This is a genomic window from Actinoallomurus sp. NPDC050550 (assembly GCF_040655075.1).
Lineage (GTDB): Bacteria > Actinomycetota > Actinomycetes > Streptosporangiales > Streptosporangiaceae > Actinoallomurus.
The window spans coordinates 1-57,072 of record NZ_JBFAJC010000035.1; the positions used below are offsets into that span (position 1 = coordinate 1).

The window sequence follows — 57,072 nt, forward strand, 5'->3', positions numbered from 1 at the left end:
CCCTGCGAAGTGCGGGGAGCAGCGCCTGCACCAGCCAGAACGGCGACTTGAGGTTGAGGTCGATCACTGCGTCCCAGGCCTCGTCCGGGAACGTCTCTAGCGGCTCGCGCCACATCGCTCCCGCGTTGTTGACGAGGATGTCCAGGCGTTCCGAGTCGACCTTGACAAGATCAGCGAGGCGCTGACACTCGTCGTACCTGGACAGGTCGGCGGGGAATGCTTGAACGTCGCCGAATTCGGACAGTAGATGCTGTGCCTCCGCGCACGTGTCTGCCTTGCGTGAGCTGATAATGACGCGGGCGCCCGCCTGCAGAAGGCCGCGCGCTATCATCATCCCAATGCCCCTGGTGCCGCCAGTGACAAGTGCGCACTTCCCACTCAGATCGAAAAGGTCTGCGTGAGTGGTGAACTGGTTGTCCGCCATTGGTCTTCGTCCCTTCTGTCGTGGAAGCATGTGCTGACACGGTCGCGCGTCCGGTGCAGCTGAATTGAACTGATGGGGGGTAAAACTGCAGTGCGTGTCCATGGAGTGTTGTCGGCGCTTTCGTTCAGGGCGCCTGGGACGGGTTCTCGAGTGGCCGCCGTGCGCGGCTCCCGTGGATCCATTACTTCTCCTCTGTGTAGCTGGGAGCCGACTCAAACAGGTTGACAGGCGTCCTGGACGTCTGGGAGACCCTGGTGATACAGGTACTGCGAGAGCCACCCTTGCCTGGTGCGCCATCGTGGCCTACCTGCTCACCGAGGAGCGTCCGGACCGGGTGCGAGCCGACTGATCCTGGAGGACGTTCCAGCGCCGCCGCCCCGGAAGCCGGCCGTTCCCACGAAGCCGGATGGGGACCTGCCTTATGACTGGGAGATGGTGTTGGCCATCCGCAGGCAGGTCGACGACCCTGACCCGACGTGGCTGAAGCGGCTCGGTGAAATCACCGCGGAAACCCTTGTCCTTGACGGCGGACCGCGAAGTCACATTCGTCCGGGCCAGGTCGCGGAACTGGCACGGCGAATCCCACGCAGCCGAACCGAGACCATCCCGGTCGGCCACCTGATCCATCGCGACGCGCCAGAGGCGTTCACAACAGCAGCCCTGACGTTCCTGCGCGCTCCTCAGACCGCGGGCTCTACCGACAGCGCCGTGAGGCCCGCGATGAAAGAGGCACCTGCCCACAGCCAAAGATCAACCGAAAGTGCAAAGTAAGTCCGAACAACTCCCGCGATCGTCGTTCGGACTCACCTTTCAAGCCTCTGCTCACCACGTTGAGGGCATGCAACCTTCGATCGGAACGGACAATGGGGGCCGGAATCGCCGGGAAAGGGAATCGGGGCGTTTTCAGCCGGGCGTCACGGCTCGCCTGACGCTCTCGTGGAGCAGGGCGCGACGCCGGTCGTGCAGTTCTGGGGGCTCCTCGGCGGTCGCGGCGAAGACGTTGCTGACCGGCGACCATGCCATGGACATCGCGATGACCATGGCCATCACGTCGAACGGGTCACCCGGTCTCACGATGCCCGCGGCTTGCGCGTCGGCGATGGCGCGCAGCTTGCGGTCGTCGAGACGCTCGGCCTCATCGACGAGGTGACCGGCCGGACGTCGCTCCAAACGCGCCCAAGTGGCCAGCCGGATGAGGTCGGGCCGGCGGAGGTATTCGTCGTAGAGACGCACGGCCCAGTCCGCGAGGTCGGTGGCGTCGATCGGGACGACGTTCACGATGCGCTCCAGCGAGCCGAAGAAGATGGCGTCGAACAGCCCTTCCTTGCTGCCGAAGTAGGCGTAGAGCTGCGCCTTGTTCGTGCGTGCGGCGGCCACGATTCGCTCGATGCGCGCCCCGGCGATCCCGTGCTCGGCGAACTCCCGGGTCGCCACGTCGAGTATGCGCCCGCGGGTCGCGGCGCCACGTGCGGTGAGGTGCTGGTCGGCCATACCCGCCACGGTATCCAACAGAACAGTCGGTTTGCTTAGCGACGACACATCCGCCTAGCATGAAATAGACCGAACAGTCTGTTTAAAGGAGTCGGATGTGAGGACCACGGTGGGTTGGCGCGCGGACGGTCCCGGGACGACGCTGCGGCGGGTGTCCCTCGAACGGCGAGAGCTACGTCCCGACGACATCGCAGTACGTGTGGATTACTGCGGCGTCTGCCACACCGATCTGCACGCCGTCCGCGCCCATTCCGGCGCGGGAGATGTTCTCCTCGTACCGGGCCACGAGTTCACGGGTACGGTGACCGAGGTCGGGCGGGAGGTCACTCGATTCGGCGTCGGCGATCCGGTCGCCGTCGGCAACATCGTCGACTCGTGTGGCGCGTGCGCCATGTGCCGGGCCGGTCAGGAGAACTTCTGCCACGAGTTCCCGACCCTGACCTACGGCGGCACCGACCGCCACGACGGATCGACGACCTTGGGGGCCTACTCCCGCGAGTACGTGGTCCGCGACCGTTTCGCCTACCTCCTCCCCGCCGGTCTCGATCCCGCAGCCGCGGCCCCCCTGCTCTGCGCCGGAATCACCGTGTGGGAGCCCCTGCACACCCTCGGCGTGGGGCCTGGCACTCGCGTCGCCGTGTGCGGGCTGGGCGGCCTGGGTCATCTCGCGGTCAAGCTCGCCGTGGCGCTCGGCGCCGGCGTCTCGGTCATCAGCCGATCGGCGGACAAAGCCGACGACGCCCGTCGACTCGGCGCCCACGATCTCATCGTCTCGACGGACCAGGAACAGATGGCCCGCGCCCGGGACCGGTTCGATGTCGTCATCGACACCATCTCCGCCCCCCACGACCTCGGCTCCTATCTGCGGCTGGTCGCCATGGACGGGACACTCAGCCATGTCGGGCACCTCGGACCGGTCACCGTAGAGACCACCGACCTGCTCATCGGACGCAAGAACCTCAGCTCCGCGGGCAGCGGCGGCCGACCCGCGACCGCCGCCATGCTGGACTTCTGCGCCAAGCACGGCGTCACCGCCGACATCGAACTTCTCCCCTCGGCGCGCGTGAACGAAGCCCTCGACCGCCTCCAGCGCAACGACGTCCGCTACCGCTTCGTGCTTGATATGTCCGACCTGTCCTGAACAACCAGGGCGCGGATCTGCGACGGCCCCTACGGAATGGAGCGAAGGAAGCCGGAGACCCGATCGCCGGGTCAGGAACCGCCTCGCGTGCGGGAGCGATAGCCGGCGACCTTCACCAGGTTCCCGCAGCGTTCCATGGAGCACCAGCGGCGTCGGCGCGCCTGGGAGTCGTCGAGGAACAGCAGCGAGCACTCTTGGTTCTCGCATTCCTTGACCCGGTCCAGGCGGGGGCCGCTGACCAGCAGTACCGCGTCGCGGGCCACGGTCGCCAAGGCGGCCTGCGCGGGATGCGCGGCCTGCCAGCGCAGAACCGGCTGCCGTCCGTTGTCAGCGTCGGTGTCCGCGCCGGCCAGTTGAGGCGTGAGGTCGGGGTGAGCGGCCGCTTCGTTGATCTGTGCGGCATCAGCCGGATCCGGGGTGTCCCCGCGCATCGCGGCGAGCAGAACCCGATAGAGCGCCTCACGCAACACGCGGGCGGCCGTCAGATCTTCGGCGGTGATTCGCATACGGTCCGGCCCTGCCTGCAGTCGCGCCTCGCTGATCCAGCGGGCCAGAGCACCGGGGTCGGCGAGCCTCTCGACGGAAGCGGTGTGGCGTTTGCCGAGAGTGGCGACGAAGTTCAGGCAGGGGCACCCGCCGATGAACGGGAACGCCATCTCCGGGTCGGCGGGATCCCTTCGCGCGGGCGCGGATCTGCTGGCCATGCGCCCACCTTACCGTTTGACACCTGTTCATGGGGTGTCGCATGATGACACCGCTTCAACCGGTGTTCACGGGATGCGGATGCGACTCAGGACCGGTCATGAACGTCACCGCAGCCCGTTCGGCCTGCGGCCGCGCCGGCCGCTGCTTCACGAAGAGCAGCCCGAACTGCCGTCGACCGGGAGGAAATCCACAATCATGAAGATCCTCGTCATCGGGGCCGGGGCGACCGGAGGCTTCTTCGGCGCCCGGCTCGCCCAAGCCGGCCGGGACGTCACGTTCCTTGTCCGCCCTCGCCGTGCGGCGGTCCTGCGCGAGCGGGGCCTGCGCCTGACCGGCTTGGACGCTCATGACGTGCTCGCGCCAAAGCTCGTGACCCCCGGCGAGATCGCCGCCCCCTACGACCTCCTGCTCATCTCGGTGAAGGCCGGCTCCCTGGTGTCAGCACTGGACGACGCCGCTCCAGCAGTCGGTCCGCGCACCGCTGTGGTGCCTTTCCTCAACGGGATCGCGCACATGGACATGCTGAACACCCGCTTCGGCGCACCCGCCGTACTCGGCGGCGTGGTCAAGGTCGTCACCATGCTCAACGACGAGGGTGACATCGTCCGGCTCGATCCCCTCGCGACGATGACGATCGGCGAGCAAGATGGCCGCTCGTCGCCTCGGCTGAGGGAGATCGAGCAGACGTTGGCCGGCTCCGGGTTCGACCTGAGCGTCTCGTCCGACATCATCACGGCGATGTGGCACAAGTGGGTGTTCATCAGCACCCTCGGCGCGCTCACCTCCCTGATGCGCGGCACGGTCGGCGACGTCGTCGCCGTCCCCGGCGGCGAGCGGCTCGGCCCTGCCGTCCTCGGCGAAGCGGCCGCGGTGTCGGCAGCGGCGGGACGTCCGGTCCCCACAGGGGAACTCGCCGCCACAGCAGCGGGGGTAACCGAGGCCGGATCGACGGACACCGCATCGATGTACCGCGACGTGACCGCCGGCCGTCCCACCGAGGTCGAGCACATCCTCGGTGACCTGACCGCGCGGGCGAGGGTACTCGGCGTGAGCACCCCGCTGCTCGACCTCGCCACCCTGAACCTGAGGGTCCATCAAAAACGCGTCGCCGCCGCCGCAGATGCCGCCGCATGAGTCGAGCGGCATCGAAGACCACCGGACACCGCCCGCGAGGTCCTCGCCCCCATCGAGCGGTTCACGATCTACGGCGGCGAGGTCGGCATGCCGTGTGACAACGGCTTCTGCTGCCGCCGGTGATGTCGGCCCTCAGCCATCGGCGGCCGTGCCGCACAAGAAGACCGCGTCGTCGAGCATGGCCGGGGTCACACGGACTCCGGTGAGCCGCTCGGCCAGCGCGAAGGCGGCCGTCGTGGTCGGACCGATGTCCTCGCGGTCCTCTTCCAGGTCGAAACCGATCTGCTTCATGTCCTCGAGGAGGGCGTCCGGGGTGCTGCCTTCCCGGTGGTAGGCGAACAGGGGCTCGAACTCCAGCCGGATGTCGCCGTCCTCGATCCAGTAGAAGCCGCCGAAGGCGTTGCCACCGTTGTAGCGGTGCGAGACCAGCCGGGTCCCCGCCGAGACCGGTATCACGACGGCGGGAGTCACGCCCAGATGACCGTTCACCTCCAGCGCCAGGGTCCAGTCCCCGCCGTCCCCGGTCACCGTCGTGGCACCGATGAACTGAACGTCGCCGTAGTGCGGCGCGTCCCAGTATTGAAAGGAGAGGTCGGTGAACTCCTCCGCCAGTTCCAGGGCGTCGAACATGATCTGCGCACCGAGCCGGTCCATGAACTCCCGCGGCGTGACTCCGCGTACGAGGGTCAGACAGTACGCCGAGAACAGACCGCCGTCCTCGTCGGCTCCGATCCACGCGTAGTCGGCTGCGACGGCCGCAGGCCGCCCGAAGTTCGATGACACGAGATCAAGATTAGAAGCGTGCCTCGCCCCGCCGTGACTCACTCATGCACGAAGGAGGGTCACCCGGCGTCCAGTCGGAGTGCGGGCGGTGCTGAGGGCGGTGCGATCCGGGAGGGGCGGGGTGTTCGGCCGGCGGTCGAAGATGATGAGGGTGCCGGCGTCCAGGCCCAGGCGGTCGAGGTAGCCGTCCAGCTGGACCAGGCCCTCGGGCAGCGGGTCGGGGCGGCCGGGGTGGTGGACCTTCAGTTCGATGGCCTCCCACTGCGAGGTGGGTTCGCCGTTCGCGTCCATGCAGGGCCAGCGGACGACGACGTCGATACGGCCGCGTCCGACGCCGTACTCGCGGTCGATGCAGCCGCCGCCGTTCACGACGCGGTGGAGGAAACCCAGGAAGACCAGTTGGCAGGCGGCCTCGTGGTAGGTCTCCCGGCTGGACAGGATTTCTCCGTGCAGCTTCCAGAAGACCACGAACTCGTCGAGAAGCCGGCGGAAGTCCAGGCGGCCCTCGCCGGTGACGAAGCTGCGCGGTTCGGCCGCGACGATCGATTCGGTGTTCCCGGCCAGGACCCGGAGGATCACTTCCTGGTAGATGGGATTGGCCACCTGTACGGGTTGAGCCCGGGAGATCAGGCCGAGATCCCGCGCGTAGGACAGAGCCTCGTCGTACGTCGCGTCCTGGTCGGGCAACTCGCCCGCGATGAGAGGTTCGATGAGGCGCCGGACCCGCGGCTCGTGCAGTCGGGCCACCAGTGAGTCCAGGTGCGTGGCCCTGGCGACGATCAGCCGCTCGACCGCCTGGTCCACGTGCGCATCGGTGATCGGCTCCGGCGGCGCGATCCCCATCATTCGAGTCGTCTCGTAGGCCAGCGCGTTCACCAGCCACGGCTGGCCCTGGCTCGCCTCGAACGCGCGCTGCATCGCGGACGCGGTGAACTTCTGCCCGGTGGCCGACGTGTGCTGTCCGTAGAGCTCGGTCACTTCGTCGACGGTGAAGTCGTCGATGCGCAGGGAGGCGGCCTTGATGTTGAACGGACTCGAGGTGCCCAGCCGCTCCGGATCCCCGCCCGAGGCCGCCTTGTAGTCGCGTACGTCCCGCAACCCGCACAGCACGACCGAATGCGGGAAGGGAGCAGGCCGGGCGGTGTAGCCGTCGCGCAACTGGCTCAGCACACTGATCAGGCTGTTACCCCGAAGCGCGTCGATCTCATCGAAGAACAGCACCAGCGGCAGCGGGCACCGGCTGGCCCAGGCGGTCAGGCCTCGCCGCAGCATCGCTCCGGGGGACGTCTCCGGCCACGGATCCGGAGGCATTTGGTCCGCCGGCACGTTACCGGCGATCACCCCTTCCCGGATCGCCTGCAGCACCATCCGCTCGGCCGCCGCGTAGTCGTCGCCCGCCGCTCTGGCCCCCTCGCACGAAAAGCGCACCGCGAGGTAACGGCCCTCGCGGGTGAGCCAGCCGGCCAGAGCCGCGAGAGTGGTCGTCTTCCCCGTCTGACGGGGTGCGTGCACCACGAAGAACCGGCCCTCGTCGATGAGCGTCCGAGCCTGCGGCAGTCGCGGCTGCGGCGGCAGCAGGTAGTGCCGGTCTGCCAGACATGGCCCTGTGGTGTTGAAGTACTTCACGCTCCGTAGGCTATTGGCTACGTTACGCCAGCGGGCTCCGAATCGCACCTTCGAGCTCCCGCAGGCCCGCGCCGATCAGCCGTCGCGTTCGTTCAGGTTGAACGTCGCGCGGTACGCCGAGGGCGACGTGCCGATGTGCCGCTGGAACCGGGCGCGCAATGTGGCGGCGGTCCGCGTTTTATCCGGTGGTGTCACCAAAACCCGCATGCGGGAGATGCAGGTGAATCGCAAGGAGGTACATGTCCAGAATAAAGGGTGGCGCAAGAAGTACACATACCTGTGAACGCCAAGCCAGCCAGCACACAACCGCCAGCAGAGGAGTCGGCAATATCAGACAGACCACATAGAGCAGAGAAAGGATAATACGAGGATGGTCCAGACACGGCGAGGCGACACCCGCGCCACAATCATTTGTAACCATCATCGCGCCAATAGCGATGATTCCGCCAAAGAGCCATATGAACGCGCTCAGCAGCACGCTCCCCACATAGCCGATAGCCTGCATACGTTCGGACCTTGAGCTGTTAACACTCGAGACGGCATCTGCCACGGCCACTGCGGCCATTCCTCCGACCACAGCCGCCATGCCCAGAGTCGCCACGGCCCACGCCCACCCATTTCCCCCGGGATCGGGGTCACCGAACTCATCGGTGACCCCAAGCCGATGAGACTGTCCCACAAAAGCAAGAAACATCATGCCCGGAATTGCAGCCCAACCAACAAAGGCGATTACGCCAAGGAAAAATCTCCGCTTAACTCCGTTGTTGATCATCATGTCGAAACAGTATCAGAGCACCCTTTTAATCGCATGCGGTCCGCACTTCTGGCCGTCTCACCGCGACGCGCCCGACGCGTTATTCAGCCACCACACGCAAAGGCCGGCGGAATCTCCCGGCGAGTGGCGGCCGGCGGCCGACGGCGGCCGCGCCGGCTTCGAGTCGCGACCGGAATGCCATCATCTGATACTGCTGGATTCAAGCCCGGCTCCATCAATCACCTACACGGATAAAGGTACGAGGGCACCCCTCACGCGACCGGGCGGGCACGGAACGTCGGATATCTGGTCTACGGTGATGCGCCATGGAAGATGACCTTCATCCGGCATCGGACGAGGACGCGCTGACCATTCCTCTCTCGTGGCGGCGCCGGATGTACGCGCGGCGGAGCGGCTCGCCGGGCCCGGTCGTCAAGATCGATCCGGCCGCGGGTGCGGCCGTGCGCGAACGCGTCGACCGGATGGAGGCTTCGCAACCGCTCGCAGAGCGGGAGGGCGTCAGCCCGGACATGGCCGCGGCGATGCGGGAGTATCTTTCCGGCGGCGCGGACCCCCTGGGCGCGGCCGTGGTCGCCGCGCTGCTGGTCCAGGACGCGTGGGACCGCGAGACCGAGGAGATCGCGGTGCGGGCGGCGGACTCCTGGGGGACCGAACACGGATTGTCCTTCGCCGCCTGCGCGTTCGCCGAGTTCAGCCAGATCCTCTGGCATTGCCCCGGGCTCAGAACCGTCGACGAGTACCCCCATGGGACCCATGGCTGCCACTCGGTCGCCTCGACGAAGGTGGCGACGGCCGGCGCGCGGCTGCGCGCTCTGCTGGCCGTCGCGGACGACCGGGAGTACCAGGAGGCGGTGGACCGGCTGGCGGGGTGCCGCCGTACCGCGTCGCAGCGGGTGGTGGTGTCCTTCCTGGTGCCCACCCGGTACGACTGGGTGGAGGAGTGCTGCGCCGCACCGCCCGACTCCGTCTACCAGAGGGACTTCTGGTGGATGTTGTACGGCTCGCTGGGTTCGCCCGGCCAGGTCGACCTGCTCGCACCGTACGGAGTCGTCCACCAGTACTCATGGGACCGGGCGCTCCTGGTCGCCATGGCGGACGGTTTGGGAGCGGCCATGACGTCGCTGCTCGTCAAGGCGTTCGACGCCGATCCCTGGCACACCGCCGGGCGGAAGCTGTTCCTGGAGATGCTGGCGGTCCTGCCGGCCGACGAGGCGTTCCAGGCGCTAATGGACCGCGTCGACCAGAAGTACGTGCAGCCCGCTTTGCTCGCGGCGGCGAGACGCTTCCCCGTACGGGCGCGGCGGTTGCTGGCGGTCTCCGCCGAGCCGAAGCTCGCCGGCCTGCGGGCCGAGTTCGTTCCGGCCGACCGGAAGGCCACTGGCCACGACGTGCTGCCGGACGCGCCGGCGGACGCCCTGCCGCGGCCGCTGGTCGACCTGCCGTGGCTGCGCACCAAACCGGCCGGACCGGCCGTCATCCAGGGACTGGAACCGCCCGCCGAGCCCCGGATGCGGTGGGAGCCGGGCGAGCGGGACCAATGGGCGAAGACCGACTCACGGCATCACGTCCTGGCCGACGACGACTGGGACCGGCAGATCGAGGACTTCCGCGCCAGGCGTGCCTGGGGGCACCGGCTCGGCGTCCTCACCTACGGCCCCGAGGAGAAGGTCCGCCCGCTGCTGGCCGACTGGCAGCCGCAACGGTGGGAGGCCGAGATATGGCTGAGGCCGGTCGTGGCCCGGTTCGGCGTCGACGCGCTTCCCGTCGCGCTGCGGATCGCGGAGGCCGATCCGGGTCTCGCTGATCGGGCGCTGCCGTTCCTGGACGCCGGTGTGGCGCGGCTGATGGCCGAGCGCCTGGCCCGGCCGAAGACCCGCAGGCTCGCGGTCGCGTGGTTCGGCCGGCACGGCCTGGACGCGGTGCCGCTGCTGGTCCCGGCCGCGGTGGGCAGGCCCGCCGGTCCGCGGCGCCAGGCGGAGGCCGCGCTGCGCCTTCTCGCCGGCCGGCACGGAGGCGAGAAGGTCGTCGACGCGGCACGCGCGCACGGCGGCGAGGCGGCCGGTGTCATCGAGGCGATGCTGGCGGTGGATCCGCTGGAGATTCTCCCCTCCCGCATACCGGTGCCGGGCGAGTGGGCCGACGTGAAGCCGCTCCCGCGGATCCGGCTCCGCGACCGCGAGGACGCGCTCCCGCTCGACGCCACCCGCAATCTGCTGACGATGCTGGCGATGTCCACGTCCGACGAGGTCTACGCGGGCGTCGAGATCGTCAAGAAGGTGTGCGACGCCGAGTCGCTGACGGCGTTCGGGTGGGCGCTGTTCGAGCAGTGGCGGCGGAACGGCGCGCCGTCCAAGGACGGCTGGGCACTGACGCAACTGGGATGGTTCGGCGACGACGAGACCGTGCGCGCGCTGGCCCCCCTCATCCGCAAGTGGCCGGGCGAGGGCGGCCACGCCAAGGCGGTCGCCGGCCTGGACGTCCTGGCGGCGATCGGCACGGACACGGCGCTGATCAACCTGTACGGCATCGCGCAGAAGGTCAGGTTCAAGGGCCTCAGGGAGCGGGCGCAGGAGAAGGTCGGGGAGGTCGCCGACGGGCTGGGCCTGACACCCGAACAACTCGGCGACCGGCTCGTCCCCGACTTCGGCCTGGACGCCGACGGCGGGCTCGTCCTGGACTACGGGCCGCGCCGCTTCGTCGTCGGCTTCGACGAGCGGCTCAAGCCGTACGTGACCGGCGAGGACGGCACCCGCCGCGCGTCCCTGCCCAAGCCCGGGGCCAAGGACGACCAGGAACTCGCGCCCGCCGCGTACAAGCTGTTCACCACGCTGAAGAAGGACGTGCGGGCGGTGGCCGCCGACCAGATCCGGCGGCTGGAGGCGGCGATGGTGGCGCGGCGCCGCTGGACGGCCGGGGAGTTCCGGCGCCTGTTCCTGGAGCATCCGCTGATCTGGCAGATCGCACGGCGGCTGGTGTGGATCGCCGGGGAGACCGCGTTCCGCGTCGCCGAGGACCGTACGTTCGCCGACGTCGGCGACGGCGCGGTGACGCTGCCGGACCAGGCCGGGATCGGCATCCCCCATCCCCTGGAGCTGGGCGGGACGCTCGCCGCGTGGTCGGCGGTCTTCGCCGACTACGAGATCCTGCAACCGTTCCCGCAGCTCGACCGCACGGTGCACACCCTCACCGACGCCGAACGCGCCGACCGCCGCCTGGAGAGGTTCCAGGGCGTCGCCGTACCGGCCGAGGCCGTGCTCGGGCTCGAACGACGCGGCTGGCGGCGCAGCATGCCCATGGACGCCGGAATTCAGGACTGCGCCTATCGCGAGCTCCCCGGCGGCCTGTTCATCAGCATCAAGCTGAACCCCGGGATCGTGATCGGCCGCGTGGACGACAGCGGCGACCAGTTGCTGGAGGAGATCCGGCTCGACGACCGTGCCGACGACGACTACTGGTCGACGGGGCGCGAGGGGCTGCCCTTCGGCGACCTCGACCCGATCACCACCTCGGAGCTGCTCGCCGAACTGACCGACACGACGTCCTGACCGGCACCGGAGAACCCGGTCTCTCGCGTCGACCTGTGGCCGACGGCAGAGGCCGCCGAGCGGGCGGTGCACCTGTTCGGCGACGGGAGATTCGCCGTACAGACAGGCGCCGGGCATTACCCGTGGCTGGATGACCCGGCCGCCTTCGCCGCCACTCTCGACGCGTTCCTCGGGTGAGGAATCGCCGGCACACCACACCGCGGCGAGTCAGGTGGCCATCAGCCCGCCCATCGTCAGGTCCACGAGCCGGTCGGCCTGCTCCCGGGACATCTGTTCACCGATCCAGGCGGCGGCGTTCATCAGCGCGAAGATGTCGGCACCCGTCACGTCCTGACGGAGGACACCGGCCGCCCGGGCGTTGGCGATCAGCCGGTCCGCGATGCCGGTCATCCGGACGCACGACTCGTGCAGCTCGGAGGCCTGGTCGTCCAAGCCGTCGGCCAGCATGGTGGCGAGCCCCTGGTACGCGGCGGCGTGCTCGACGACGGCCCGGACCCACTCGATGAGCGCCTGCGCCGCCGAGGGGTGGGTGAGCAGTTCCTCGCCCCGCTCGAACAGGGCGTCGTTGCGTTCGCGCAGCAACCCGCCGATCAGGGCGCGGCGGCTGGGGAAGTGGCCGTAGAGCGTGCCGATCGCGACGCCGGCCCGCCGGGCGATGCCCTCCAGGGACGCATCCGTCCCCTTCTCCCGAAAGGCCGCGTCGGCCTCGGCCAGAAGACGGTCGTAGTTCCGCCGGGCGTCGGCGCGCGGCCGGCGCCGCCGGGGGTCGGTCATTTCTCCCCTTGCTAATTCGAGGCACCCTCGACTTAACTATGTCGAGGCTGCCTCAGATTATCGCCCCGGGCGCCATCGCACACCCCCAGGAGGATTAAATGATCTTGGTAACCGGCGCCACCGGCTCCATCGGCAGGCCCCTCGTGCGCCGACTTCGTCAGGACGGGGTCGCGTTCCGGGCACTGGTCCGGGACGAGGCCAAGGGCCGCGCGCTGGGCTGCGACTTCGTCGTCGGCGACTTCGACGACCCCGGCTCGATCGCCGCCGCCCTCGAAGGTGTCGACCGCCTGTTCCTCAACGGCGCCGGCGCCCAGCCGGTCGACGGGGAACAGCCGATGATCCGCCAGCAGAAGACCGCCATCGACGCGGCGAAGAAGGCCGGGGTCTCAAGGGTCGTGAAGGTGTCGGTCTGGCAGGCCCACGAAGGCGGGCGACTCGCCGAAGGCGCGCACTGGGAGATCGAGGAGTACCTGAAGGCCTCAGGACTCGGCTGGTCGCTGCTGCAGCCGAGCGGCTTCATGCAGAACTTCATCACCGGGGCGGGTTCGTTCACCGCCGACGGGAACCTGGTCGGCGCGTACGGAGAGGCCCCGGTCTCCTACATCGACTGCGAGGACATCGCCGCCTGCGCGGCCACCCTGCTGACCGGCCCGTACGGCAAGTACGAGACCTTCGTCCTCACCGGTCCAGAGGCCCTCACCCACGCCGAGATCGCCGCGAAGCTCTCGGCCGCCCTGCGACGGACCGTCCGCTACGTCGACCTGCACCCGGACGACCTGGCCGCCACCCTGAAGTCCCAGGGCCTCCCGCCTGGGTTCGCCGAGGATGTCGCCACCCTCCTGAAGGAGGTGGCGACCGGCTCCCTGGCCACACCGACGTCGGCGGTCCAGGACCTCACGGGCCGTGCTCCGTCCGCGTTCGATGACTTCCTCGCCGCCAACGAGGAGACCCTGCGGGCCATCCCGGCTGCACCGGCCACCTGACGCGCACGTGCCCCGAGCAGCCGAGCAGCCGAGCAGCCGAGCAGCCGAGCGGTGGACGTTCGGACTCGGGCGCGGAACTGCCAGGATCGGCGCATGTCCCACGACCGCCGACTGCGCGCCACCTTCGACAGCGTGGCCTCCCGGTACGAACAGGCACGCCCGGACTACCCGGCCGAGCTGTACTCCGATCTGCTCGCGCTCACGGGTGTCGAGCCGCCCGCGCGGCTGCTCGAAGTCGGGTGCGGCCCGGGGAAGGCCACGCTGCCGCTGGCACGCAGAGGTTTCCACATCACGGCGATCGAGCTCGGTGACGCGCTGGCGGCGGAGGCACGGCGCCGGCTCGCCGAGTTCCCCGGCGTCTCCGTGATCACTTCGTCGTTCGAGGACTGGAGTCCGCCGGCGAGCGCCCGTTTCGACGTCGTCTACGCGGCCACCGCCTGGAAGTGGGTGGATCCGGAGGTCAGGTACGCGCAGGCCGCCGCGCTCCTCCCCCAGGGCGGCCACCTGGCCGTATGGAATGCCGAGCACGCCTTCCCCGCCGACTTCGACCCGTTCTTCACCGAGATCCAACAGGTCTACGACGAGCTCGGCGAAGGCGACGGCTCCCCCTGGCCACCGCCACGGCCCGAGGAGCAGCCCGACCCCTTCGCCGCCGAGTTCGAGGCGTCCGGGCACTTCGCCGTCGCCGGGACACGGCGGTATCTGTGGGCTCGGCGCTACACCGTGGAGCAGTACATCGCCCTGCTGAACACCTTCTCCGGCCATATCGCCATGGAGCCGGCCACGCGCGACCACCTCTACCGCGAGATCCGCCGCCGGCTCGCCGCCCGCCCGGACGGACGACTCACCCGCCACTGGTCGTCCGTCCTCACCGTCGGCCGACGCCTATGACCCGCCGTCGTCCTCTTCCGAATCCTCGTGAGCGCTGAGGAGCCGGTCCAGGTTCACGAGCCGGTCGCCCCGGAAACAGATCACCCCGACGGCTCCGGACCGTCGGCCGCCGGATGGCGATGCCGGCGAACGGTCATCATGGCCGCGGCGATCCCCAGGATCCCGAGAATGACTCGCGACCCGCGGCGCATCCCGAAGTAGGAGCTCTCGATGCCGCTCGCGTATGTGTGCTGCCCGCTGCCGAGGTCGGCGGCTCGCCGCCGATGCACCTCGGCGAGCGCGTCGTCCCCGGCGAGTCTCCGCAGCGCCTCCCGCCCTCGGGGGTCGTCCAGGGTGGCCAGAACCCGTGCCGCGAGAACCCGGCTGCCACCGTAAAGGCCGACGTCGTTCGCGAGGTCCAGCAGGACCTCATGCCCGCGAGGGTCGCCGAGACCGGCGAGGTCATGAGCGGCGCTGATCGCCATGAACCCACTCGTCAGCGGGTCGAGGGCGATGGCGAAGAGGATCGCAGGGCCCTCCGGGTCACCGGTCTCTCCCAGGATCCGTGCCGCGGTGATCCGGTGATGCTGCTGCAGTCCGGGCTCCGTGGCCAGGGCGAACAGCGCATCTCCCCGACGGGCGTCACCGATGCCCGCGAGGGTCTGCGCGGCCCGGATCCGGTCCTCCGGCTTGAGGGAGGTGTCCTTGATGAGCTCGATGAGGGTCAGACCGCCGCTCTCGTCGTGCAATAACGCCAGGGTCCGCGCCGCCGGAATCCGCGTGGCCACCCGGAGGTCATGGTCGGTGGCGATGGCGGCGAGTGCCTCGGCCGCTCGCGGATGGCGCATCGTGGCCAGCGCCCGCGCCGCGGCGAGGCCATAGAACGCGCGACGGTGTCCCATCGCCCGCCGGTAGAGGGTCCGGGCGGCGGTCTCAACGGTCTCCGGGTCGAGAGGTGTTCCGTCCGCGTCGAGCTGCGCGATGAAGCAGGCGCCCCACACGAACGACGCACCCCTGCGCAGGGCGGTCCGCACCTTTTCGTCACCATCCGGCCGTACGAGACATTCGGCGACGAGGAACCGGGCCATGAGGCTCATGGGCGGTGCCGTGCCTCGGAGCAGCGCAAGGCGGTTGAGACGGAGGACGGTCCGGTGGGCTCGGGCACGACGGGCGGGATCGTTCGCGATGCACCGCGCGGCGAGGTATTCGCCGATCGTCGGATGGAGAAAGTCTAAATCGTCTCCGCGTTGAACGAGCAGACCCGTCTCGCGGAAGATCTCCCGCAGAATCGCGGGCCAGGCCTCGGGCCTGTCGTCCAACTCCAGCGGCCGCCAATCCGAGGTCAGGTCGGTCAAGACCTCGATGGCGGAACGGGTGTCGCCGTCGTGCCAGGCCAGCGCCAGCCGGCCGAGCAGCCCGAAACCTGTGACGAGGACCCGGGTCGCCGCCTGAGCCGTCCGGTCTCCGTAGGTTCGTCGGACGGCCTGCATCTGGGCGGTGCCTCGTGGCTCGTCGGGCGCTCCCGGATGGTGGTGTCGGCCTAACATGTCGACGAACGCGCGGTAGACGGCATGGCGTCCCGAGGGCAGCGGCCTGTCGGTGTCGCTGCTGAACAGCTGACAGAGCATGGTCGCCATGAGCGGGCTGCGAGCCAGGTCGGTGAGCCTCCCCCGCTCGAGCAGGGTGAGGAACTGATCGGTCTTCTCCTCGGGCATCGGCAGATTCACCGCGTCGAACCAGCTCCTGGCGAGTGCGGACAGTTGGTCCTCGTCCAGGGCGAGCAGGTCGAACCGCCGGACGTGCCACCCCTGCGCCGTACCGAACTCCTGCCGGGCCGGCGGCCGGGTCGCCACGATGAAGCGATAGCGCGATCCCTGCGGATCCCTGGACCGCAGCTCGGCCAGCTTCGCCAGAACGCCGGCCCGGGTCTGGGACTCGACGATCTCGTCCAGGCCGTCGAGGAGAATGAGCCAGCGACGGCCCGCCGCGGGCGGGTTCTCGAAGAAGCTCGCCGTCCAGGTGTCCTCGGCGGCGGTGCCGAGCCGGGAGCGGACACCCTGGGCGATCAGTTCGGGCCACGGACCCCGCGCCACGAGATCGGAGGCGTGCAGCAGGACAGGGGCCCAGGCTGGAGGATCGCCCGTCCGCCAGCGCCTGGTGAGCGCCACCAGGCCGGTCCGCAACAGGCTGGTCTTTCCCGAACCGGGGCCGCCGACGAGCAGCACGTCGTCGGGCAGAGCGAAGATCTCGTCGGCGGCGACCCGGCTGCCGGGAGCGGTCTCCGCGTCGGACAGGTCGTCGGTGAACTCCGGCTCGACGCCGTCGTCCCACGCCCTCGCCCGTACATGGATCCGCGCCAGGCTCGGGCGCCCATCGATCGGGTGTCCCATCGCCACGGAGTAGGCGGTGATCTCCGCCGCCCGCTCGGCGGCCTCGAGATACGCGGTCAGCGGGTCGGAGGTGTGGGACCCGGCCGGGTCGGGTGCCGTCACGGGTTCGCCCGCGGTGCGGACAACGCCTGGACGATCTGCTCCACTTCCGCCGGCGTCAGCGTCGTGTCCCGCCCGGCTCGGTCCTCGGCCGGCCACGGCATCAGCCCGTCGCCATCGCCGTCCACCCTGATCAGCACTCGCATGCTCAGCACCGCCCTGCCAGACGACCCGTCCCCGAACGCGCGCCCTTCGGCACGACGTTCAACGAACGGTACCCCGCCCCGTTTCCCCGGCAACGTGACGATTCGGCGGCTTCCTCGGATGATCTTTCGTCGTTACCGTGTCTCGTCCACGCTGGGCCTTCGGTGCGGGCGGACAAGACCGATGATCACGAGGGCACCGACGGTGATGAGACAGAGCCAGGCGAAGGTGTCGCCGATCAGGTCGTAGATCGTCGTGCCGCCGCGCGTCGGCACGTACGCCACGGTCGTCTGCTGATCGGTGGCGAAGTAGTCCGTGGTGGCCAGGACGCGTCCCTGCCGGTCGAAGGTGGCGGACACGCCCTCCGAGTCCTGGCGCACGAGCGCGTACCCGCCTTCGACGGCGCGCAGCGCGGCCTTCTCGGTGTGCGCGCGTCCGTACTCCCGCCAGTCGTGCGAGGGCACGAGCATGATGTCCGCGCGCACCCGCATCAGGTCGGGAAAGTCGGCGTCGTAGCAGATGACGTTCGCGATCCGGCCGTACGGCGTGTCGACGACCGACACACGCCCGTCTCCGGGGGTGAACGTCTCCGAGCCGGGGATCGGATGGGCCTTCTGGTAGGTCCACAGGACCTTTCCGTCGGGGCCGATGAAGACCGTCTCGTCGCGCCCGTAGGCGGGCGCGGTCGTGCTGTAGACGCCCAGGCCGATCTCGAGATAGATCCTCGACCTTCGGGCCTCGTCCTGCGCCGCCGCGATGCTGGAGTGCTCATCGGCCTCGAGCGCCTTGACCCCCTCTTCGGGCCAGACCACGATCTTGGCACCGGCCTGGGCCTCCCGGCGGGTGGCCGCGAGCAGGTCGTCCTCCACCGCCTTCATGGCGGGCTCGACCGCTGAGGGAGGCGCGGCGGCAATGTCGCGACGGCTGCCGGGGATCCGCCCGATCGCCGCCTTCTGAGCCTCGGTCGCCTCCCGGCCGGGGCTGACGCCGGCGATCCGGACCGTCGCGTCGTCCTCCGGAGAGAAGGCGAGCCGGGCTCCGCCGCCGAGAATGACGACGGACAGCACGGTCCCGTACACGATGCCGCTGCGCGCCGACCGCCACGACGGGCTCTCCCAGAAGCGGTTGACGACGCTCGCGAACCAGGCGATCAGGAATCCGATCCCGTACGACCCGATGATCGAGGTGACCTGGAGCAGTGGCAGGTCGCCGTACTGGGTGACCGTCAGGGAGCCGTAGGCCGTGCCGAACGGCGACAGCAGCGTGATGAGGAATTCCGATCCGGCGATCGCCGCCGGAAATGTCAGCACCGACATCCAGGGACGCAGCCGGCCCACGAGCAGCCGGTCGAGAAGGAACGGCAGCATCTGCAATACGCCGAGTCCGACCGCTCCCGCGATGATGACGGCGTTGAAGCCCATATTCGATTCGAATATCCAGAAGACCGCCGCGGCGACGTTGACCAGCAGGATCCATATCGCACCCGACCAGGCACGGCCGGTGCGGACGAAGCGCAGCAGCAGGACGGGGAAGATCCAGGCGGCGAGGGGGATGTCCCAACGGCCACCGACCGCGAACAGCATCGCCACGGCGCCGAGCGCCAGCAGCGAATATCGCACCCATATCGGCGTCGGACGCCGGTCGTCGTTCATTTCTTCATCGGCCCTTTCAGGCGAGAATCATCCGCGTGGGATGGCGTACGTTCGGAGGGTTCGTGGGACGCGATTCGAACGTAGGAGAGCTGGTAGGCACCCGGCGTCGTCCGCAGCGCCGATCTCTCGCCGGTCCGCGCAACTTTCGATGCGGCCCCGAGAACGAGCAGGTGAGCACGGGGATCGCCTACCGTTGCCGTCGGACATGACGACTCACGTGACGGCCGGCCTGCGCCATGCGCGCATCTGGATCACCGGCAGACCATGGCTGACCGACATCGCGCTCGGCGGCGGGCTCACCGTGTTCGACGTGGTGACCTTGCTGGGCAGGACACCGACGCCGAGCGCGGCCGGCCTGGCGCTCTGGGGACTGCAGACGGTTCCGCTGTTCTGGCGGCGGCACCACCCCCGCCTGGTGCTGGCCGCGGTGACCATGGGCTTCGTCCTCTTCGAGGTGCTCGACCCGGTGCCGGGGAAGACGCCGGGGCCCTACTTCCTGATCTTCGCCGTGTTCGCGCTGGCCCGGTGGTCCCCGGCGACGGTGAGCGTGCCGGGGACGCTGCTGTCCCTCGCCACCGCGGTGACGACAGAGCTGCTCAGCGGCCGATCCGGGCCACTCCGGCTCGACTCCCTCGAACCGGACACCGCGATGGCCTTCGTCGCGTTCCTGTCCATCGCCTGGCTCCTCGGGTACGGGGCACGGCGGATCGACCTCGGCACCCGCCGGCTCCGGGACCTCAACGACCGGCTCCGCGCGCAGCAGGAGATCAACGCACGTCAGGCCGTCGTCACCGAACGGGCCCGCATCGCCCGCGACCTCCACGACGTCGTCGCGCACCACGTCAGCGCGATCGCCGTACAGGCGCGCTCCGCCGAGGACGTGCTGGAGGACGATCCGCGGCTCGCCCTGCAGGGTGTGACGCGCATCGCCGAGACGGCCGACGTCGCCCTCGTGGAGATGCGCCGCATCCTCGGCCTGCTCGCCGCCCAGCGGGAGGATCCCGACCCCGAGCCCTCCCTTCGCCACGTCGACCGGCTCTTCGCGGCGGCGGAGGCGACCGGCTGCCGCGTGGCGGCGACGCTCGGGCCGTCGATCGACGCGGTTCCGTCCGCGGTCCAGGTCTCGGCCTACCGGATCCTGCAGGAGGCGTTGACCAACGTGATCAAGCACGCCGCACCCGCCGACGTCCGGGTCGCCCTGCGCGCCGCCGACGCCGCGCTGACCGTCGAGGTGGAGAACGGGCCGGCCGCCGCGATCCACCGCCCCGTACCCGGCTCCGGCCGGGGGCTGATGGGCGTCCGCGAACGCGTCCTGGCCTTCGACGGCGCCCTGGAGGCCGGTCCGCGACCGGACGGCGGGTGGCGGGTCCACGCCACACTCCCTTTCCAGGGGGTCCGATGACGATCCGGGTGCTCCTCGCCGACGATCAGGAGATGGTCCGGGCGGCGCTCCGTGCCGTCATCGACCGCCGCGAGGACCTGTGCGTCGTCGGTGAGGCCGCCGACGGCGGGCAGGCCGTCGACGCGGCCTTCCGCCTGCGGCCCGACGTCGTCGTCATGGACGTCCGCATGCCCGGCCTGACCGGGGTCGAGGCCACCGGCCGGATCCTCACCGGATGGCCGCCTCCCGACCCGCCGCCCCGCGTGCTCGTGCTCACCACCTTCGACCTGGACGAGTACGTGCACTCCGCGCTGCGCGCCGGCGCCTACGGCTTCCTGCTGAAGAACAGCCCGCCCGACCAGCTCGCACACGCGATCCGCGTCGTCGCCGGCGGCGAGGCCATGCTCGCCCCGAGCGTCACCCAACGGCTCATCACGACGTTCGCCGCGTTGCCCCTCGGCCTCCTCCCCGGCGCGCCGGCCCCCGCACCGGAACACCACGGACTCATCGACGCGCTCACCGAACGCGAACTGGAGGTCCTCATCCTCGTCGCACGGGGGCTGTCCAACCTGCAGATCGCCGATGCGCTCGGACTGACGCAGGCCAACGTGAAAAGCCGCGTCAACCGCATCCTCACCCGCCTCGGCCTGGACAACCGCGTCCAGGCCGCGATCCTCGCGCACGAGGCGGGCCTGCTCCCCCCGCGCGAGGAGACGTAGCGCTGCCCGGACGGTGAGGATGGCGCCATGACATCTCTCGATCACGCGAAGCAGCACCGCCCGGCCGTACGGCCGGTGGCCCCAGATGACCTCGCCTGGCTGCGGGAGGTCTTCACCGAGCGCTGGGGAGGGGTGATCTCGGTGAGCCGGGGCGTCGCCCATGACACGACCGCGATTCCCGGTTTCGTGGCCCATCTCGACGGGGACCGCGCGGGAGTGGCCACCTACCGGGTCGACGGTCCGGAGTGCGAGCTCGTCACACTCGACTCCGTACGGGAGGGCGTCGGCGTCGGCACCGCGCTCGTGGACGCCGTGGCCGAGGCCGCCCGCGCGGCCGGGCTGGTCCGGCTGTGGCTGGTGACGACCAACGACAACCTGCGGGCGCTGCGCTTCTACCAGCGGTACGGCTTCGACCTCGTCGCCGTGCACCGTGACGCGGTCGCCCGGTCGCGCGCGCTGAAGCCGTCGATCCCCGAGACCGGCCTGGACGGCATCCCGATCCGTCATGAGCTGGAGCTCGAACTCCCGCTCCACCGGTGAGCGTCAGAGAGGCTCGCGGTACCAGCGGCGGTGCACCCACGGCTCCACCACGAGGACCCCGGCGGCCGCCGTGACGGCCGCCGTCCAGATGAGCCAGTCCCGCGCGCCGAGGCCGGCGGCCGCCACCGCCGCCGCCACCACGGCCGGGCGGGCGAGGGTTAGCGGGCCGAGCCCGACGAGGATCACGAACGTGCTCTCGCGCATGGGCAGCAGCCAGTACGCCGCGAGCGAGAGGATCACGACCGCGGCATAGGGCGCCACCACGGCGAGCATCCTCGTCCCCGCCTCGACCAGATCCCCGTACCAGTGGCCCTCCCCCGCCGCTCCGGTCAGCGACACCACTGCGGTGGCGGCGAGGCCCGGCACCGACACGGCCGCGCCGCGCCGGGCCGCCGCAAGGGCGTAGTCCCGTTTGTGGATCCGCGCGTTACGCCCCGTCGCCGCGCGGAATCCGGCGAAAGCTCCGTCGACGACGGCCAGGCCGCCCAGGAGCACGGGCACCGTGACGGCCGGGATCGGCAGCCACGTCACCGGCCAACCCCCTCCGGACCATCGTCGCGGCCATCCCGCACGCCGCCGGCCGCCTTCCGCACGTCACCGGCCCCCTCTTGCACGTCACCAGCCGCCTTCGGCGCGCCACCGGCCCCCTCTCGTACGACACCAGCCGCCTTCGATGCGCCACCGGCCTTCTTCCGTATGCCACCGGCCCCCTGCCGCCCGCCACCGGCGTCCTCTCGTACGCCGTCGGCCCCGACGAGGCCGCGGGCCCGCCGGCCGAGCGCGCGCTGCGCCTCTTCGACCAGCTCGGGTCGCATCCCGACGACGGGCCGCATCGAGGCGCAGAAGGGGTTCGTATGCCGGATCGGCTCGAAGAGGAAGACGCGCATGCCGGTCGCCCGCGACGCGGCGTCCAGGAGCACCTGGTCGCCGTGCGCCCGCTTCGCCGAGGCGACCCCGTCGTGCCGGCCCAGCGGCTCGCGCATGCGGGCGCGATGGAACACCCGTGCCCCGAGCGGAGCCAGGCGGGTCGCCGCGATGTCGTAGTGCACGAACCCGGCGGTGCCCGGCCGATCCTGGGCCTGGAAGAACCCGGCCAGCGACTCGGCGGGGAAGTGGTGCAGGACTCCGCTGGAGATGTAGAGCGTCGCCGGCTCGGTGAGGCCGAAGGCGTCGCCGGCTCGGTGAGGCCGAAGGCGTCGCCGAGGACGAACCGGCAGGTCAGCCCCTCGTCCTCGGCGAGTCTGGTGGCCTCGGCGACGAGGACGGGGTTGAAGTCGACCCCGACCAGTTCGACGTCGCCGCCGAGTTCGCCCGACGCGGCCAGCGCCCTCGTCACGTACCCGATGCCGCACCCCACGTCGACGATCCGCGGCGGCCCCGCTCCGGCCCGGCGCGCGGCGGCGACCAGCGGCGCCAGCAGTTCGGCGAAGCGCCGCGCCATGTGCAACTCCTCTGCGAGCCGCTGCAGTTCGGTGTGGACCCGCACGAACAACCGGTCCACCGCGGCGGGCTCCAGGAGCTCCCCCGAGGCGGGCATCCGCTCGACGATCCGTACGGCGCGCCGGTGCCCCGCCTCGCGCAGCCGCGCGATGACGTCGCGCTTGAGGATCGGCGCACGTTCCCCGGTCACCGGGTCCCATGCGCCGATCAGGTCGGAGATCTCCAGGACGGGCATGGTCGGACCTTAGCCCGTGGAAGTCCCTTCGAGTCAGGCGCTGGCGCCCCCGTCGAGGACCAGGTCGTGGCCGACGGTGAAGCCCGCTTCCGGTGAGGCAAGCCAGAGCACCGCGGCGGCGGCCTCGGCGAGGGTCCCGGCCCTGCCGATCGGCAGCGCGCTCTTGAGGCGTTCGGCGCGGTCGGCCTCGGTCTCGCCCGGCCGCAGGGACATGGACGTCTCGATCGGGCCGGGGCTGAGGGCGTTGATGCGGATGCCCTCCCCGATGTACTCCTTGGCGGCCGCGCGGGTCAGCGTGCTCACCGCCGCCTTGGACGCGGCGTACGCGCCGAGGAACGGCAGCCGCATGTGCGCTCCGAGGTTGGACGCGGTGTTGACGATGACGCCGCCGCCGTTGGCGCGCATGTGGGCGATCTCGTGCCTCATGCAGAGGAAGACGCCGGTCACGTTGACGGAGAGCTGGCGGTCCCAGGCGGACTCGTCCAGGTCGGCGAGCGGGCCGGCCGCGAGGACGCCCGCGTTGTTGAACGCGATGTGCAGGCCGCCGTGGCGTTCGACGGTGGTCGTGACGAGCCGGGCGACGTCCTCGGAGGAGGACACGTCGGCCGGCATCGCGCTCGCCCGGCCGCCCTCGGTCTCGATCAGTGTCACGGTCTCGTCGAGCGGCTCGGCCTGGCGTCCGGCGACCACCACCGTCGCGCCCTCCCGGGCGAACGCGAGCGCGGTCGCCCGGCCGATTCCGGAGCCTCCGCCGGTGATGAGGGCCACCTTGCCGGTGAAACGAACGGACATTCCGTGTTCTCCTTTGCTTACTCGGTACGGCGCGGGAGCGCCGCGTACACCGCGGTGGTCAGCAGGGCGACGGCGGCGACGCGCAGCGCGTACGCGTAGCCGCTCGCCGGGTCGGGCGAGTGGGCGGTGGCGAGGGAGACGAGCACCGCCAGGCCGATGGGCGGGCCGATCTCCATCGCCGTGTTCACCAGGCCGCCCGCCAGGCCGGTCTGGTCCTCGCGCACGTCGTGCATCGCGGCGAGCAGGGCGGCGGAGAACGTCGTCCCGGCCCCGAAGGGGAAGACGATCAGTCCGGCGTACGGCACGTCGAGGAGGCTGAGCAGGACGAGACCGGCGGCGGCCGTGACCAGTCCCAGCGCCAGGGCGCGACGGGCGCCGAGGGAAGGGACGAGCCGTCCGGCGACGGGACCGGAGGCGAGGAGGGCCGGGGCGGGCAGCAGGAAGACGGCCGACGTCCGCAGCGGCGACAGGCCGCGTACCTGCTGCAGGTGGAGGGAGAGCATGAAGAACGCCGTGGCCATGGACGCCGCGCAGAGCGTGACGGCGAGCACCGGCAGCAGGCGCCCGCGCAGGAACGGCAAGGGCATCAGCGGGGCCGGTGACCGCCGCTCGGCCAGGGCGAACAGCGCGAGGAGCACGACGCCCACCAGGACCGACCTGCCGGAGCGCTCCAGCCCATAGATCATCGCGCCGAGACCGGTGGTCACCAGCGTGGCGCCGAGCCAGTCGATTCGCCTCTCGGCCGGCGGACGATCGGCCGGGAACAGTCTCCACGCCGCGCCGAACGCGACGGCCGAGACCGCGACCGGGACGGCGAACACCCACCGCCAGGGCACCCAGGTGATCACCACACCGGACAGCACGGTCCCGGCGGTGGCGCCGGCGCTGCTCAGCACACCCCAGACCGCCATGGCCCGCGCTCGGCGCCGGGGCTCGGGGAAGACCGTACCGACCAGTGCCAGCGCCGCCGGTGCCGTCAGCGCCGCGCCGATCCCCTGGGCGAACCGGGCGAGCAGCAGCAGATCCGTCCAGGGGGCCACGCCGGCGGCGGCCGAGGCGAGGCCGAACACCGCCGTGCCCGTGGCGAAGACCCTTCGGCGTCCCCAGGCGTCCGCCAGCCGTCCACCCAGGAGCAACAGGCCTCCGAACGCCAGACCGTAGGCGGACGTGACCAGCACCATCGCCGCGTCGTCCAGGCGCAGGTCCCGCCGGATGGCGGGCAACGCCACGGTGATCACAGTGATCGTCGCGATCAACGTGACCTGCACGGCCCCGAGCATCGTGAAGACAAGCGCCGATCTTTTCAGATCGTTCGTTCTGTTTTCGGGGCGGATGGTCAGCAACTGCCGAGCTCTCGACACTCTGTGGACCCTAGCGATATCTAGATCGACCGGTCAAATATCGCGCGATATCCGTCGACCGACGCCCCGGGGGAAATCGGATGGCGCACGTTCTGGGCACCATGGGACGATCCGCCGATGCCCGAGAACACACGCGAACGCCGCCTGGCCGCATTGCGAGCCTGCGACCGGATCCTCTCCGGGACGCGCCCCGCGACCATGCGAGAGCGGCTCGCCGACCTAGAGACGGCCGGGGATCTGGACGCGCTGCCCGACTTCTACGGCGGCGGCCCGGTGGCCACGCTGGAAGAGCGCGTCGCCGAACTCCTGGGCACCGAGGCCGCCGTCTTCTTCCCCACCGGAACGATGGCCCAGCAGGTGGCGCTGCGGTACGGCGCCGACCGTACCGGGAACCCGACGGTCGCCCTCCATCCGCTCGGCCACCAGGAGATGTACGAACGGCACGCGTACTCGTGGCTGAGCGGGTTGCGCGGCGTCTGGCCGACGACCGAGCCACGCAATCCCACGGCCGAGGAGATCACCGCGCTCGCCGAGCCCGTGAGCACCGTCGTGATCGAGCTCCCGCTCCGCGACGCCGGGTTCGTCCTCCCCACCTGGGACGAGCTGACGGCCGCGGCGGCGGCCGCGCGCGGCGTCGGCGCGCGAATGCACTTCGACGGCGCCCGGATCTGGGAGTCCGGGCCGCACCTCGGGCACTCCGTCAAGGAGATCGCCGGTCTCGCCGACAGCACGTACGTCTCCTTCTACAAGACGCTCGGCGGCATCAGCGGGGCGGCGCTCGCGGGAGACCGGGACCTCGCCTCGTACGCCCAGGTCTGGCGGCATCGCTACGGCGGTCAGGTCTTCCAGCAGTGGCCCGCCGCCCTCACCGCACTCTCCGGCCTCGACCGCGAGCTGCCGCGCATCCCGGAGTACGTGCGGCACGCGCGGACGATGGCCGCCGCCCTCGCCGCACTGCCCGGCGCGCGGGTGTTCCCGGAGCCGCCGCACACGCACCGGTTCCGCCTGTGGCTGCCCCATCCGGCCCAGGCGCTGAACGACGCGGCGCTGGCGCTCGCCGAGGAGGACAAGGTCTGGTTCGCCGCCGGGTGGCAGGACACGGAGGTCCCTGGGCTGGCCATGACCGAGATCACCGTGGCGGCGCCCGCTCTCGACTGGACGGCCGCGGACGTCGCCGACGTCGGTGCGCGCCTCGTCGAACGCGCCGCCGGCCACTGAGAACCACCGCCCCCGCCGCCGAGGGTGACGAGGTGACGTGATCTTTGCCAGTGGGCCCCGGCGCAGATTTCTCGCTTGACCTCGGTTTACGGTCACATGGATGACGGGTACTCACAGTAACGAGATCGCAACGCCACGTGATGGGAATGCTGGGGACACTCCGGGCCCCGCCCATCGTCTGCGATTCGAGGAGGGCCGGCATGACCGTACGACACCGGCGGGTGATTTCCCCCCACCCGTTCAGGACGAGAGCGTGCGGCGCCCGGCCCTCCAAGTCCTCCGGCGCGGGTGCCGTACGCCCCCACGGCATCGGCGTCGAACCGGCCGGGCCGGCGGTGTTCCCGAGTTTCACCGCCGGCCCGGCACCCCATCGCCCGGCACGGCACGCGCGAAAGGAGCATGGATGACCTGACGCCTGAAACCCTCTCGACTTGAAACGGTCCCACTGGCCCGCGGCGAACCATACGACGCCGCGGGCCAGTGCCGTGTCAGAGTTTCATCCGCCAGGTCTGCTCTTTCGCATCGGGTCCAAAGCCGTCGTACGACTCCTCCTCGGCCAGTTCGAAACCGGCGCGCTCGTAGACGCGGCGGGCGTCCGTCAGGACGTCGTTGGTCCACAGGACGATCTCGTCGTACCCCGACCGGCGGGCGAACCTGACGCACTCCTCGACGAGCCGGCCGCCCACACCATGACCGCGCGCGGACGGCTCGACCAGCAGGAGGCGCAGCCGCGCGACCCGCTCGCTCTCCCGTACGCAGAAGATCGATCCGACCGGCTCGCCGTCGATCTCCGCGATCCACGCGTCGTCGCCGGGTCCGTGGTGCTCGGCGTACTCGGCGACGACGCGGGCGACGAGCGTTTCGAAGGACGCGTTGAAGCCGTACTCCGCGGCGTACAGGGCGCCGTGCCGCTGGATCACCCAGCCGAGGTCGCCGGGGCCGAGCGGCCTCAGCACGAACGCCGCGGGCCGCGGGTGCTCCCCCAGCAGCCCCTCGATCACGCCCATCGCGCCCAGCAGCCGGCGCTGGTCCTCTTCGGTGAGTCCGGACAGGATCTGCTCGATCTGGGCCGTCGACCGGGCGTCCAGGTCCTGGAACACGTCGCGGCCGCGCTCGGTCAGCCGGGCCAGCTGCCGCCGGGAGTCGTCCTCGGCACGCCCGCGGACGATCAGCCCGTCGGCCTCGAAGCGGGAGAGCATGCGGCTGAGGTAGCCGGCGTCCAGGTCGAGGGACCGGCGCAGGTCGGCGACCTCGCAGGCGTCATGACGGGCGAGTTCGAAGATGACCCTCCCCTCGGTGAGCGAGTACGACGTCTCGAGCAGCCACTCGTTCAGCACGCCGATGACGGAGGTGTAGAAGCGATTGAACGCGCGGACGGCGGCGACGCGGTCCGACGGCACTGCAGTTTTCATTGACCACCTCAACGTTTAAGTTGACACAGTCAAAGATAATCGCGAAGGCCCGTCCGGTCCAGACGGTGATCGAAAAAAGATCAGACCCCGGCGGCGTCCGCACGCCGCGCCGGGGCGGTCTGCTCACGCAGCTCGGCCACGACCCGCCGCTCGACGTAGAAGGCCAGGAAGGGGATGATCCCGGCCAGCACGATCACCACCATCTTGCTCAGCGGCCAGCGGACCCGGCGGTAAAGGTCGAAGGTGGCCAGCAGGTAGAGCGGGTAGCACACCATCCCGTGCGGGATGCCGACGGCGGTCGACAGGACCCCGTTGTGCGCGAAGAACTTCAGCGGCACCGCGATGAAGCACAGCACGATCAGCAGTACGCCGGTCACGTACGCCATGACGCGATAGCGGGTCACCGCTCCTTGCACGGGTCGTCCCTCCGTGAAGCCCGCGCCGTCAGCGCGGCGCCTCGTCGTTCAGCCGGGCGAGGCGGCGGTTGTAGGCCGCCAGCTCCTCGTCATCCCCATAGTCGATGTCATCGATCCGGCGCGACGGCGCGGCCCCCGGCGGGGTGACCGTGCCCGGGTCGGCGTTCGTCTCGCCGCGCAGCTCGTCCCGCACCATGCGCACCCACATCGCGACCACGAAGATCGCGAACATCGGCCACTCGATGACGTACGCCCAGCTCTGCAGGTTGCCGCCCTGGGCACGCGTCAGCTGCCACCAGCCTGCCAGCAGGAAAATCCCGATCAGCACGATGGCGATCAGGTGGAGTCCGAGCCAGCCGGGCCGAAAGAACTGTCGCACGCCTCGAGCGTACCCGCCCCCGCGGCGAGGCCCTCCCCGGGTCCGCCTTGGCTCCGTCTTGGCGGGGTCACCCGGCACGAGGCCGACCTCGTACGTGCGGAGACGCATGGCCACCCGGGCGAGTCACCCCATCATGAGGCCGCACCCGTGACGGGCGGAGGCGCCAGATCGTCGGCGGGGCGTCACATGGCGCGGGGTCGGCCCGTGTAGATGGCGCGCGGGCGCAGTGGCGTGCCCCGGGCGTACTCCTCCAGGGCGTGCGCGAGCCAACCGGCCGTACGGGCGACCGCGAAGATCGCCTCTCCCGCTCCGCGCCTCATCCCGGTCACGGCGCCGAGCGTCGCGAGCGCGAAGTCGACGTTCACGCCGGGGAGCCCGCGACCGCGCGCCTCCGCCAGCACCGCCTCGGCGACCGCGAGCCGCTCGTGGCCCGGCGCGGCGTCACGGACCAGGTCGAACAGGCATCCGGCGCGGCCGTCCCGGAGCCGGTAGACGCGATGCCCGAATCCCGGGACGCCTTCGCCTCGGCGCAGCCGCTCGCCGATGACCCGCGCGGCCCGCTCGGGTGTGGAGATCTCGGCGAGGAGCGCCTCCGCCCCGAGCGAGGCGCCACCGTGCAGGCCTCCTCCCGCCGCCCCGAGCCCGGCGGTCACGACGGCGTACGGGTCGGCGCGCACGGACGCGGCGACACGGGCGGCGAACGCGGACGCGGCCAGTTCGTGGTCGGCCAGCAGCACGAGCGCGGCGTTCAGCGCGCGCACCGCCGCGGGCCGCGGCTCCTGGGGAGTGAGGCGCGTCCACAGGCGCGCCGCGATCGACGCCCCGTCCGGCGGATCGGCCTCGCCACGGGCGGCGGGCAGGGACTCCACCATTCCGGCGATGAGCCGCCGGCCCAGGGCGACGACGGCGGGGGCGTCGAAGACGAGGCGCACCGGGTCGGCAGCGGCCAGCGCCGTCGTGATCACCTGCAGCCGGTCCAGCGGCAGGGTCTCTTCTGGCAGGCCCGACTGGGCCGCCCGCGCGACCGCGACCGCCTGCGGACCCGACCGCCACACGTCGCCACCCACCTGCGGACTCGACCGCCTCGCGTCGGCGCCCGCCGACGAGGGCTCACCGGCCCACAGCCACTCGGCGACGGCCTCGAAGTCGTCCGAACCGGCGAGGCTGAGAGCGTCGCGCCCCCGGTAGTACGGGCGGTCGTCACCCAGCGCGGTGACGCGCGACTCGATGACCAGTTCGCTCGCGCCGGGCGGCCGCCGCGGCCGTCCTCTGCGGGCCAGTTCCTCGACCTCGGCCGGGTCGAAGAGGCTGCGCCGCCCGTCCGGCGAGCGCCGCCGCCTCAGCACTCCACGGCTGACATAGGCGTACAAGGTGGCCGGCTTGACGCCCAGCCGTTCCGCCGCCCGGGCCGCGTCGATCCACTCACCCGCCGTCTCCGTCACGACCGCCACCGTAGTTGACGACGCATCAATATTGATCGGACCGCGGCGCCGGGCGGCGGTTCGAACGACGACGATGTCGGATTCTCGCGAGCGTCGGTCCCTGACGATTGGTAGGAAGGAAGGGTGGATGTCGCGATCGGAACACTGGAGACACCGCTGGGACGGCTGGCCTTCGCCTGCACCGCCGAAGGCCTGAGCGGGCTGTCCTTCCGGGACACGCCCCGCGCCCGGGCCCGGCTGAGGGCCGGGCTCCCCCTGGTCGACGCCCCGGCGCGCACGGAGCCGGTGCGCGACCAGCTGGCCGCCTACTTCACGGGCGAATTCCGGGCCTTCGACCTGCCGATCGACTGGCGCCACACGTCCGGCGCCCAGCGCGAGGTCCTGGAGAAGCTGTACGCCGGCGTGCTGTACGGGGAGACGGTGACGTACGGCGGGCTGGCCGACCTCAGCGGCACGGGCGTGCCCGCGCGGGCCATCGGCTCGATCATGGGATCCAACCCGATCCCGATCGTCGTGCCCTGCCACCGGGTGGTGGCCACCGACGGCCTCGGCGGATACAGCGGCGGCTCCGGCGTCGAGGTCAAGCGCTGGCTCCTCACCATGGAGGGCGCCATCCCCGCCACCTTGGACTGGGATCCCGCCGCCGGACCGCTCTCCTAGACGACGAAGAGTTGCGTATCGAGGTCGATCCGTCGGAGGCGGTGGAGATCCTCGACGCCGCCCGCCAGGGAGAGATGGGCGTGCACGACCTCACCCTGTGGCTTGAGCGGGCGGCCGGCTGATCGGTCCGCGCCGCCCCGGAGCTATCGCTCCTGCGGGAGCGTGTCGTAGGTGACGCCGGTGCGTTTCTCGGAGACCTCCCAGAGACGGCGGCCGAGTGCGGGATCGTCGGCCGTGCGCCGTGTCGGTACGCGGCGCGGGGCTCCCCGGCTCTGACCCGGTCCGCGGGGGCCGTAGCACTGCCCGCCGCGCGCCTCCGGAGCGGTCGCCGCGTACAGGATGGGCTGGGCGCCCGCGGCGTCGGACTGGGCGAAGAGCGTGACGCCCAGACCGCCCATGGCCTCGCCGATCCGGCTGCCGCTCATGCGGGGCCCGGCCTGCTGCAGGTTGGTCGCGGCGTACCCGGGGTGAGCCGCGACGCTGGTCAGGCGGCCCTGGGCGCGGCGGTCGAGCTCCTTGGCAAAGACCAGGTTGGCGAGTTTGGACTGGCAGTAGGCCGCCCACTTCCCGTACCGGCGCTCGCCGTCGAGGTTGTCGAAGTCGAGGCGCCCGAGCCAGTGCATCATGCTCGTGACGGTGACGACCCGCGCCCCGGGACGGTCCAGCAGGGCGGGCAGCAGCAGACCGGTGAGGGCGAAGTGCCCCAGATGGTTGGTGCCGAACTGCAACTCGAACCCGTCGGCGGTGGTCCGGTGCGGCAGCGCCATCACGCCGGCGTTGTCGACGAGCAGGTCGAGCCCGGTCGTACCCTGCTCCGCGGCGAAGGTCCGCACCGAGGCCAGGTCCGCCAGGTCGAGGGAGCCGAGGCCCACGTCGCACCCGGGTGCGGCCGCCCTTATCCGGTCCAGGGCCGCGCGACCACGTTCGGCGCTCCGGCAGGCGAGGACCACGGTGGCGCCGTGGCGGGCCAGCTCGAGCGCGGTGCACAGGCCGAGGCCGCTGTTGGCGCCGGTGACGACGGCACGTTTCCCGGCGAGGTCGGGGATCTCATCGGTGGTCCACTTGGCCATGTCCGCCACCTCCACTGGCGGACCATACTAGAACGCGTTTCGGTTTCGGGGATCTTCCGGGATGCTGAACCGGCGTCCGTTTGACGAGGGCCGACCCGGTCGATAATCGGATCATGCCGTCGCAGGTCATCGTCCCGCACCGGCCGGGCCCGCTCGTCGACGCGCCGGCCGTGGAGGACCGCCGTCTACCGGCCGAAGAACCGGAGAAGGGGATCGGGGTCCCCGAGGTGGTGCTCGCCGCGGGCGGTGCCGCCCTGCTCGCCGCGGTCGTCGTCGCCCGACTGCCCGTCTGGCTGACCGTCGTGGCGGTCGCCTGTCTCGCGCTCGGCCTGGTGCTGCCCGCGCAGGCGGCGGTGCTGCGCGTGATGCGCCGTCGTACTCTCCGGCGGCACGCGAAGACGCTTCACCGCGGTGTGCCGCTCGAGGTGTCCCATCCCGCGGTGCGCCGTCTCGTCACCGCGTACGAGCGGCTGCGCCGCACCGCCGGGCCCGGGATCGCGCTGGACGCCGGTCACCTCGCGCTGGTGGAGGTGGCCACTCTCCTGCACGGCCGCCCGCCGCGGGACGACGAGGTCGACTACGTCGCCCGCCGCGCCGAGGCGGTCTCCGCACTGGCCGATCGGCTCGCCGACGGGCCGGTGCCACCCGTGGAGCTCGCCGGCCCGGACTCGGTCGCGCGGATCGAAGCGCTCCTGGCCTGACACGGCCCGGCCTGACACGACCTGGCCTGACACGGCCCGGCCGGCGCGCCCACCTCGCAGCTCCGCCGCGCACCGCGCAGCACCGCCACCCGCGCAGCACCGCCCGCGCAGCACCGACGCCCGGCCGGTGCCGTCGCCCGCCCCGCGTGTCAGAGGCCACCGACCCGTCGGCCGGACGGCTCTCGCGCCTCATCGCGCTCCGATGGCTACCGGACCGCCAGGCGGACGGCTTCCTCCGGTGTCGCGGCACGCCGAATCCCGGGCAGCGGCTCGCCGCGTTCGTCGAGCACCTGCCAGCCGCCGAGCTGCACGACGGGAACGTCGCCACGCCCCATGGCCAGGGCCAGCTCCGACAGGGTCCCCCACGAACCGCCGATGACGATGACGGCGTCGGCGGAGGCGATGAGGACGGCGTTGCGCGCATCGCCCATGCCGGTGGCGACGGCCGCGCTCAGCCCCGGAGCGGCGCCCTCGCGGTCGGCGCGGGACAGGACGCCGACCACCATGCCGCCGGCGGAGCGGGCGCCCTCGGCGACCGCCGCCATGACGCCGGAGTATCCGCCGCACAGCACGACCGCGCCGCGCGCCGCCAGCAGCCTGCCGACCTCATGCGCCGCGTCGCGCTCCGCGTCGGTGCAGTCGCTGGGACCGCACACCGCCACCTGGATCAGGGCAGGTTTCTCTCGATCGCCTCGACGAGCTCGTCGGTGTCCGGCTCGGTGCGCGGGTCGAACCGCACCACGACCGCGCCGTCCGGGCCGATCAGGAACTTCTCGAAGTTCCACCGGATGTCGCCGGTGTAGCCGGTGACGTCCGGGAAGCCGACCAGCCCGGCGTACAGCGGATGCCGGTCGTCGCCGTTGACGTCGACCTTCTCGGTGAGCGGGAAGTCGACGCCGTACGTCGTCGAGCAGAACTCGGCGATCTCCTCCGACGTGCCGGGCTCCTGCCCGGCGAACTGGTTGCAGGGCACGCCCAGCACGGTGAACCCGCGGTCGGCGTAGGTCTCCTGGAGCTTCTGCAGTCCCTCGTACTGCGGGGTGAGACCGCACTTGGAAGCGACGTTCACGAGGAGCACGGTCTTGCCGCGGTACTGGCCGAGGTCGGCGGGCCCGCCCTGAAGTCGCTGGATGTCCACATCATAAATCGACACGATGGCGATCCTAGTCTGGGTGCATGGGCGACATCCTGGTCGGCACCGCGTCGTGGACGGACAAGACCCTGCTCGCGACCGACTGGTACCCGCCGGATGTGAAAACCGCCGAGGAGCGCCTGAAGTTCTACGCGTCGCGATTTCCGCTGGTCGAGGTCGACTCGACGTACTACGCCCCGCCCGCCGAGCGGACCGTCGGCTACTGGCGTGACCGCACCCCGCCGGGCTTCACGTTCAACGTCAAGGCGTTCTCCCTGTTCACCCAGCACCCCACCCGGCCGGCCGCGCTGTACAAGGAACTGCGGGAGCGGGTGCCGGACAAGAAGACGCTGTACCTGCGGGACGTCCCCGACGACGTCGCGGAGGAGGTCTGGCAGCGGTTCCTCGAGTCGCTGTGGCCGCTGCACGAGGCGGGCCGGCTCGGCGCCCTGCTCTTCCAGTTCCCGCAGTGGTTCCCGATCGGGCGGGCGAACAAGGAGTACATCCTGCGGGCCAAACGGCGGTGCGAGCCGATGCGCGTCTGCGTGGAGTTCCGGAACCACACCTGGATGAGCGAGGACAACCGCGAGGAGACCCTCGACTTCCTGCGCAGGTACGACGTGCCGTACGTCAGCGTGGACATGCCGCAGGGGTACCCGAGTTCGATCCCGCCGGTGCTGGCCGCGACGTCCGGCCTGGCGGTCGTACGGTTCCACGGCCACTCCGACAAGTGGACCAGCAAGAACATCTATGAGCGGTTCGGCTACCTGTACGAGGAGCGGGAGCTGAAGGAGTGGGCGCCCCGGCTGCGGAGGCTCGCCGAGGACGCCGACACGACGCATGTGCTTCTGAACAACTGTTACCGGGACTACGCACAGCGCAACGCGGCCCGGTTGGCCGCGCTGCTCGCCCCGTCCGCGTGAGCGGGCGCTACTTGTTCGGCAGGTCGCTGACGAAGGTGGACAGCGAGTTCGCCGCGCCGCTGACGCCGGTCAGCGTCCCGTGTACGACGTTCGCCGCGTTGTGCGGGCGGCTGATCAGGTAGAACGCCAGGAACGCCAGGCCCCCCCACTTGAAGAACTTCTTCATCGCGAGTCACTCCCCGTATCGCGTGAGATACATGGAGTAACTTCCCAGTTATGGCGGCGGCCAGCAGGGACTCCCCGCAAAGCGGTGACCTGAAACGGCAAAAGTTTCCGAAGGGGCTGCCGCGCCGGGAGGTGAGCCGGGAGCCCGGGTCCGGGCTCCCGGCGGGCTCACCGGGTGCCGAAGCTCCGCGGGACCGGCTGGTCCTCGCGCAGGTCGCGGAAGAGCGTCCCGGCGCGCTGGGTGTCCCAGGTGATGTACTCCCCGGCGCTGGGCGACGAGCCGGTACCGCCGACCGGAACCGTCGTGGTCAGGCCGTCGCCGCCGGTGATGCCGCGCATCGCCCAGGCGAAGCCCACCAGGTTGTACAGGTGGTCGTCCTGGTCGACCGCGAAGTTGTCGGTGGAGCGCAGCGCGAACGGGATGATCCGGAAGGGGTTCAGCAGCACGCCGGGGCTGGTGGACTTGTGCACCAGCGCGGAGAGGAACTTCCGCTGGTTCTCGACCCGCTGCAGGTCGGCGCGGGCGAAGGCACGGCTGCGGACGAAGCCGAGGGCCTGGCCGCCCTTGAGCGTCTGGCAGCCCGGCTTGAGGTCGATGCCGGCCTTGTGGTCCTTCATCTCCTCGGGGATGCACATCTTCACCCCGCCGACCGCGTCGGTCATGCCGACGAATCCGGCGAAGCCGATCTCCGCGTAGTGGTCGATGTGGATCTTCGTCGCCTGCTCGACGGTGCGGACGAGCAGCTTCGGGCCGCCGAAGGCGAAGGCGGCGTTCAGCTTGTTCGACCCGTGGCCGGGGATCGGTAGGTACGAGTCGCGGGGCAGGCTGACCAGCGTCGGGCCGTGGTCGCCGATGTGCAGCAGCATCATCGTGTCGGTCCGGCGACCCGCGGCCTTGCCGGTCGCGAACTCGCTGCGCTGCGACGCCGACAGGCCCTCGCGGCTGTCGGAACCGACGATCAGCCAGTTGGTCCCCGGCGTGTCGCCCGGCCGCCCGGCGTAGTCCTCGAAGACGTCGATGCGGTGCAGCCGCGAATCCAGGTAGAAGTAGACGCCCACGAGCAGCAGCAGGAGGACGAGGAAGGCGATCAGCAGGCGTCGTCCCCAGCGGGGCCGCCGCCGCGGTGGCGCCACGTCATGGTCGTACGATCCCGGCGCGTCGTACGCTGGCGCGCCGACCCGTCCGTACTCCGGCCGATTACTCATGGTCACCTACCGTAGGGGTTTGAAACCACTGCTCGCGTCACCTTTGCGGATGATTCACCCGATTCGGATCATCATTCTCCGGAGTGCGGTTCAACCTTTTCGCGTCCTCATCGTGTCGGAGGTGGTGTGAACGCGGAAGCCGAAGAGCAGTTCCGGGAGTTCGTCACCGCACGGTGGCACGCCCTCCTGCGGACGGCGTACCTACTGACGGGCGACCACGGGCAGGCCGAGGATCTGGTGCAGACGGCGCTGGTCCGGGCGCACCGGCACTGGACGCGCATCCGGCGGTCGGACGCCCCCGAGGTCTACGTACGGCGCATCCTGGTCAACCTCAACAACAGCCGGTGGCGGCGCAAGAGGGTCGCAGAGCAGGTGACGGACGTCCTGCCGGAGCCGCCCTCTGCCGATCCACACGCCGCCTATGACGTGCGGGACGAGCTGTGGTCGGCGGTCCTGACCCTGCCGCCGCGGATGCGCTCCGTCCTCGTCCTGCGCTACTTCGAGGACCTGCCGGAGGCCGAGGTGGCCCGCGTTCTGGACTGCTCGCTCGGCACCGTGAAGAGCCAGACCTCGCGGGGCCTGGACCGGCTGCGCGCCGTGTTGGAACGCGAACCCGAGACCGCCCGGAGGGACCGATGAGCCCGAACCTGGAAGACGAACTGCGGGCGACCTTCTCGGCCCGCGCCGAGAGCGTCCCCACCGTCCCCGACCCCTATCCGGCCACCGCGCGCCGCATCGTCCGCGCCCGCCGGCGCCGGCGTGCCGTCGTCGCCGGGGCGCTGGCGGTGAGCGCGGTCCTGGCAGTCGGCGTGCCCGCGGGGCTGGACCACCTGGGCGGCCGCGTCGGCGCGATGTCGCCGCGGCACGGCGACGCCCTGCGCTGGCCGCTGCGCGGCTCGCTCGCCCACGACCAGGCGTTCCTGAAAGCGCTGCGCGAGGACGCGTTGCGCCGTCACCCCCATACGGACATGGTGCGCGTTCTCTATGCGCACGACGACGGGCGGCGCCGCGTCGCCGTGGTCGTCACCGTACGCGGGCGGTCGGCGCGGGGCGACGTGCTGTACGGCCCCTCCGGAGCGGCGCCACGCGCGCTGAAGGAGGACAACCTCTTCGCCGACGACAGCGTGCCCCTGGACCCGGAGCCGATCATCTGGTTCGCGGGCGGCACCGGCCCGCTCCTGATCCTCGGCCCGCCGGCCATGACGGAGGTCAAGGTGTCCCCGGCCATCGCCCAGCACAAGGACGGCACCCCGTACCGCGTGGTGCGCACGATCCCGACCGACCAGGGCGCCGTGCTCACCGACGTCCCCGGAGCGCGGCCGGCGCAGGTCAGCGTCAAGTTCCGCATCGACGGCCGGTACGGCGACGCGCAGGACGTGCTGTACACCATGACCGAGGAGAACGCCCCGGGCTACTGGCCCGCGGTCGGCAAGGCCGCCGCACAGGCGGCCGGTCACGTCGACGCGGAGCAGGCACGCGGGCTCCTGGACGGCACGGCCGGCTACTTCGGGCTACCCGGCGACCGGCTCGGCTACCGGTTGTGGTGGGGGACGCGGCTGCCCGGCGGCGTCGACGCCCTCGTCGCGACCATACGGCTCCCGTCCGGACCGGAGATCCGTGTCGTCCAGGACACCTACACCTACAAGGACGGCAGCGTGAGCCAGGATCGGAGCGCGGTGCGGGTGCGCGACGCCGCCGACGCCCAGCGCCCGATCGGCTGGACCGTGGCCGCGGACCCGACCTTCCCGGAGGACCAGCAGCAGGCACTCGGCGCGGTGTACGTGCCAGGCAGGTCGGGGGCGCGCGTGGAGCTATGGAGCAACAGCACGATGCTGACGGCGGGGCGGACCGACGCTACCGGGCTCGCGACGTTCCAGGTGGGGATCGCGGCGGACCGGCTGCGCACCTGCGACTATCACGTGCTCGACGACAAGGGGAAGATCGTCGCCCATGGCGGCCTCGGCCTTCCGACCCTGGAGACCGCGCTCGGCCGCGACGTGAAATGGTGACCGCCGCCCGCCCCGCCGGCCGCCTCCGGAGACCGGCGGGGCGGGCGGCGGCGGGGCGTGGTCGAATAGGGGCATGGTGGAGGACCTGGAGACGCTGTCGTCCAAGGAGCTGCACGACCGGGCCGTCGAGCGCGCGATGCGCCATGTCGACGTCGGTTTCCTGTGGCGGCTGCTGAAGGCGATCCCCGCCGCCGAGGCGGCCTCGGGGCATCCGGACCAGGCGGAGGCCGACATCTCCCATCTGTCGGCGATGCTCAACGAGCTGGTCCACTCGGGTGAAAGCGACGTCGCCGACGCGCTGCGTCCCCTCTATCTCGACTACCTCCGTCGATCCGACGCCTAAGAGCCCGCGCGGAATGGACCGCCGGCTCGCGGCGCCCATTCCGCGCGGGCTCTAAGCCGCACCCTCTGGCCGAATCCGGACACACCGGCTGCGTGTGATCGTCCGCGCGATTAGCGTCCTTGACGAACCTGAGTGACGCGACGGCGGAAGAGTGACCCCAGCGGCCGGTGCGTGTGATGCGGCGCGCCCGGACGGCGGCGTTCGGGCAGGCGGCTGCCCGGGATGGGAGCCCCATGGCGGGCATCGGACGGCGGGATCTCCTGACGGGCGCGGCCGGTGCCGCGGCGATCGCGGGCATCGGGGTGAACGTCGCGCCCCCGGCGGAGGGCGCCACCGCGCCCCGGGCGCCCGGAGCGGAGCCGACGGGCCGTGGGGTGCGGCTGCGGGAGGGCACGGATCTGGCCGCCCAGGTGTCGCCCGACGGACGGACCATCGCGATCGACCTCGTCGGCGTGCTGTGGACCGTTCCGGTTGCGGGCGGCCCCGCGCGCCGGCTGACCGACGACCTGATGGACATCGCACAGCCGGAGTGGTCGCCGGATGGGCGGCGGCTCACCTTCCAGTCCTACCGCAACGGCGTCTTCGAGATCTGGGTGATCGACGCCGACGGATCGAACCCGCGCCGGCTGACCGAGGGTCCCTACGACCACCGTGAGCCGCGGTTCTCCCCCGACGGGACCCGCATCGCCTTCTCGTCGGACCTGTCCGGCAGCTACGGCATCCACACGCTGCGGCTCGACACCGGGGCCGTCAGCCACGTGACCGACACGGCGGACGAGGAGTACGAGCCGGCGTGGTCGCCGGACGGCGCCCGCATCGCGTTCGTCGTCGCGAACACCCGCATCGACGTCGTCGAGGTGGCGACCGGCGCGCGCCGCACGGCCGTGACGGTGCCGGCGGGCCAGGTGATCCACAGCCCGGCCTGGACGCCCGACGGCGCGGACCTCGTCTACACGCTCATCGCGGACGGCCGCAGCGAGCTGTGGCGGTCGGGCCATGCGCTGGTGACCGGCGAGGAGGTCTTCCCCTTCCGGGTGTCGTGGACCTCGGCGAAGGAGTTCGTCTACACGGCGGACGGCGGGATCCGCCGCCGGTCCCTCGACGGCGGGCGGCCGCGCGACATCGCCTTCACCGCGCCGGTCACGGTCGCCGGCCCGTCGTACCGCAGGCGCCGGCGCGACTTCGACTCCACGGCGCCGAAGCCCGTCGTGGGCATCGGCAGCCCGGTGCTGTCGCCCGACGGCGGGCAGATCGCGTTCCGGGCGCTGAACGACATCTACACGATGAAGATCGGGCAGGCGCCGCGGCCGCTCACCCGCGACCACTGGTGGAAGGGCGACCCCGCCTGGTCGCCCGACGGCCGTTACCTGTCCTACTCGACGGACCGGGGCGGCAAGCTCGACATCTGGATCCGGGACCTGCACACCGGGCAGGACCGCCGGCTCACGAACCTGCCGGGCGCGGCGGCGGTCTCCGGAACGTGGTCCCACGACGGGTCGCACCTGGCGTTCCTCGACCAGACCGGGGCGCTGTACACCGTCGCGGTGGCGACCGGCGACGTCCAGCGCGTCTACTCGGCGACGTTCGAGCCGGGCCGCCCGACCTGGTCCGCCGACGGGAACGTCATCGCCCTGGCGGCCATCAAGCCGTACTCGGCGCGGTACCGCGAGGGCCTGAGCAAGATCCTCCTCGTCGACCGCCGTACCGGGGCCGGCACGTACGTCGACCCGTTGCCCGGGCGCTCGATCCAGACGCGCGGCGACGACGGACCGGTGTGGTCGCCGGACGGCACGAAGATGGCGTTCGTCGTGGCCAGCGTGCTGTGGGTGGTCGACGTCCACGCCGACGGCACGCCGTCGGGGACGCCCCGGCAGGTGACGGACGAGGTCACCGACGCCGTCAGCTGGAGCGGTGACTCCTCCGAACTGCTGTACCTGAACAACGGCCGCCTGCGCATCGTGTCCGCCGACGGCCGCCGCACCCGTACGGTCCCGGCCCCGCTGACCTGGACGAACACTCAGCCACGAGGCCGCACGGTCGTCCGCGCGCGGCGGATGTGGGACGGCAGCGCACGGCGGCTGCGCGACGACGTGGACATCGTGGTCGAGGGCCACCGCATCGTCGCCGTCGAGTCACGCGGGCACGGCCAGGGTGACCGGATCCTCGACGCCGGGGACTCCGTGGTCATCCCCGGGCTGGTCGACATGCACAACCACCGGGAGATGCAGGGCTACGCCTACGGCGACCGCCAGGGCCGACTCTGGCTCTCGCTGGGCGTCACGACGACCCGGTCGCCGGGCAGCCCGGCGTACCACATGGTCGAGGCCCGCGAGTCGTTCCAGTCCGGCGTGCGCGTCGCACCCCGGTACTACGCCACCGGGGAGGCGGTCGACGGGCCGCGCATCTTCTACAACTTCATGCGCCCGACGTTCGACGCCCACCAGCTCGCCCTCGAACTCGAGCGCGCCGGCGCGCTCGACTACGACCTCATGAAGGCGTACGTCCGGCTGCCCGCCGAATGGCAGCGGACGGTCATCGAGTGGGCGCACCGGCACGGCGTCCCCGCCACCTCGCACTACCACTACCCTGCGTTCGCCTTCGGCGGCGACGGCATGGAGCACATCGGCGCCACGAACCGGCTGGGGTACTCCCGCACGGTGACCGCGCTCGGCACCGGATACGCCGACGTCATCGACATCTTCAACGCCGCCGGCGCGGCCCGGACGCCGACGCTGTTCGGAGCCGCGGCGCTCTTCCGGGACGACACCTCGCTCGTCACCGACCGGCGGGTGACGACGCTCTACCCGGCGTGGGAGTACGCCGCCCTGCAGGCAGCGGTGACGACGGCCAAGACCACCGACCAGACCGTCAACCTGCAGAACCTCGCCCGTCAGGTCACGCAGGTCGCCGCCATGATCCGGGGCGGCGGGCGGGTCATCACCGGCACGGACTCCCCCATCGCCAACATGGCCGTCAGCACCCACATGAACCTCCGCGCCATGGTGAAGTACGGCCTCACCCCGTACGAGGCGCTGAGCACCGCGACGCGGGTGCCCGGCGAGGTCCTCGGCGAACCCCTCGGGCAGATCAAACCGGGGATGTACGCCGACCTCACCTTCCTGGGCGGCGACCCCCTGACGGACATCACACAGGCCGCCGACGTCCGGCAGGTGATGGTCAACGGGGAGGCGCACACCGTGGACGAGCTGCTCGCCCCGTTCGTCACCGCGCAGCGCGCCGCCGCGACGCCCGTCAGTCGGATGCTGCCGCCCGTCCCGGAGCACCCGTCCAACCGGCGCTACTGGTGGCACGACCCGCACTACCTGGAGGAGAGCAAGCGGTCCTGCTGCGTGGACTCCTGACTCACCGGGCACTCGTAGCGACAGGACCAGGGGTCCCGGCCCTGTCGCTACGCCGAGATCCTCGTCACGGGCAGTGCCCGCAACGCTCGCGTTCGGCGCGGCCCCTGCCGCTGCGCCGAGGCCCGGTCACAGGTAGTGGCCCAGGCGCTCGTCGCGGTCGGTGGGGGCGTCGGTCTCCGGGAGGTCCTCCGGGCGGAGCAGCCGGATCTCCTCGCGGTCCGTGACCCCCTGCCCGGTGATGCGCTGCGCCTGCAGGGCGATCGCCCGGTCGAGGAGGTTGCGCATGAGCCGGGCGTTGCCGAACGACTCGCCGCGGGCCGCCGTGCGCAGCCGGCGGCGTACGGCGTCGAGCACGCCCTCGGCCACCTGGAAGCCCGCGTCGGCCGCCATCACCTCGAAGATCGCGACGAGCTCGTCGTCGGTGTAGTCGGGGAACCGCAGGACCGTCGGGAACCGTGAGGCCAGGCCCGGGTTGAACTCCAGGAACCGCAGCATCGGCCCTTCGTACCCGGCGACGATGACGACGATGTCGGCGCGGTGCTCCTCCATCAGCTTGAGCAGCTCGGCGATCGCCTCGTGGCCGTAGTCGCGGCCCGAGTCGGCGGGCGTCAGGGCGTATGCCTCGTCGATGAACAGCACGCCGCCCATGGCCCGCTCCATCGCCGCGCGGACCTTCGGCGCGGTCTGCCCGACGTACTCGCCGACGAGGTCGGCGCGGGACACCTCGACCAGGTGCCCGGACGACAGGAGTCCCAGCTTGGCGTACACGGCGGCCAGGAGGCGGGCCATCGTGGTCTTGGCCGTTCCCGGGTTGCCGGTGAAGACCATGTGCCGGGTGGGCGAGGCGATCGGGATGCCGGCATCGCGGCGGAGCTGCTCGGCCTTGGCCTCCGCGACGAGCAGGCGCACCTCCTGTTTGACGGCGTCCAGGCCGATGAGCCGCTCGATCTCGGCAAGCGGGTCGCCCGGCAGGTCGATGTGACCACCGGCGGCCAGCGTGCCGGGGATGTCCTCGGCGAAGATCTCGTCGAGGGACTCGTCGTCGGTGAGCACCCCGTCGTCGAGGACGCGCCGCGACTGCATGGCGACCGCGCGGTCCAGCAGGTTGATCATCAGGCGGGCGTTCCCGGCGGCCCGGTCGCGGGCCCCGGCGTGAACGAGGTCGCGGACCTTGTCGAGCACGCCCTCACGCAGCGCGAAGCCCGCGTCGACGGCCTTCGCCTGGAAGATCTCGATGAGCTCGTCCTCGGTGAGGTCGGGGAACCGCAGCTGCTTGGGGAAGAACGCCGCCAGCTCCGAGTCGCTCTTGAGCAGGCCGTTCATCGGGCCCTCGGGGCCGCACAGGACGACGATGAGGTCCTCCGGGTGGGACTGCACGGCGGCCAGCAGGACGTCGATCGCCTCCCGGTTGCGCGGCGACTCGCCCGGCATGAGGTTGTGCGCGTCGTTGATGGCCAGGACGCCACCGTGCGCCCGCTCGACCGCGCGGCGGACGCGGGGGCCGCTCTCGCTGACGTACTCGCCGACGAGGTCGGAGCGGTCGACCTCGACCAGGTGCCCCGACGACAGGACGCCGAGGTCGGCGTAGATCCGGCCGAGGATCCGCGCCACCTTGGACTTGCCGGTGCCGGAGCTGCCGGCGAAGACCAGGTGCCGCGGCCGGCCGGCGACCGGCATGCCCGCCTCGCGGCGCATCCGGGCCGCCTCCGCCTCGGCGACGAGGAGGCGCACCTCGTTCTTCACCGACTTCAGGCCCACGCACGAGTCCAGCTCGGCCATCGGGTCGGCGTTGGCCGCGCCGCCGGGGATCACCCGTTGCGGCAGGTCCGCGACGGCGACCTCCGTCTCCCCGCGCGCGGTGACCGCGGCCACGCACTGCTCGGCGAGGTACTCCACGAGGCGCGCGCCGCGCAGGTTCAGCAGCGGCGGGGTGCGGGAGAGCAGGAGCCCGGCGTTGGCGGCGGTCTCCCGCGCGGCGGTCAGGCCGCGCCGGGCGACGGCGCGCCGGAACAGCTCGGTGTAGTCGTCCTCACCGAACTCACGCGTGCGGGCGACCCGGAAGTGCTGGTGCAGCGCCGGGTTCGCGTCGAAGATCCGCCCGTCGCCGCCGGTCCGGCACGCCGCGACGACGTGGAGTTTCTGGTGGCGTTCGAGGACGCGGCGCAGCTCCTCTGCGAACGCGGTGCCGCAGTGCTCCAGGGCGAGGATGCGGTCCAGCCCCTCGATGACGAGCAGCCGTCCCTCGAGGCACTCGCGGACGCGGGCGAGGAGGTAGAGGATCGTGTCGCTGACGTGGAGATTGGCGAACACCTGGTCGGAGACCCAGATGGCCTCGCGGACGTCCCCCCGCTCGGTGAGTCTCTGCTCGATCAGGCGGACGGCCGTGCCCTTCCCTGTCGCCTCCGGCCCGCTGAACAGGACGCGAACCGGTCGCGGGGACGTGCCGGTGCGCAGGACGTCGGACAGCGCGACGGCCAGTTCGGGCTGGCCGACGAGGTCGGCGCCGATCTCCTCCGTCACCTGGGCGGCGCGCGTCTCCTCCGCGGGCGCCGTGCCGGCGAACGCGGCGGTGAGCGGGTTGACGACCGCACGGGCGCGGAACAGGCGGCGCAGGTCCGTCTGGAACCCGCGGACCGGCAGCCGGCTCTTGGGGCTGACCGCGCTGTCGGGCAGCCCCTGCGCGCACCCGGTGATCCGCAGTGCCATGTCCAGCCAGGCCCGGCAGGCGTCCGCCTCTCCCGCGACGAGGCCGCGGGCCAGCCAGGAACGCACCTCCGCCTGCCACGACTCGGCGCGGAAGCCCTCGCGCAGGTGCTGGAAGCGCTCCTGCACGCTCTCGTAGCGCTCCACCCCGACGGCGAAGGCGAGGTCGGCGGGCGCGGCGGCCACGTCGGCCTGCAGCAGCAGCCGGGCCAGCGCGGTGACGAGGGGATCCCCGCCGGGAGCCGCCGCGAGCAGGCGTTCGTGCGCGGCGATCCAGCCGGAGCACGCCCACGCGAGGTACGCCGTGGGGCCCGCCAGCTCGGGCAGCGCGGAGAGGACGTCGTCCGACAGGTCGGACGCCCACGCCCGCTCCAGGTCGCCGTGCGGCGTCGTCAGGTCGCGCGCCCGCAGCTCGGGGTCCTCCGCGTGCCGGTCGAAGATCGAGATCAGGGCCCGGCGGCGCTCGTCCAGCGGCGTGATGCCGGCGAACACGTCGAGGGACTCGCGGGCGAGGGCGAACATCGTCTCCCGCAGCTCGACGTCGTCGCCGGCGTTCTCCACCAGCCACAGGCCGGGCGGCCGCAACCGACCGCCCTGGCTGAACCAGGCGATCGGGTCGCGCACCGGCGGCTCGGGCTTGGCCAGGAACTGCGCCAGCAGCTCGTAGTCGACGTCGCCGCGGGAACCCGCGCGGATCGCCGACGCGCCGAGCAGGAAGGTCAGCAGCGACCACAGCTCCGCGCCCGCCGCGGAGGTGTTCTGGGCGTAGAAGTCGCTGAGCCCGCCGGTGAGCGCCCTGGCGCGCTCGTCGGCGTCGAACGCGCGGGCGCGCTCGCGCACCTCGTCGTACAACCCGTCGGGCACACGCCAGGGGCCGTGCGCGTACACGTCGAGGACGGGCTCTTCCGTCAGCAGCGGTTCGAGGTGTTCCGGTAGGCGTGGGGGGCTCACGACGTAGACCTTACGACCCGCCGGAGGGGGGTCGCAGCCATCAGCAGGCCCTGCCGCGTCGGCGTTTCCTTCCCGGGAGGGCTCTTACCAGGCCGGTGTCACCGCCGGGCGGCCCCTACCGGGTGGGTGTCGACGGCGGGTGGCCCCTGCCGGATCGGCGTTCTCCGGCCGGGACGGTGACCGGGCGGACACGCCCGGTCAGCGTTTCCAGCCGGGGCGGCCGGACGGGCCGGGGTCGCGGTGCTCCGCCGCGATGCGCAGCGGACCGGCGGGGCGTTTGGGCTGCTCAGGGCCTGCCGGCTCTGCCTCTCCGGGCAGGGGCAGGGTGAAGCCGATCTCCGCGGGCCGGCGCTCGAGCGCTTCGAGGTCCTCGACCGGGACCAGCGCCGCGAGCGGCCTGCCGTGCCGGGTCAGGACGATCCGCTCGCCGGTGTACCCGACACGGTTGACGAGCTCCGCGAGTTCGGCGCGGGCCTGCGTCACTGGGACCTCTCGTGTCATACCGCGATTCTAGCATTCTGTACGTTCTTGCTATTCTGTACAGAACCCGCCGGGGCGTGGGCGGAAGCGCACCGGTACGTGAACACGGCCGCGCGTGGCGGACACGCGCGGCAGCGAGGAGGCGCAGATGGACTTTCCGACGCTCGAACCGCGCGCCCGGGTCACCGAGCTGCCCAAGGACATTCACTCCGAGCAGCTCTTCCAGCGGCTGCTCGGGCAGCGCATCGTCTTCATCGGCGCGGAGATCGACGACGACCTGGCCAACCGCGTGTGCTCCCAGCTCCTGCTCCTCGCCGCCGAGGACGGCGAGCGCGACATCAAGGTCTTCATCAACTCGCCGGGCGGGTCGATGGACGCGATGTTCGCCATGTACGACGTGATGAAGTACCTGCCGAACGACGTCTCGACGGTCGCCCTCGGCATGGCCGCCTCGGCCGGGCAGTTCCTGCTCACCGCGGGCACCCGCGGCAAGCGCTACGCCCTGCGGAACACGCGGATCATGATGCACCAGCCGTCCGGCGGCATCCGGGGCACGGCCTCCGACATCCGCATCCAGGCGGAACAGAGCGTGCACATGAAACACCGGTTCCTGCAGCTGATCGCCGAGCACACCGGGCGGCCGTACGAGCAGATCGAGCACGACGCCGACCGCGACCGCTACTTCAGCGCCGAGGAGGCCCGCGACTACGGCCTCATCGACCACGTCGTCACCAGCGCGCTCGAGGCCGGAGGTGTCGCCCCGTGACCGCTCCCATGTTCGACCCCATTTTCAGGCCCGTGACCGGTCCGGCGGCCGGCTCCATGATCGCCCCCGTGACCGGGCGGTACGTCCTGCCGTCCTACGTCGAGCGCACCTCGTACGGGATGAAGGAGAGCAACCCGTACAACAAGCTGTTCGAGGAGCGGATCGTCTTCCTCGGCGCGCCCGTCGACGACACCCTCGCCAACGACGTCATCGCGCAGCTGATCGCCCTGGAGGGCATGGACCCGGACCGGGTCATCAGCCTGTACATCAACTCCCCCGGCGGCTCCCTCACCGCCATGACGGCGATCTACGACACGATGCAGTTCATCAAGCCGGAGGTCGAGACGACCTGCATCGGGCAGGCCGCCTCGGCCGCCGCCGTGCTGCTCGCCGCCGGAGCCACCGGCAAGCGCGCCGCACTGCCGCACTCGCGCATCCTCATCCACCAGCCGAGCACCGAGGGCGGGTACGGCCAGACCAGCGACATGGAGATCCAGGCCAGGGAGATCATCCGACTGCGCGAGCAGATGGAGACCATCCTGGCCCGGCACTCCGGCCGCCCGGTCGAGCAGGTCCGCGCCGACATCGAGCGGGACCGTTACCTCACCGCTCAGGAGGCCCGGGAGTACGGCCTGATCGACGAGATCATCACCAGCCGCAAGCCCGCCTAGCCCGCCCGGCGACGCGCTCCCGCCTTCCCCGATCCGGCGGGGAGGGCGGGAGGCCGCGCGACCGGGAAGCGCTGACCTGCGGGTCGGAGAGCGGGCCCGAACAGTGCTCGACGATCTTGTTCAGATTCGAGGGGGCGGCCGCCGGCCGAGCGGTAGGCTCCGGGGCCGTGTCAGACCAACCGGACGACCCGGCGGGTGACCGGGACATCGAGGTTCGGCGGCTCCGGCGGCTGTTCCGGTTCTTCGCGGCCACGCAGTGCCGTGGCCGTTCCCCGGTGTACGAGACGCTGAGCGAGGGCATCGCCGACGACGACGGGCTGCTGGACCTGCTCATGTCCACCCCCGGCGAGCAGCGGCGGCCCAGCCTGCTGTTCGCGGCGGTGAACCTGCTCCTGGCCTCGAATCCCGGTTCGACGCTGGCCGACTACTACCCGGTCCACGGCGGCCGACGGCCGGTCGACGACGGGCTCGTGCCGGCCTTCGCCGCGTTCTGTGCCGGGCACCGTGACGAGCTCGGCCGGCTGCTGCGCAGCAGGTCCACTCAGACCAACGAGATCCGCCGCTGTGTAGCTCTTCGCCTGGGCCTCGATCACGTGTCCCGGCGCTGGCCGGGACCGCTCGCCCTGGTCGAGGCCGGCGCCAGTGCGGGCCTGAACCTGCTCCTGGACCGCTACCGCTATCGCGTCGGCGGCCACGAGACACCCTCGGGCGCGGCCTCGCCGGTGACGATCGCCTGCGAGGTACGCGGCGGCAGCGCCACCGCAGGCCCGATCTTCGGGCCGGTCCCGGAGATCACGTCCCGGCTGGGTATCGACCAGCATCCAGTGAACATGGCCGATCCCGATGCCCGCGCCTGGCTGGAGGCGTTCATCTGGCCCGAGCACACCGACGACCTCGCGGTCCTGCGCGGTGCCATCGACCTCGCCGTCTCGACCGCGGACGTGACCGTCGTCCCGGGCGATGCGATCACCGACACCGCCCGGCTGATCGGCGAGTTGCCGGGGCGTGAACCCGTCGTGGTCTTCACCGCCACGCTGCTCAGCTACCTCACCGCCGACGCCAGGACGGCCTTCGCCGCTCAGCTCCGGAAAGCCGCCGCGCAGCGGCCGGTGGCGTGGGTCTTCGCGGAGGCCCCCGCTCTCGTCGCGACCGCCGACCCCGGCCTGGCCGCGCTGGCGGGCCCGGTGGCCCAGCACAACTCGCTGTTCCTCGTCGGGGCCGGCCTGCTCGGCCCCGGGCACCGCGACGACGCCCTGCTCGCCATGGCCGACCCGTACCTGCGCTGGATCGCCCCGGCCAGGGACGAGACCGACGACTTCCAGTGGCTGCTGGCGAGCGCGGACGCCGACTGACAGTGACGTAGTGATCAGGATGGGCCACGGCGCACCCGGCACTACCTACGTACGCCCGGACAGGTACGCATGCGGGTAGATCGGTCCTAACCGGGGGCCTGCTCGCGGAGGCACGATCCAATCATCGGTGTGAACCAGATCGATGGTGGTGTTCGAAGTGATCTCCAGCAGGACGCAGACGGCCCCCGCGGGCGTCACCGGCTCCAGCCGGCCGGCGGTGGCCCTGGCGGGCGCCCTGCGCCTCGGCTTCCGGCCGATCGCCGACCGCCTGCCGGAGCGTTACGCCCTGTCCCTGCTGCGCGCCGCGCTCGACACCGGTGCCCGCCTGCTGCGCCCCGACCCGACGGTGACCATCGTCGAGCTGGACGACCTGGCGGACGAATCGAACGGTCTGCTCCCCGGGGAGTGGGTCCTCCCGGCCGAACCCGGGGACGGCGCCATCCTGTACCTGCACGGCGGAGGGTTCGCCTCCGGCTCGCCGAGCACCCACCGTGCGATCACCGGCCGGCTCGCGGCCGACACCGGACTGCCCGTCCTGGTGCCCGACTACCGCCTCGCCCCCGAGCACCCGTTCCCCGCCGCGTTCGAGGACGGCCTCGACGCATACCGGTGGCTGCTCGACCAGGGCATTCCGTCGTCCAAGATCGTTGTCGTGGGCGACTCCTCCGGAGGTCATCTGGCCGCGGCCGTCGTCGGCGAGGCGTGCCGCCTCGGCCTGCCGTCTCCGGCCGGCGTGGTGCTGTTCTCGCCCTGGGTGGACCTCAGCTGTGAGCTGTCGGCGCTGGGCGACCGGGAATGCCGGGACCCCTTCATCAGCCCCGAACTGGCCCAGCACTTCGGCCGGCTCTACGTCGGCGACGAGGACTGGTCGGACCCGCGTCTGTCCCTGCTCGATCTCGCCGGTCTCGACCTGCCGCCGTTCCTCGTGCAGGTCGGCGGCATCGAGTCGCTGCGCGCCGAGGCGGAGCATCTGGCCGAGGCCCTCACCGACGCCGGCACCTCCTGCGAGCTTCAGGTCTGGCCCGGCCAGATGCACGTCTTCCAGTTCTTCAACCGGCTGCTCCCCGAGGCCGGGGCGGCGATGACCGAGGCGGCCGGGTTCGTGCGCTCCCGCGTCGAGGCCGCCGACGAGGCCCTGGACGAACTCGCCGAGGCCGTCGACGAGATCTTCGAAGAGATCCTGGACGAGGCGGCCTGACGGCGCGGGCAGGCGACCGTCACGAAGGCTGCGCCCGGCGCGGGCGGGCGACCGTCACGACCGCTGCGGGCCGGTGACCGTCAGGACCGCTGCGAGACGGCCGGCTTCAGCACCTCCTCGCACCACTGCCGGAAGCCGGTGGGGGTGCTGTTCTCCGGGGTACGCGGCTCGGCGTTGTAGATGCCCTGCTCGACGGCGTTCGCCATGTCGACCAGGCCCTGGGCCCACGCGTCGGTCATCCCGTACTTGAGCAGGGTGGCCTTGTAGCCTTCGCCGGGCACCTGCTGGAAGCGGATCGGCCGCTGCAGCACCTCGGACATGATCCGCGCCATGTCGTTCGGCGACAGGTCCTCGGGACCGAGCACGGGGACGCTCTCCTGGCCGCTCCAGGAGTCGTCGAGCAGCAGCCCGGCCGCGACGGCCGCCACGTCGCGGGTGGCACAGGTGGGGATCTTGCGATCCGCGGAGATGGTCAGGAAGAACATGCCCTGGTTCTTGATCGCCCCGACCTGCTGCAGCATGTTCTCCATGAATCCGGGCATCCGCAGCGCCCGGTAGCTCACGCCGACGCTCTCGATCAGCTCGTCCATGGCCAGCGCCGCCGACACCTGCCCGGCGTTCTCGGCCACGCCGTGGCCGAGCGTCGAGATGCCGACGACCCGCTTGACGCCCTGGCTCTTGATCGCCTCGCATGCCGGCCGGGTGAAGTCCAGAAGGTGGCCCACGACACTCTCGGCGCGAGGGTCGGGCGGCACCAGCCAGAACACGCTGTCGGCAGCCGCGAACGCCTTGGCGACGACATCCGGGTCGCCGTGCGACCCCTGGACGACCTCGACGCGTTCACGCACCCGCAGAGAGAGGCGGGAGGGATCGCGGGCGATCACGCGGATCGCCTCTTCCGTGTCCAGGATGTTGTCGAGGACCTGCCGGCCGATCTGGCCGGTGGGCGTGGTGATGACGATCATCAGACCTCCAGGAGAAGTGGGCGTTCGCATCCGGGTCCGGCGCGCTGGGCGACGAGGACCGGCGAACGGCACTGAGCAGTCAATCCGGCCGGGGCACGAACGTGAAGGACCGATCCGATCACCATTGATACCCTGCGAGTATGAATGACCTGGAGGCGCGTGAGCTCCGGTACTTCGTCGCGGTCGCGGAAGAGCTTCACTTCGGACGCGCGGCCCAGCGGCTGGGCATGGCACAGCCCCCGCTGTCCCGCGCGATCCGGGAGCTGGAACGCCGGCTGGACGTGCGGCTGCTCGAGCGCACCACCCGTCAGGTGACGCTGACGGCGGCCGGGGAGGTCTTCCTGCGGGACGCCCGGACCGCACTCGACGCGATCACCGCGGCCGGCCGGCGGGCCCGGAACGCCGGCCGGCCCGCCCCGCTGCTGCGACTCGCGCTCAAGGCCGACAACGACGCCGGACTGCTGCCGCGGATCCTCTCCACCTACCAGCGCGAGGAGGCGGCGCCGGCGGTGGAACTGGTGCTCGGCGGACGGGGCGAACAGGCACAGGCCCTGCGCGACGGGCGAGCCGACGTCGCGCTGCTGGTCAGCCCCTTCGACGACCGCGGGCTGGACGTCGAGCCGCTGCTGACCCGGCCCCGCCTGGCCGTCCTCGCGGCGACCGATCCGCTCGCCGCCCGGTCGTCTCTGCGGCTGGCCGACCTGGCCAGCCGGAGGCTTCCCGACGGAACGCCCGTCGGCGAGGACGAGCCCGCACGCCCGTACGACGCCGTCGACCGTTCGCGGCCCCAGGCGGCACGGTCCGGGCTCGTGGCCGGGACCCAGCAACCGGTCTCGGACCTGACACAGATCTTCAGGCTGATTGAACTGGGCGGCGTCGTCTGTTTTCTCCCCACCTGGGTGACGCGTCGTTACCCGCTGCCCGGCATCGTCTACCGGCCGGTCAGCGATCTCCAGCCCGCCACACTGGCCGTCGCCTGGCCCCAGGAGGCACGCTCACCGGCGATCGCCGCCTTCGTGCGCGCGGCCGCGTCCGTGGTGGCCACCGACGCGGAACGAAGCACCGCAGGAGTCGGCCGATAAGCAGATGAAGCACGACCGTGGCGGCGTCTACCGTTGGACGATGCGAACGCTGACCACCGAGCGGCTCACTCTGCCGCCTTGGGACCCTCGCTTCGAGCAGGACCTGTGCCGGCTCAGTGCCGATCCGCGGATCACCCGTTATCTGGGGGACGGCCGGCCGTGGGACCGCGAGCGCGCCATCACCCGACATGGTGAACTCCTGGAACACTGGCGGGAACACGGCTTCGGCTGGCGCGGCATCGTCTTCCGCGAGGCCGATGACGAGTCGGTCATCGGCGTCGCCGCGCTCAACCGTCTCCGCGATCCCCTACCTGGCGTGGACGAGCCCGCGATCGAGATCGGCTGGTGGGTCGACCCACGCCACTGGGGTCGGGGACTCGCCACCGAAGCGGCGACCGCCATCCGTGACGAGGCGTTCACCGACCACGGCGCCGCACGGCTGGCCGCGCGCTACCAGCCCGCCAACCACGGCTCCGGCAACATCATGCGCAAGATCGGCATGCGCCACCACGACGACATCATCGGCCCGTATGACGAAGACGTACGCGTTTATGTCCTCGAACGCGCGGACTGGACTCCTGGCCTGCCTACTCAATTTTGACCGCTTACGGCCGGGCCGGGCGATCGGTTTTGATCGCCTATTGACGAATGTGATCATCCCGCTCATAGTCCAGGCGTGAGCCTCCTCCGCCGCATGCGCCTCGCCGGAAACCCTGTTCCCCGCCCGGGTCGGCGGGCCGGACCGCGATCGAAGCCGGTCAGGACCGGTGTCGCGCTGGCCTCGCTCGCCGGCCTCGTCGTGGCCGGTTCGCCGCCGGCTGCCGCGGCCGCGGCCGGAGGGCGGGCCGACCGGCAGGCGGTGCGGTCGGGCGACGCCCGCTTCGAAGTGCTCTCCCCGACGTTGATCCGGATGGAGTACGCGGGCGACGGCGCGTTCACCGACGCCGCGACGTTCAACGCGGTCGGGCGGGACGGCTTCGGCCGGACGCCGTATCGCAAGAAGGTCGCGGGCGGCTGGTTGACCATCGACACCGGCCGGCTGACCCTGCGGTACAAGGTCGGCTCCGGGCCCTTCACCGCGGACAACGTGTCCGTGCGCCTGCGGACCGGGGCGCAGACGGTGACCGCGCATCCGACCTTCCGCGGGTCGGCCCGCTGCGCCGCCGGGACGCTCTGCGAGGCGGAACAGGGCCTGATCGGGGGCGGGGTGACCGTCGCCTCGGACCACACCGGGTACACCGGCACGGGGTTCGCCGCCGGGTTCCAGGACGTCGGCGGCTCGCTCACCTACCCCCTCGACGTGCCGGCCGCCGGCACCTATGACCTGCGGCTGCGGTACGCCAACAGCGTGGGCGGGGACGGGAAGAACACGACCCGTACGCTCAGCGCCGCGATCGACGGCGGCGCGGCGACGACGCTCACGATGCCGACCACCGCGGACTGGAACACCTGGGGATTCGTCTCCGTCCCGACCCTGAAGCTCTCCGCCGGGCGGCACACGCTCGTCGTCTCGCGGGGCGCGAACGACTCGGGCAACGTGAACATCGACAGCCTGGCGCTCACTGCGCCCGGCGCGACGTATCCGTCACCGGCATCGGTTCCGTGCGACTACGGGACCGTGTGCGAGGCCGAGGCGGGCACGCTCGGCGGTGGCGCGACGCGTGCCGCCGACCACAACGGCCACTCCGGTGACGCCTTCGTCGCCGGGCTGGAGCGGGCCGGTGCGTCCGACACGATCGCGGTGCGGAACGTCCCCGCCGACGGGCCGTACGCGCTGCAGATCCGGTACGCCAACGGCTCCGGGACGCCACGGACGGTCTCGACGGCGGTGAACGGCGGCACGGCCGCGACGACGTCCCTGCCGCCGACGGCCGATTGGGACACCTGGTCGACGGCCACCGTCCCGGTGACGCTGACCAAGGGGTCCGACACGATCGCGATCGGCTGCCCGACGGCGGACAGCTGTCACGTCAACCTCGACACCGTCGCCGTCACCCCGGCCGGGTCGCCGGTGCTGCCGGCGCACAGCCCGCTCGGCGGGTACCGGCGCAGCCTCGACGGCGTGGACGGTGGCGCGCTGACCACGCCCGGCCTGCTGTACCGCGACGGGTGGTACCTGCTCGACGACACCGCATCCGCGATATTCGACACGGCGACCCGGACGGTCCACGCGCGGCCCGGCCACGGCGGCGAGCCGTACCAGGACGGCTACCTCTTCGGGTACGGCCAGGACTACAAGCGTGGGCTCGCCGACCTCAAGACGCTGACCGGACCGTCGATGCTGCTGCCCCGGTGGGCGTACGGCGTGTGGTTCTCGGAGTACTACGACTTCACCGCCGCCGACTACCAGAACACGATCCTGCCGAAGTTCCGCTCCGAAGGCGTCCCGCTCGACGTCCTGGTCACCGACACGGACTTCAAGTGGCCCAGCACCTGGAACGGCTGGCAGATCGACCGGAGCAAGTTCCCCGACGCGGCGGCGTTCTTCGCCTGGGAGCACGCGCAGGGACTGCACGGCACGCTGAACATCCACCCGAGCATCATGAGCGGCGACCCGAGTTTCGCGCAGGCGCAGGCCACGGCCAAGGGGAAGCTGGTGGCCTCCGGCTGCAACGCGCCTTCGGGGCAGACCTGCCACACGTTCGACTGGGGCGACCCCGACCAGCTCGCGGCCTACTTCGACCTGCACCAGCGCATGGAGCGGGAGGGCGTGGACTTCTGGTGGCTGGACTGGTGCTGCGAGGGCTCCCGGGTCTCGACGCCCGGCGTGACGCCCGACGCGTGGATCAACCTGCAGTACGCCGCCGACACCGCGAAGAACGTCGGGCGGGGGTTCGCCTTCTCCCGGGCGTACGGGTCCCTGCAGGCCGGCGGCTACAGCGGCCAGGCGGCGGTGCCGACCGGTCCCTGGGCGGACAAGCGCACCACCCTGCACTTCACCGGCGACACCACCTCGGACTGGCAGACCTTGCGGTTCGAGACCGGGTACACGCCGGGCGAGTCGGCGACCACCGGCCTGTCGGCGATCAGCCATGACATCGGCGGGCACAACGGCGGGCCCAGGCTCGCCGACGACCTCTACGTACGGTGGGTGCAGTTGGCGGCGTTCCAGCCGATCCTGCGGCTGCACAGCAACCACGGCGACCGGCTGCCGTGGCAGTACGGCGAGCAGGCCCGCGTCGCTGCGGAGCGGTTCCTCAACCTCCGCGAGAACCTCGTCCCGTACACGTACACGCTGGCCAAGGAGGCGGCGGACACCGGTGTGCCGGCCGTCCGGGCCACGTACCTGGAGTACCCCGGCGAGCAGGGCGCCTACGACGCGGCGGGCCGCGAGTACCTCTACGGCCCGGACGTGCTGGTGGCCCCGGCGACCTCGCCCGGCGCCACCGCGACGACGTCGGTGTGGTTCCCGCCCGGCCAGTGGACCGACTACTTCACCGGGAAGACCTACAGCGGCCCCGCCACCCGGGACGTCACGACCGACTGGAACTCGATGCCGGTCTTCGTCAAGGCGGGCGGGATCCTCCCGACGCGCACCGACGATGTGACCAACGACGTGCAGAACCCGCTGTCCAAGGTCACGGTGAACGTCGCCGGAGGCGCCGACGGCTCGTTCGCGCTGTACGAGGACGACGGGCGGTCGGCCGGCTCCCATCCCTCGGCCACGACGACGCTCCGGTACACCGAGAACGGCGGCGAGCACGTCCTGCGCATCGGCCCGGCACGCGGCCGGTTCCCCGGGCAGGTGGCGCGGCGGCAGTGGACGGCCGTCTTCTCCGCCGCGGACCGGCCGACGGCCGTGCGCGTCGACGGAGTACCGGTGCCGGAGGGGAGCTGGTCGTACGACGACGCCCGTCGCAGGGTGACGGTCACCGTCCCCGTCCGGCCGGTCGGCGCCGCGACGACGATCGACTACCGCTGACCCGGCGCCGCGACCGAGGACCTTTCTCGCCCCCTGTCAACCCTACGGCCGGATCCGGCAATACATCGGATGTATGAGCCGATCGACGACCCGATCGGAATAGGCAAAGGTTTTCAGCGATTGACCCATCGGATCTCTGCTGTTTGTGTGGCATCAGCGTAAGGAGATGACATGGGTAGATCATTCAGCCGCCGCGGCATCGTCACCGCGGGCGCGGCGGGCCTGGCCGGTGCCGCACTCCCACTGATGGCCGAGGGAACCGCCGCCGCGAGTCCCGCCGTGCCGCCGATCGACCCCTTCGGGCCGAGCCGGGTCTTCGACGTTCGACGATTCGGCGCCAAGGGCGACGGTGTCACGATCGACACTCCCGCGATCAACCGGGCGATCGACGCGGCGGCCAAGGCCGACCGCAGGGACGGCGGACCGGGGGGCACCGTCCACCTGCCCGCCGGCACCTATGCCAGCTACTCGATCCGGATGAAGAGCAACGTCGCGCTGTACATCGCGCACGGGGCGACGCTGCTCGCCGCGGCCCCGACGGCCACCCAGGGCTACGACCCGGCCGAGCCCGGCGCGGGCAACTCCTACCAGGACTACGGCCACAGCCACTGGCACAACAGCCTGATCTGGGGCGAAGGCCTGACGAACGTCACGATCTTCGGCCCCGGCGTGATCGACGGGAAGGGGCTGGTGAGCGGAGGCAGCAAGGAGTCCCAGCCGCTGCAGGGCAACAAGGCGATCGCCCTGAAGCTGTGCCGGAACGTCCTCATCCAGGACGTCACCATGCTGAACGGCGGCCATTTCTGCATCCTGCCGACCGGCGTGGACAACTTCCGGATCGACGGCCTGGTCATCGACACCAACCGCGACGGCATCGACATCGACTGCTGCAAGAACGTCCGGATCTCCAACACCATGGTCAACTCACCCAACGATGACGCGATCGTGCTCAAGAGCTCCTACGCGCTCAATCAGGTCCGGGACACCGAGAACGTCACCATCGACAACTGCCTCGTGAGCGGCTTCGACCTCGGCACGCTGTACGACGGGACGTACAAGAGAGGAAAGTTCGGGCGTACCGGCCGCATCAAGTGCGGCACGGAGGCGAACGGCGGTTTCAAGAACATCGCCATCTCCAACGTGGTGTTCGACAACTGCCGCGGGCTGGCGCTGGAAACCGTCGACGGCGGGCACCTCGAGGACATCACAGTCAGCAACATCACGATGCGCGACGTGCAGATGCCGTTCTTCCTCCGGCTGGGCTCCCGCATGCGCGGGCCGTCCGATCTCCAGATCGGCACGCTACGGCGAGTCAGCATCAGCAATGTCACCGTCACGGGCGCCGACCCCCGCTACCCGTCCACGATCGCCGGCATTCCCGGACATCCCATCGAGGACGTACGGATCAGCGACGTCCGCCACCTGATGGTCGGCGGCCTCACCCCCGGGGACGCGGTCCAGAACCCGCCCGAGTTGGAGAACGCCTACCCCGAGCCCTCCATGTTCGGCACGCTGCCGGCGTTCGGCTTCTTCATCCGGC

Annotated in this window: 51 protein-coding genes and 1 pseudogene (1 of these 52 only partly in view); 25 read left to right on the top strand and 27 right to left on the bottom strand. The window is 71.1% G+C overall.

Annotated elements, in window-relative coordinates:
* Window positions 1-424 (bottom strand): SDR family NAD(P)-dependent oxidoreductase (locus AB0I04_RS36075; protein ID WP_360895046.1); only part of this gene is annotated, 424 nt, incomplete at its 3' end.
* Window positions 425-856: 432 nt separating this feature from the next.
* Between AB0I04_RS36075 and AB0I04_RS36080 the strand changes: the two genes are divergently transcribed.
* A complete protein-coding gene (locus tag AB0I04_RS36080) occupies window positions 857-1,195 on the top strand; it encodes an alpha/beta hydrolase (RefSeq protein ID WP_360895049.1) in 339 nt (112 codons plus the stop codon).
* A gap of 132 nt (window positions 1,196-1,327) precedes the next feature.
* Here the strand turns inward: AB0I04_RS36080 and AB0I04_RS36085 are convergent, their stop codons facing one another.
* Window positions 1,328-1,915: a TetR family transcriptional regulator gene (locus AB0I04_RS36085; RefSeq protein WP_360895052.1), complete on the bottom strand. Its 588-nt coding sequence runs from the start codon at window positions 1,913-1,915 to the stop codon at window positions 1,328-1,330.
* 97 nt (window positions 1,916-2,012) lie between these two features.
* On the opposite strand from AB0I04_RS36085, the gene AB0I04_RS36090 reads away from it, so the two are divergent.
* Window positions 2,013-3,056 carry an NAD(P)-dependent alcohol dehydrogenase gene (locus tag AB0I04_RS36090; protein ID WP_360895054.1) on the top strand — a complete coding sequence of 348 codons (1,044 nt, stop codon included), beginning with the start codon at window positions 2,013-2,015 and terminating at the stop codon, window positions 3,054-3,056.
* Between the two features lie 71 nt (window positions 3,057-3,127).
* Here the strand turns inward: AB0I04_RS36090 and AB0I04_RS36095 are convergent, their stop codons facing one another.
* Entirely contained in the window at window positions 3,128-3,760 is a 633-nt protein-coding gene (locus AB0I04_RS36095) for an ABATE domain-containing protein (RefSeq protein WP_360895057.1), read from the bottom strand.
* A 196-nt stretch (window positions 3,761-3,956) separates the two neighbouring features.
* Between AB0I04_RS36095 and AB0I04_RS36100 the strand changes: the two genes are divergently transcribed.
* Entirely contained in the window at window positions 3,957-4,895 is a 939-nt protein-coding gene (locus tag AB0I04_RS36100) for a ketopantoate reductase family protein (protein WP_360895060.1), read from the top strand.
* Window positions 4,896-5,027: 132 nt separating this feature from the next.
* Here the strand turns inward: AB0I04_RS36100 and AB0I04_RS36105 are convergent, their stop codons facing one another.
* The 3 genes from AB0I04_RS36105 to AB0I04_RS36115 all read right to left on the bottom strand — a co-directional run bounded on the left by AB0I04_RS36105 (window position 5,028) and on the right by AB0I04_RS36115 (window position 8,079).
* Window positions 5,028-5,678 (bottom strand): DUF6461 domain-containing protein, encoded by a 651-nt coding sequence (locus tag AB0I04_RS36105; RefSeq protein ID WP_360895063.1) that lies wholly within the window; start codon window positions 5,676-5,678, stop codon window positions 5,028-5,030.
* Between the two features lie 42 nt (window positions 5,679-5,720).
* Window positions 5,721-7,304, bottom strand: coding sequence for an AAA family ATPase (locus AB0I04_RS36110; RefSeq protein WP_360895065.1), 1,584 nt, complete (start codon window positions 7,302-7,304; stop codon window positions 5,721-5,723).
* Window positions 7,305-7,482: 178 nt separating this feature from the next.
* Window positions 7,483-8,079: a hypothetical protein gene (locus AB0I04_RS36115; protein WP_360895068.1), complete on the bottom strand. Its 597-nt coding sequence runs from the start codon at window positions 8,077-8,079 to the stop codon at window positions 7,483-7,485.
* Between the two features lie 305 nt (window positions 8,080-8,384).
* Between AB0I04_RS36115 and AB0I04_RS36120 the strand changes: the two genes are divergently transcribed.
* Entirely contained in the window at window positions 8,385-11,624 is a 3,240-nt protein-coding gene (locus tag AB0I04_RS36120; protein WP_360895071.1) for a DUF4132 domain-containing protein, read from the top strand.
* Window positions 11,625-11,831: 207 nt separating this feature from the next.
* On the opposite strand, the gene AB0I04_RS36125 is transcribed toward AB0I04_RS36120, so the two are convergent.
* Window positions 11,832-12,398, bottom strand: a complete 567-nt coding sequence (locus AB0I04_RS36125) for a helix-turn-helix domain-containing protein (RefSeq protein WP_360895074.1) — start codon at window positions 12,396-12,398, stop codon at window positions 11,832-11,834.
* Between the two features lie 98 nt (window positions 12,399-12,496).
* Here AB0I04_RS36125 and AB0I04_RS36130 point away from each other — a divergent pair, with 98 nt between their 5' ends.
* On the top strand, window positions 12,497-13,381 hold the full coding sequence (locus tag AB0I04_RS36130; RefSeq protein ID WP_360895078.1) for an SDR family oxidoreductase: 885 nt from the start codon (window positions 12,497-12,499) through the stop codon (window positions 13,379-13,381).
* A gap of 93 nt (window positions 13,382-13,474) precedes the next feature.
* Window positions 13,475-14,272, top strand: coding sequence for a methyltransferase domain-containing protein (locus AB0I04_RS36135; protein ID WP_360895081.1), 798 nt, complete (start codon window positions 13,475-13,477; stop codon window positions 14,270-14,272).
* Between the two features lie 80 nt (window positions 14,273-14,352).
* On the opposite strand, the gene AB0I04_RS36140 is transcribed toward AB0I04_RS36135, so the two are convergent.
* The 3 genes from AB0I04_RS36140 to AB0I04_RS36150 form a co-directional block, all read right to left on the bottom strand.
* A complete protein-coding gene (locus AB0I04_RS36140; RefSeq protein ID WP_360895084.1) occupies window positions 14,353-16,743 on the bottom strand; it encodes an NACHT domain-containing protein in 2,391 nt (796 codons plus the stop codon).
* Window positions 16,740-16,886 (bottom strand): hypothetical protein, encoded by a 147-nt coding sequence (locus AB0I04_RS36145; RefSeq protein WP_360895087.1) that lies wholly within the window; start codon window positions 16,884-16,886, stop codon window positions 16,740-16,742. The genes AB0I04_RS36140 and AB0I04_RS36145 overlap by 4 nt, the downstream gene beginning before the upstream one ends.
* Before the next feature lie 132 nt (window positions 16,887-17,018).
* Window positions 17,019-18,503 (bottom strand): nitrilase-related carbon-nitrogen hydrolase, encoded by a 1,485-nt coding sequence (locus AB0I04_RS36150; protein ID WP_360895090.1) that lies wholly within the window; start codon window positions 18,501-18,503, stop codon window positions 17,019-17,021.
* A 238-nt stretch (window positions 18,504-18,741) separates the two neighbouring features.
* Between AB0I04_RS36150 and AB0I04_RS36155 the strand changes: the two genes are divergently transcribed.
* Genes AB0I04_RS36155 through AB0I04_RS36165 form a run of 3 tightly spaced genes read left to right on the top strand, consistent with a single transcriptional unit; the run spans window position 18,742 to window position 21,176 of the window.
* Window positions 18,742-19,938, top strand: a complete 1,197-nt coding sequence (locus AB0I04_RS36155) for a histidine kinase (RefSeq protein ID WP_360895093.1) — start codon at window positions 18,742-18,744, stop codon at window positions 19,936-19,938.
* Window positions 19,935-20,636, top strand: a complete 702-nt coding sequence (locus tag AB0I04_RS36160) for a response regulator transcription factor (protein WP_360895096.1) — start codon at window positions 19,935-19,937, stop codon at window positions 20,634-20,636. Before AB0I04_RS36155 ends, AB0I04_RS36160 begins: the two co-directional genes overlap by 4 nt.
* Before the next feature lie 27 nt (window positions 20,637-20,663).
* A complete protein-coding gene (locus AB0I04_RS36165; protein WP_360895099.1) occupies window positions 20,664-21,176 on the top strand; it encodes a GNAT family N-acetyltransferase in 513 nt (170 codons plus the stop codon).
* Between the two features lie 3 nt (window positions 21,177-21,179).
* Here AB0I04_RS36165 and AB0I04_RS36170 read toward each other — a convergent pair whose 3' ends face one another.
* The 5 genes and pseudogenes from AB0I04_RS36170 to AB0I04_RS36190 form a co-directional block, all read right to left on the bottom strand.
* On the bottom strand, window positions 21,180-21,707 hold the full coding sequence (locus AB0I04_RS36170; RefSeq protein WP_360895102.1) for an oxidoreductase: 528 nt from the start codon (window positions 21,705-21,707) through the stop codon (window positions 21,180-21,182).
* Window positions 21,704-22,225, bottom strand: a complete 522-nt coding sequence (locus tag AB0I04_RS36175) for a hypothetical protein (protein WP_360895355.1) — start codon at window positions 22,223-22,225, stop codon at window positions 21,704-21,706. Before AB0I04_RS36175 ends, AB0I04_RS36170 begins: the two co-directional genes overlap by 4 nt.
* 185 nt (window positions 22,226-22,410) lie before the next feature.
* Window positions 22,411-22,851 (bottom strand): annotated as a pseudogene (locus tag AB0I04_RS36180) (methyltransferase); the annotation flags it as partial.
* A gap of 33 nt (window positions 22,852-22,884) precedes the next feature.
* Window positions 22,885-23,643 (bottom strand): glucose 1-dehydrogenase, encoded by a 759-nt coding sequence (locus AB0I04_RS36185; protein WP_360895105.1) that lies wholly within the window; start codon window positions 23,641-23,643, stop codon window positions 22,885-22,887.
* A gap of 17 nt (window positions 23,644-23,660) precedes the next feature.
* The gene (locus tag AB0I04_RS36190) at window positions 23,661-24,911 is read right to left on the bottom strand and encodes an MFS transporter (protein ID WP_360895108.1); all 1,251 of its coding nucleotides are present in this window, start codon (window positions 24,909-24,911) and stop codon (window positions 23,661-23,663) included.
* Between the two features lie 210 nt (window positions 24,912-25,121).
* On the opposite strand from AB0I04_RS36190, the gene AB0I04_RS36195 reads away from it, so the two are divergent.
* Window positions 25,122-26,222 (top strand): beta-eliminating lyase-related protein, encoded by a 1,101-nt coding sequence (locus AB0I04_RS36195; protein ID WP_360895111.1) that lies wholly within the window; start codon window positions 25,122-25,124, stop codon window positions 26,220-26,222.
* A gap of 488 nt (window positions 26,223-26,710) precedes the next feature.
* On the opposite strand, the gene AB0I04_RS36200 is transcribed toward AB0I04_RS36195, so the two are convergent.
* From AB0I04_RS36200 to AB0I04_RS36215, 4 genes are all read right to left on the bottom strand, one after another.
* Window positions 26,711-27,634 carry a helix-turn-helix domain-containing GNAT family N-acetyltransferase gene (locus AB0I04_RS36200; protein WP_360895114.1) on the bottom strand — a complete coding sequence of 308 codons (924 nt, stop codon included), beginning with the start codon at window positions 27,632-27,634 and terminating at the stop codon, window positions 26,711-26,713.
* 80 nt (window positions 27,635-27,714) lie between these two features.
* Window positions 27,715-28,038 (bottom strand): DUF3817 domain-containing protein, encoded by a 324-nt coding sequence (locus AB0I04_RS36205; RefSeq protein WP_360895117.1) that lies wholly within the window; start codon window positions 28,036-28,038, stop codon window positions 27,715-27,717.
* Between the two features lie 40 nt (window positions 28,039-28,078).
* Window positions 28,079-28,429, bottom strand: a complete 351-nt coding sequence (locus AB0I04_RS36210; protein WP_360895120.1) for a hypothetical protein — start codon at window positions 28,427-28,429, stop codon at window positions 28,079-28,081.
* 182 nt (window positions 28,430-28,611) lie between these two features.
* Window positions 28,612-29,871, bottom strand: a complete 1,260-nt coding sequence (locus AB0I04_RS36215; RefSeq protein WP_360895124.1) for a citrate/2-methylcitrate synthase — start codon at window positions 29,869-29,871, stop codon at window positions 28,612-28,614.
* A 123-nt stretch (window positions 29,872-29,994) separates the two neighbouring features.
* On the opposite strand from AB0I04_RS36215, the gene AB0I04_RS36220 reads away from it, so the two are divergent.
* Entirely contained in the window at window positions 29,995-30,531 is a 537-nt protein-coding gene (locus AB0I04_RS36220; RefSeq protein ID WP_360895127.1) for a methylated-DNA--[protein]-cysteine S-methyltransferase, read from the top strand.
* 143 nt (window positions 30,532-30,674) lie between these two features.
* On the opposite strand, the gene AB0I04_RS36225 is transcribed toward AB0I04_RS36220, so the two are convergent.
* A complete protein-coding gene (locus AB0I04_RS36225) occupies window positions 30,675-31,616 on the bottom strand; it encodes an oxidoreductase (RefSeq protein ID WP_360895130.1) in 942 nt (313 codons plus the stop codon).
* A 98-nt stretch (window positions 31,617-31,714) separates the two neighbouring features.
* Between AB0I04_RS36225 and AB0I04_RS36230 the strand changes: the two genes are divergently transcribed.
* Entirely contained in the window at window positions 31,715-32,302 is a 588-nt protein-coding gene (locus tag AB0I04_RS36230; RefSeq protein ID WP_360895133.1) for a hypothetical protein, read from the top strand.
* A gap of 206 nt (window positions 32,303-32,508) precedes the next feature.
* Here the strand turns inward: AB0I04_RS36230 and AB0I04_RS36235 are convergent, their stop codons facing one another.
* Both AB0I04_RS36235 and AB0I04_RS36240 read right to left on the bottom strand, forming a co-directional pair.
* The gene (locus AB0I04_RS36235; protein WP_360895136.1) at window positions 32,509-32,958 is read right to left on the bottom strand and encodes a TIGR00725 family protein; all 450 of its coding nucleotides are present in this window, start codon (window positions 32,956-32,958) and stop codon (window positions 32,509-32,511) included.
* A gap of 11 nt (window positions 32,959-32,969) precedes the next feature.
* Window positions 32,970-33,455 carry a glutathione peroxidase gene (locus AB0I04_RS36240; protein ID WP_360895139.1) on the bottom strand — a complete coding sequence of 162 codons (486 nt, stop codon included), beginning with the start codon at window positions 33,453-33,455 and terminating at the stop codon, window positions 32,970-32,972.
* A 23-nt stretch (window positions 33,456-33,478) separates the two neighbouring features.
* Here AB0I04_RS36240 and AB0I04_RS36245 point away from each other — a divergent pair, with 23 nt between their 5' ends.
* A complete protein-coding gene (locus tag AB0I04_RS36245) occupies window positions 33,479-34,357 on the top strand; it encodes a DUF72 domain-containing protein (protein WP_360895142.1) in 879 nt (292 codons plus the stop codon).
* Between the two features lie 7 nt (window positions 34,358-34,364).
* Here AB0I04_RS36245 and AB0I04_RS36250 read toward each other — a convergent pair whose 3' ends face one another.
* Entirely contained in the window at window positions 34,365-34,523 is a 159-nt protein-coding gene (locus tag AB0I04_RS36250; RefSeq protein ID WP_360895145.1) for a hypothetical protein, read from the bottom strand.
* 167 nt (window positions 34,524-34,690) lie between these two features.
* Entirely contained in the window at window positions 34,691-35,728 is a 1,038-nt protein-coding gene (locus tag AB0I04_RS36255) for an LCP family protein (protein WP_360895148.1), read from the bottom strand.
* A gap of 126 nt (window positions 35,729-35,854) precedes the next feature.
* Between AB0I04_RS36255 and AB0I04_RS36260 the strand changes: the two genes are divergently transcribed.
* The 4 genes from AB0I04_RS36260 (at window position 35,855) to AB0I04_RS36275 (ending at window position 41,442) form a co-directional block, all read left to right on the top strand.
* Window positions 35,855-36,367 (top strand): SigE family RNA polymerase sigma factor, encoded by a 513-nt coding sequence (locus AB0I04_RS36260; RefSeq protein WP_360895151.1) that lies wholly within the window; start codon window positions 35,855-35,857, stop codon window positions 36,365-36,367.
* Window positions 36,364-37,737, top strand: a complete 1,374-nt coding sequence (locus AB0I04_RS36265; RefSeq protein ID WP_360895154.1) for a hypothetical protein — start codon at window positions 36,364-36,366, stop codon at window positions 37,735-37,737. The genes AB0I04_RS36260 and AB0I04_RS36265 overlap by 4 nt, the downstream gene beginning before the upstream one ends.
* A gap of 73 nt (window positions 37,738-37,810) precedes the next feature.
* Window positions 37,811-38,080 carry a hypothetical protein gene (locus AB0I04_RS36270; RefSeq protein ID WP_360895157.1) on the top strand — a complete coding sequence of 90 codons (270 nt, stop codon included), beginning with the start codon at window positions 37,811-37,813 and terminating at the stop codon, window positions 38,078-38,080.
* Between the two features lie 233 nt (window positions 38,081-38,313).
* Window positions 38,314-41,442 (top strand): amidohydrolase family protein, encoded by a 3,129-nt coding sequence (locus AB0I04_RS36275; protein WP_360895160.1) that lies wholly within the window; start codon window positions 38,314-38,316, stop codon window positions 41,440-41,442.
* 126 nt (window positions 41,443-41,568) lie between these two features.
* On the opposite strand, the gene AB0I04_RS36280 is transcribed toward AB0I04_RS36275, so the two are convergent.
* Entirely contained in the window at window positions 41,569-45,096 is a 3,528-nt protein-coding gene (locus AB0I04_RS36280; RefSeq protein WP_360895162.1) for an AAA family ATPase, read from the bottom strand.
* Between the two features lie 198 nt (window positions 45,097-45,294).
* Window positions 45,295-45,597 (bottom strand): type II toxin-antitoxin system Phd/YefM family antitoxin, encoded by a 303-nt coding sequence (locus AB0I04_RS36285; RefSeq protein WP_360895165.1) that lies wholly within the window; start codon window positions 45,595-45,597, stop codon window positions 45,295-45,297.
* Between the two features lie 127 nt (window positions 45,598-45,724).
* On the opposite strand from AB0I04_RS36285, the gene AB0I04_RS36290 reads away from it, so the two are divergent.
* From AB0I04_RS36290 to AB0I04_RS36305, 4 genes are all read left to right on the top strand, one after another.
* Entirely contained in the window at window positions 45,725-46,342 is a 618-nt protein-coding gene (locus tag AB0I04_RS36290; protein WP_360895168.1) for an ATP-dependent Clp protease proteolytic subunit, read from the top strand.
* A 56-nt stretch (window positions 46,343-46,398) separates the two neighbouring features.
* A complete protein-coding gene (locus AB0I04_RS36295) occupies window positions 46,399-47,013 on the top strand; it encodes an ATP-dependent Clp protease proteolytic subunit (protein ID WP_360895344.1) in 615 nt (204 codons plus the stop codon).
* 167 nt (window positions 47,014-47,180) lie between these two features.
* Window positions 47,181-48,365 carry a DUF2332 domain-containing protein gene (locus AB0I04_RS36300; protein WP_360895171.1) on the top strand — a complete coding sequence of 395 codons (1,185 nt, stop codon included), beginning with the start codon at window positions 47,181-47,183 and terminating at the stop codon, window positions 48,363-48,365.
* Between the two features lie 142 nt (window positions 48,366-48,507).
* Window positions 48,508-49,563 carry an alpha/beta hydrolase gene (locus AB0I04_RS36305; RefSeq protein ID WP_360895173.1) on the top strand — a complete coding sequence of 352 codons (1,056 nt, stop codon included), beginning with the start codon at window positions 48,508-48,510 and terminating at the stop codon, window positions 49,561-49,563.
* A gap of 80 nt (window positions 49,564-49,643) precedes the next feature.
* On the opposite strand, the gene AB0I04_RS36310 is transcribed toward AB0I04_RS36305, so the two are convergent.
* Window positions 49,644-50,528, bottom strand: coding sequence for an NAD(P)H-binding protein (locus tag AB0I04_RS36310; protein WP_360895176.1), 885 nt, complete (start codon window positions 50,526-50,528; stop codon window positions 49,644-49,646).
* Between the two features lie 140 nt (window positions 50,529-50,668).
* Between AB0I04_RS36310 and AB0I04_RS36315 the strand changes: the two genes are divergently transcribed.
* The 4 genes from AB0I04_RS36315 to AB0I04_RS36330 form a co-directional block, all read left to right on the top strand.
* Window positions 50,669-51,610 carry a LysR family transcriptional regulator gene (locus AB0I04_RS36315; RefSeq protein WP_360895179.1) on the top strand — a complete coding sequence of 314 codons (942 nt, stop codon included), beginning with the start codon at window positions 50,669-50,671 and terminating at the stop codon, window positions 51,608-51,610.
* A gap of 40 nt (window positions 51,611-51,650) precedes the next feature.
* Window positions 51,651-52,211: a GNAT family protein gene (locus AB0I04_RS36320; protein ID WP_360895182.1), complete on the top strand. Its 561-nt coding sequence runs from the start codon at window positions 51,651-51,653 to the stop codon at window positions 52,209-52,211.
* Between the two features lie 75 nt (window positions 52,212-52,286).
* Window positions 52,287-55,532 carry a TIM-barrel domain-containing protein gene (locus tag AB0I04_RS36325; protein WP_360895185.1) on the top strand — a complete coding sequence of 1,082 codons (3,246 nt, stop codon included), beginning with the start codon at window positions 52,287-52,289 and terminating at the stop codon, window positions 55,530-55,532.
* Between the two features lie 171 nt (window positions 55,533-55,703).
* Window positions 55,704-57,072, top strand: the 5' portion of a protein-coding gene (locus tag AB0I04_RS36330; RefSeq protein ID WP_360895188.1) for a glycoside hydrolase family 28 protein. It continues 230 nt past the right edge of the window; 1,369 of the gene's 1,599 nt are visible here — the first part of the coding sequence; its start codon is at window positions 55,704-55,706; the stop codon falls past the right edge of the window.

Bases quoted from the DNA above. Each gene is read 5' to 3' on its own strand.
- AB0I04_RS36200 (WP_360895114.1), bottom strand. From the start codon at position 27,634: ATGAAAACTGCAGTGCCGTCGGACCGCGTCGCCGCCGTCCGCGCGTTC.
- AB0I04_RS36195 (WP_360895111.1), top strand. From the start codon at position 25,122: ATGCCCGAGAACACACGCGAACGCCGCCTGGCCGCATTGCGAGCCTGC.
- AB0I04_RS36145 (WP_360895087.1), bottom strand. From the start codon at position 16,886: ATGCGAGTGCTGATCAGGGTGGACGGCGATGGCGACGGGCTGATGCCG.
- AB0I04_RS36290 (WP_360895168.1), top strand. From the start codon at position 45,725: ATGGACTTTCCGACGCTCGAACCGCGCGCCCGGGTCACCGAGCTGCCC.
- AB0I04_RS36160 (WP_360895096.1), top strand. From the start codon at position 19,935: ATGACGATCCGGGTGCTCCTCGCCGACGATCAGGAGATGGTCCGGGCG.
- AB0I04_RS36155 (WP_360895093.1), top strand. From the start codon at position 18,742: ATGACGACTCACGTGACGGCCGGCCTGCGCCATGCGCGCATCTGGATC.
- AB0I04_RS36265 (WP_360895154.1), top strand. From the start codon at position 36,364: ATGAGCCCGAACCTGGAAGACGAACTGCGGGCGACCTTCTCGGCCCGC.
- AB0I04_RS36080 (WP_360895049.1), top strand. From the start codon at position 857: ATGGTGTTGGCCATCCGCAGGCAGGTCGACGACCCTGACCCGACGTGG.
- AB0I04_RS36130 (WP_360895078.1), top strand. From the start codon at position 12,497: ATGATCTTGGTAACCGGCGCCACCGGCTCCATCGGCAGGCCCCTCGTG.
- AB0I04_RS36100 (WP_360895060.1), top strand. From the start codon at position 3,957: ATGAAGATCCTCGTCATCGGGGCCGGGGCGACCGGAGGCTTCTTCGGC.
- AB0I04_RS36085 (WP_360895052.1), bottom strand. From the start codon at position 1,915: ATGGCCGACCAGCACCTCACCGCACGTGGCGCCGCGACCCGCGGGCGC.
- AB0I04_RS36135 (WP_360895081.1), top strand. From the start codon at position 13,475: ATGTCCCACGACCGCCGACTGCGCGCCACCTTCGACAGCGTGGCCTCC.
- AB0I04_RS36275 (WP_360895160.1), top strand. From the start codon at position 38,314: ATGGCGGGCATCGGACGGCGGGATCTCCTGACGGGCGCGGCCGGTGCC.
- AB0I04_RS36255 (WP_360895148.1), bottom strand. From the start codon at position 35,728: ATGAGTAATCGGCCGGAGTACGGACGGGTCGGCGCGCCAGCGTACGAC.
- AB0I04_RS36095 (WP_360895057.1), bottom strand. From the start codon at position 3,760: ATGGCCAGCAGATCCGCGCCCGCGCGAAGGGATCCCGCCGACCCGGAG.
- AB0I04_RS36120 (WP_360895071.1), top strand. From the start codon at position 8,385: ATGGAAGATGACCTTCATCCGGCATCGGACGAGGACGCGCTGACCATT.
- AB0I04_RS36230 (WP_360895133.1), top strand. From the start codon at position 31,715: ATGCCGTCGCAGGTCATCGTCCCGCACCGGCCGGGCCCGCTCGTCGAC.
- AB0I04_RS36245 (WP_360895142.1), top strand. From the start codon at position 33,479: ATGGGCGACATCCTGGTCGGCACCGCGTCGTGGACGGACAAGACCCTG.
- AB0I04_RS36310 (WP_360895176.1), bottom strand. From the start codon at position 50,528: ATGATCGTCATCACCACGCCCACCGGCCAGATCGGCCGGCAGGTCCTC.
- AB0I04_RS36185 (WP_360895105.1), bottom strand. From the start codon at position 23,643: ATGTCCGTTCGTTTCACCGGCAAGGTGGCCCTCATCACCGGCGGAGGC.
- AB0I04_RS36115 (WP_360895068.1), bottom strand. From the start codon at position 8,079: ATGATGATCAACAACGGAGTTAAGCGGAGATTTTTCCTTGGCGTAATC.
- AB0I04_RS36315 (WP_360895179.1), top strand. From the start codon at position 50,669: ATGAATGACCTGGAGGCGCGTGAGCTCCGGTACTTCGTCGCGGTCGCG.
- AB0I04_RS36270 (WP_360895157.1), top strand. From the start codon at position 37,811: ATGGTGGAGGACCTGGAGACGCTGTCGTCCAAGGAGCTGCACGACCGG.
- AB0I04_RS36125 (WP_360895074.1), bottom strand. From the start codon at position 12,398: ATGACCGACCCCCGGCGGCGCCGGCCGCGCGCCGACGCCCGGCGGAAC.
- AB0I04_RS36320 (WP_360895182.1), top strand. From the start codon at position 51,651: ATGCGAACGCTGACCACCGAGCGGCTCACTCTGCCGCCTTGGGACCCT.
- AB0I04_RS36250 (WP_360895145.1), bottom strand. From the start codon at position 34,523: ATGAAGAAGTTCTTCAAGTGGGGGGGCCTGGCGTTCCTGGCGTTCTAC.
- AB0I04_RS36285 (WP_360895165.1), bottom strand. From the start codon at position 45,597: ATGACACGAGAGGTCCCAGTGACGCAGGCCCGCGCCGAACTCGCGGAG.
- AB0I04_RS36165 (WP_360895099.1), top strand. From the start codon at position 20,664: ATGACATCTCTCGATCACGCGAAGCAGCACCGCCCGGCCGTACGGCCG.
- AB0I04_RS36295 (WP_360895344.1), top strand. From the start codon at position 46,399: ATGATCGCCCCCGTGACCGGGCGGTACGTCCTGCCGTCCTACGTCGAG.
- AB0I04_RS36305 (WP_360895173.1), top strand. From the start codon at position 48,508: ATGGTGGTGTTCGAAGTGATCTCCAGCAGGACGCAGACGGCCCCCGCG.